The sequence below is a fragment of the Actinoplanes sp. NPDC051859 genome, assembly GCF_044452725.1.
In the GTDB taxonomy this organism is placed as follows: domain Bacteria; phylum Actinomycetota; class Actinomycetes; order Mycobacteriales; family Micromonosporaceae; genus Actinoplanes.
In genome coordinates this window covers 1-56,869 of record NZ_JBITBX010000005.1, presented here as the reverse complement: position 1 = coordinate 56,869, position 56,869 = coordinate 1, and the positions used below count along the sequence as shown (strand labels likewise).

At 70.1% G+C, this 56,869-nt stretch carries 52 protein-coding genes (1 of these 52 cut by a window edge); 20 read left to right on the top strand and 32 right to left on the bottom strand.

The genetic code is table 11. The features are described 5' to 3' along the window. The 3 genes in view from ACIA1L_RS14250 to ACIA1L_RS14240 are tightly spaced (at most 36 nt apart) and all read right to left on the bottom strand, a layout consistent with a single transcriptional unit that may run on beyond the window. Positions 1 to 634 carry the 5' portion of a GNAT family N-acetyltransferase gene (locus tag ACIA1L_RS14250; RefSeq protein WP_396073113.1) on the bottom strand. The gene continues 428 nt to the left of window position 1, outside the view, so the window shows 634 of its 1,062 coding nt (coding positions 1–634); its start codon is at positions 632 to 634; the stop codon falls past the left edge of the window. Between the two features lie 36 nt (positions 635 to 670). Continuing rightward, positions 671 to 1,207, bottom strand: a complete 537-nt coding sequence (locus tag ACIA1L_RS14245; protein ID WP_396073112.1) for a DUF305 domain-containing protein — start codon at positions 1,205 to 1,207, stop codon at positions 671 to 673. Beyond that, entirely contained in the window at positions 1,192 to 1,932 is a 741-nt protein-coding gene (locus tag ACIA1L_RS14240; protein WP_396073111.1) for a lytic polysaccharide monooxygenase, read from the bottom strand. The genes ACIA1L_RS14245 and ACIA1L_RS14240 overlap by 16 nt, the downstream gene beginning before the upstream one ends. A gap of 298 nt (positions 1,933 to 2,230) precedes the next feature. Between ACIA1L_RS14240 and ACIA1L_RS14235 the strand changes: the two genes are divergently transcribed. Continuing rightward, positions 2,231 to 3,838: a hypothetical protein gene (locus tag ACIA1L_RS14235; protein WP_396073110.1), complete on the top strand. Its 1,608-nt coding sequence runs from the start codon at positions 2,231 to 2,233 to the stop codon at positions 3,836 to 3,838. A 40-nt stretch (positions 3,839 to 3,878) separates the two neighbouring features. Here the strand turns inward: ACIA1L_RS14235 and ACIA1L_RS14230 are convergent, their stop codons facing one another. The 3 genes from ACIA1L_RS14230 to aceA form a co-directional block, all read right to left on the bottom strand. Beyond that, a complete protein-coding gene (locus ACIA1L_RS14230; RefSeq protein ID WP_396073109.1) occupies positions 3,879 to 5,357 on the bottom strand; it encodes a mannitol dehydrogenase family protein in 1,479 nt (492 codons plus the stop codon). A gap of 150 nt (positions 5,358 to 5,507) precedes the next feature. After that, positions 5,508 to 7,124 carry a malate synthase A gene (aceB, locus tag ACIA1L_RS14225; RefSeq protein WP_396073108.1) on the bottom strand — a complete coding sequence of 539 codons (1,617 nt, stop codon included), beginning with the start codon at positions 7,122 to 7,124 and terminating at the stop codon, positions 5,508 to 5,510. 1 nt (position 7,125) lies between these two features. Next, positions 7,126 to 8,403 (bottom strand): isocitrate lyase, encoded by a 1,278-nt coding sequence (gene aceA, locus ACIA1L_RS14220; protein WP_396073613.1) that lies wholly within the window; start codon positions 8,401 to 8,403, stop codon positions 7,126 to 7,128. 134 nt (positions 8,404 to 8,537) lie between these two features. Between aceA and ACIA1L_RS14215 the strand changes: the two genes are divergently transcribed. The 4 genes from ACIA1L_RS14215 (at position 8,538) to ACIA1L_RS14200 (ending at position 13,243) form a co-directional block, all read left to right on the top strand. Beyond that, positions 8,538 to 10,034 (top strand): helix-turn-helix domain-containing protein, encoded by a 1,497-nt coding sequence (locus ACIA1L_RS14215; RefSeq protein WP_396073107.1) that lies wholly within the window; start codon positions 8,538 to 8,540, stop codon positions 10,032 to 10,034. A 188-nt stretch (positions 10,035 to 10,222) separates the two neighbouring features. After that, positions 10,223 to 10,858 carry a type II secretion system protein J gene (locus tag ACIA1L_RS14210; protein WP_396073106.1) on the top strand — a complete coding sequence of 212 codons (636 nt, stop codon included), beginning with the start codon at positions 10,223 to 10,225 and terminating at the stop codon, positions 10,856 to 10,858. Next, positions 10,858 to 11,856: a ricin-type beta-trefoil lectin domain protein gene (locus ACIA1L_RS14205; protein WP_396073105.1), complete on the top strand. Its 999-nt coding sequence runs from the start codon at positions 10,858 to 10,860 to the stop codon at positions 11,854 to 11,856. Before ACIA1L_RS14210 ends, ACIA1L_RS14205 begins: the two co-directional genes overlap by 1 nt. A gap of 79 nt (positions 11,857 to 11,935) precedes the next feature. Beyond that, positions 11,936 to 13,243, top strand: coding sequence for a prepilin-type N-terminal cleavage/methylation domain-containing protein (locus ACIA1L_RS14200; protein WP_396073104.1), 1,308 nt, complete (start codon positions 11,936 to 11,938; stop codon positions 13,241 to 13,243). Positions 13,244 to 13,296: 53 nt separating this feature from the next. On the opposite strand, the gene ACIA1L_RS14195 is transcribed toward ACIA1L_RS14200, so the two are convergent. Beyond that, complete coding sequence (locus tag ACIA1L_RS14195) at positions 13,297 to 14,277, bottom strand: 2-dehydropantoate 2-reductase (protein ID WP_396073103.1); 981 nt, start codon at positions 14,275 to 14,277, stop codon at positions 13,297 to 13,299. Positions 14,278 to 14,537: 260 nt separating this feature from the next. On the opposite strand from ACIA1L_RS14195, the gene ACIA1L_RS14190 reads away from it, so the two are divergent. The 4 genes from ACIA1L_RS14190 (at position 14,538) to ACIA1L_RS14175 (ending at position 22,891) form a co-directional block, all read left to right on the top strand. After that, entirely contained in the window at positions 14,538 to 16,694 is a 2,157-nt protein-coding gene (locus ACIA1L_RS14190; RefSeq protein WP_396073102.1) for an Ig-like domain-containing protein, read from the top strand. A gap of 11 nt (positions 16,695 to 16,705) precedes the next feature. After that, positions 16,706 to 18,328, top strand: coding sequence for an acyl-CoA dehydrogenase family protein (locus ACIA1L_RS14185; protein WP_396073101.1), 1,623 nt, complete (start codon positions 16,706 to 16,708; stop codon positions 18,326 to 18,328). A gap of 57 nt (positions 18,329 to 18,385) precedes the next feature. Then, positions 18,386 to 20,611: a putative bifunctional diguanylate cyclase/phosphodiesterase gene (locus ACIA1L_RS14180; RefSeq protein ID WP_396073100.1), complete on the top strand. Its 2,226-nt coding sequence runs from the start codon at positions 18,386 to 18,388 to the stop codon at positions 20,609 to 20,611. Between the two features lie 78 nt (positions 20,612 to 20,689). Further along, complete coding sequence (locus tag ACIA1L_RS14175; protein WP_396073099.1) at positions 20,690 to 22,891, top strand: putative bifunctional diguanylate cyclase/phosphodiesterase; 2,202 nt, start codon at positions 20,690 to 20,692, stop codon at positions 22,889 to 22,891. Here the strand turns inward: ACIA1L_RS14175 and ACIA1L_RS14170 are convergent. From ACIA1L_RS14170 to ACIA1L_RS14130, 9 genes are all read right to left on the bottom strand, one after another. Continuing rightward, the gene (locus ACIA1L_RS14170; protein WP_396073098.1) at positions 22,888 to 23,358 is read right to left on the bottom strand and encodes a nitroreductase/quinone reductase family protein; all 471 of its coding nucleotides are present in this window, start codon (positions 23,356 to 23,358) and stop codon (positions 22,888 to 22,890) included. The genes ACIA1L_RS14175 and ACIA1L_RS14170 overlap by 4 nt on opposite strands. 4 nt (positions 23,359 to 23,362) lie before the next feature. Then, positions 23,363 to 24,562 carry an NAD(P)/FAD-dependent oxidoreductase gene (locus ACIA1L_RS14165; RefSeq protein ID WP_396073097.1) on the bottom strand — a complete coding sequence of 400 codons (1,200 nt, stop codon included), beginning with the start codon at positions 24,560 to 24,562 and terminating at the stop codon, positions 23,363 to 23,365. Positions 24,563 to 24,634: 72 nt separating this feature from the next. Further along, complete coding sequence (locus ACIA1L_RS14160; protein ID WP_396073096.1) at positions 24,635 to 26,056, bottom strand: FAD-dependent monooxygenase; 1,422 nt, start codon at positions 26,054 to 26,056, stop codon at positions 24,635 to 24,637. A gap of 129 nt (positions 26,057 to 26,185) precedes the next feature. Continuing rightward, complete coding sequence (locus tag ACIA1L_RS14155) at positions 26,186 to 26,548, bottom strand: DUF2203 domain-containing protein (protein ID WP_396073095.1); 363 nt, start codon at positions 26,546 to 26,548, stop codon at positions 26,186 to 26,188. 9 nt (positions 26,549 to 26,557) lie between these two features. Beyond that, entirely contained in the window at positions 26,558 to 27,505 is a 948-nt protein-coding gene (locus ACIA1L_RS14150) for a hypothetical protein (RefSeq protein ID WP_396073094.1), read from the bottom strand. A gap of 11 nt (positions 27,506 to 27,516) precedes the next feature. Then, the gene (locus ACIA1L_RS14145) at positions 27,517 to 28,188 is read right to left on the bottom strand and encodes an AAA family ATPase (RefSeq protein WP_396073093.1); all 672 of its coding nucleotides are present in this window, start codon (positions 28,186 to 28,188) and stop codon (positions 27,517 to 27,519) included. Further along, positions 28,140 to 28,955 carry a hypothetical protein gene (locus ACIA1L_RS14140; protein WP_396073092.1) on the bottom strand — a complete coding sequence of 272 codons (816 nt, stop codon included), beginning with the start codon at positions 28,953 to 28,955 and terminating at the stop codon, positions 28,140 to 28,142. Before ACIA1L_RS14140 ends, ACIA1L_RS14145 begins: the two co-directional genes overlap by 49 nt. A gap of 37 nt (positions 28,956 to 28,992) precedes the next feature. Continuing rightward, positions 28,993 to 29,673, bottom strand: a complete 681-nt coding sequence (locus ACIA1L_RS14135; protein WP_396073091.1) for a response regulator — start codon at positions 29,671 to 29,673, stop codon at positions 28,993 to 28,995. Further along, the gene (locus tag ACIA1L_RS14130; protein ID WP_396073612.1) at positions 29,670 to 30,815 is read right to left on the bottom strand and encodes a sensor histidine kinase; all 1,146 of its coding nucleotides are present in this window, start codon (positions 30,813 to 30,815) and stop codon (positions 29,670 to 29,672) included. The genes ACIA1L_RS14135 and ACIA1L_RS14130 overlap by 4 nt, the downstream gene beginning before the upstream one ends. Positions 30,816 to 30,960: 145 nt before the next feature. On the opposite strand from ACIA1L_RS14130, the gene ACIA1L_RS14125 reads away from it, so the two are divergent. Continuing rightward, a complete protein-coding gene (locus ACIA1L_RS14125) occupies positions 30,961 to 33,135 on the top strand; it encodes an MMPL family transporter (protein ID WP_396073090.1) in 2,175 nt (724 codons plus the stop codon). Here ACIA1L_RS14125 and ACIA1L_RS14120 read toward each other — a convergent pair. Both ACIA1L_RS14120 and ACIA1L_RS14115 read right to left on the bottom strand, forming a co-directional pair. Further along, positions 33,119 to 33,730, bottom strand: coding sequence for an RraA family protein (locus tag ACIA1L_RS14120; RefSeq protein WP_396073089.1), 612 nt, complete (start codon positions 33,728 to 33,730; stop codon positions 33,119 to 33,121). The genes ACIA1L_RS14125 and ACIA1L_RS14120 overlap by 17 nt on opposite strands. A 53-nt stretch (positions 33,731 to 33,783) precedes the next feature. Further along, positions 33,784 to 34,371, bottom strand: a complete 588-nt coding sequence (locus tag ACIA1L_RS14115) for a hypothetical protein (protein WP_396073088.1) — start codon at positions 34,369 to 34,371, stop codon at positions 33,784 to 33,786. A 173-nt stretch (positions 34,372 to 34,544) separates the two neighbouring features. Here ACIA1L_RS14115 and ACIA1L_RS14110 point away from each other — a divergent pair, with 173 nt between their 5' ends. After that, on the top strand, positions 34,545 to 35,459 hold the full coding sequence (locus tag ACIA1L_RS14110; protein ID WP_396073087.1) for a virginiamycin B lyase: 915 nt from the start codon (positions 34,545 to 34,547) through the stop codon (positions 35,457 to 35,459). Here ACIA1L_RS14110 and ACIA1L_RS14105 read toward each other — a convergent pair. Further along, positions 35,448 to 36,101 (bottom strand): TetR family transcriptional regulator, encoded by a 654-nt coding sequence (locus ACIA1L_RS14105; RefSeq protein ID WP_396073086.1) that lies wholly within the window; start codon positions 36,099 to 36,101, stop codon positions 35,448 to 35,450. The genes ACIA1L_RS14110 and ACIA1L_RS14105 overlap by 12 nt on opposite strands. 62 nt (positions 36,102 to 36,163) lie before the next feature. Between ACIA1L_RS14105 and ACIA1L_RS14100 the strand changes: the two genes are divergently transcribed. The 5 genes from ACIA1L_RS14100 to ACIA1L_RS14080 are packed head-to-tail and all read left to right on the top strand — an operon-like array spanning position 36,164 to position 42,423. Next, positions 36,164 to 36,979 carry an alpha/beta fold hydrolase gene (locus ACIA1L_RS14100; RefSeq protein ID WP_396073085.1) on the top strand — a complete coding sequence of 272 codons (816 nt, stop codon included), beginning with the start codon at positions 36,164 to 36,166 and terminating at the stop codon, positions 36,977 to 36,979. 12 nt (positions 36,980 to 36,991) lie between these two features. Then, positions 36,992 to 38,140, top strand: coding sequence for a DUF2786 domain-containing protein (locus ACIA1L_RS14095; RefSeq protein ID WP_396073611.1), 1,149 nt, complete (start codon positions 36,992 to 36,994; stop codon positions 38,138 to 38,140). Positions 38,141 to 38,186: 46 nt separating this feature from the next. Beyond that, entirely contained in the window at positions 38,187 to 38,567 is a 381-nt protein-coding gene (locus ACIA1L_RS14090) for a hypothetical protein (RefSeq protein WP_396073084.1), read from the top strand. Beyond that, positions 38,564 to 41,137: a caspase family protein gene (locus ACIA1L_RS14085; RefSeq protein ID WP_396073610.1), complete on the top strand. Its 2,574-nt coding sequence runs from the start codon at positions 38,564 to 38,566 to the stop codon at positions 41,135 to 41,137. Before ACIA1L_RS14090 ends, ACIA1L_RS14085 begins: the two co-directional genes overlap by 4 nt. After that, positions 41,134 to 42,423: an extracellular solute-binding protein gene (locus tag ACIA1L_RS14080; RefSeq protein ID WP_396073083.1), complete on the top strand. Its 1,290-nt coding sequence runs from the start codon at positions 41,134 to 41,136 to the stop codon at positions 42,421 to 42,423. The genes ACIA1L_RS14085 and ACIA1L_RS14080 overlap by 4 nt, the downstream gene beginning before the upstream one ends. Before the next feature lie 25 nt (positions 42,424 to 42,448). Here ACIA1L_RS14080 and ACIA1L_RS14075 read toward each other — a convergent pair whose 3' ends face one another. The 3 genes from ACIA1L_RS14075 to ACIA1L_RS14065 form a co-directional block, all read right to left on the bottom strand. Continuing rightward, positions 42,449 to 43,969 carry a M1 family metallopeptidase gene (locus ACIA1L_RS14075; protein WP_396073082.1) on the bottom strand — a complete coding sequence of 507 codons (1,521 nt, stop codon included), beginning with the start codon at positions 43,967 to 43,969 and terminating at the stop codon, positions 42,449 to 42,451. A gap of 186 nt (positions 43,970 to 44,155) precedes the next feature. Then, positions 44,156 to 45,394: a formaldehyde dehydrogenase, glutathione-independent gene (gene fdhA / locus ACIA1L_RS14070; protein ID WP_396073081.1), complete on the bottom strand. Its 1,239-nt coding sequence runs from the start codon at positions 45,392 to 45,394 to the stop codon at positions 44,156 to 44,158. A 67-nt stretch (positions 45,395 to 45,461) separates the two neighbouring features. Further along, positions 45,462 to 47,513, bottom strand: coding sequence for a diguanylate cyclase (locus ACIA1L_RS14065; protein ID WP_396073080.1), 2,052 nt, complete (start codon positions 47,511 to 47,513; stop codon positions 45,462 to 45,464). 201 nt (positions 47,514 to 47,714) lie between these two features. Here ACIA1L_RS14065 and ACIA1L_RS14060 point away from each other — a divergent pair, with 201 nt between their 5' ends. Both ACIA1L_RS14060 and ACIA1L_RS14055 read left to right on the top strand, forming a co-directional pair. Further along, positions 47,715 to 49,262, top strand: a complete 1,548-nt coding sequence (locus ACIA1L_RS14060) for a long-chain fatty acid--CoA ligase (protein ID WP_396073079.1) — start codon at positions 47,715 to 47,717, stop codon at positions 49,260 to 49,262. Positions 49,263 to 49,361: 99 nt separating this feature from the next. Next, on the top strand, positions 49,362 to 49,802 hold the full coding sequence (locus ACIA1L_RS14055) for a DUF1707 domain-containing protein (protein ID WP_396073078.1): 441 nt from the start codon (positions 49,362 to 49,364) through the stop codon (positions 49,800 to 49,802). A gap of 6 nt (positions 49,803 to 49,808) precedes the next feature. On the opposite strand, the gene ACIA1L_RS14050 is transcribed toward ACIA1L_RS14055, so the two are convergent. The 7 genes from ACIA1L_RS14050 to ACIA1L_RS14020 form a co-directional block, all read right to left on the bottom strand. After that, complete coding sequence (locus ACIA1L_RS14050) at positions 49,809 to 50,699, bottom strand: inositol monophosphatase family protein (RefSeq protein WP_396073077.1); 891 nt, start codon at positions 50,697 to 50,699, stop codon at positions 49,809 to 49,811. 48 nt (positions 50,700 to 50,747) lie between these two features. Beyond that, positions 50,748 to 51,329: a hypothetical protein gene (locus ACIA1L_RS14045; RefSeq protein ID WP_396073076.1), complete on the bottom strand. Its 582-nt coding sequence runs from the start codon at positions 51,327 to 51,329 to the stop codon at positions 50,748 to 50,750. Beyond that, positions 51,329 to 51,805 (bottom strand): DUF6286 domain-containing protein, encoded by a 477-nt coding sequence (locus ACIA1L_RS14040; RefSeq protein WP_396073075.1) that lies wholly within the window; start codon positions 51,803 to 51,805, stop codon positions 51,329 to 51,331. Before ACIA1L_RS14040 ends, ACIA1L_RS14045 begins: the two co-directional genes overlap by 1 nt. A gap of 95 nt (positions 51,806 to 51,900) precedes the next feature. Beyond that, the gene (locus ACIA1L_RS14035) at positions 51,901 to 52,332 is read right to left on the bottom strand and encodes an Asp23/Gls24 family envelope stress response protein (protein ID WP_396073074.1); all 432 of its coding nucleotides are present in this window, start codon (positions 52,330 to 52,332) and stop codon (positions 51,901 to 51,903) included. Then, on the bottom strand, positions 52,325 to 52,504 hold the full coding sequence (locus ACIA1L_RS14030) for a DUF2273 domain-containing protein (protein ID WP_396073073.1): 180 nt from the start codon (positions 52,502 to 52,504) through the stop codon (positions 52,325 to 52,327). The genes ACIA1L_RS14035 and ACIA1L_RS14030 overlap by 8 nt, the downstream gene beginning before the upstream one ends. A gap of 49 nt (positions 52,505 to 52,553) precedes the next feature. Beyond that, positions 52,554 to 52,931, bottom strand: a complete 378-nt coding sequence (locus tag ACIA1L_RS14025) for a hypothetical protein (RefSeq protein WP_396073072.1) — start codon at positions 52,929 to 52,931, stop codon at positions 52,554 to 52,556. Beyond that, entirely contained in the window at positions 52,928 to 53,407 is a 480-nt protein-coding gene (locus ACIA1L_RS14020; protein WP_396073071.1) for an Asp23/Gls24 family envelope stress response protein, read from the bottom strand. The genes ACIA1L_RS14025 and ACIA1L_RS14020 overlap by 4 nt, the downstream gene beginning before the upstream one ends. Before the next feature lie 265 nt (positions 53,408 to 53,672). Between ACIA1L_RS14020 and ACIA1L_RS14015 the strand changes: the two genes are divergently transcribed. Both ACIA1L_RS14015 and ACIA1L_RS14010 read left to right on the top strand, forming a co-directional pair. After that, entirely contained in the window at positions 53,673 to 54,275 is a 603-nt protein-coding gene (locus tag ACIA1L_RS14015; protein WP_396073070.1) for an RNA polymerase sigma factor, read from the top strand. Beyond that, on the top strand, positions 54,272 to 54,730 hold the full coding sequence (locus ACIA1L_RS14010) for a hypothetical protein (RefSeq protein WP_396073069.1): 459 nt from the start codon (positions 54,272 to 54,274) through the stop codon (positions 54,728 to 54,730). The genes ACIA1L_RS14015 and ACIA1L_RS14010 overlap by 4 nt, the downstream gene beginning before the upstream one ends. Here ACIA1L_RS14010 and ACIA1L_RS14005 read toward each other — a convergent pair. The 3 genes from ACIA1L_RS14005 to ACIA1L_RS13995 all read right to left on the bottom strand — a co-directional run. Continuing rightward, complete coding sequence (locus ACIA1L_RS14005; RefSeq protein WP_396073068.1) at positions 54,705 to 55,412, bottom strand: tetratricopeptide repeat protein; 708 nt, start codon at positions 55,410 to 55,412, stop codon at positions 54,705 to 54,707. The genes ACIA1L_RS14010 and ACIA1L_RS14005 overlap by 26 nt on opposite strands. 108 nt (positions 55,413 to 55,520) lie before the next feature. Beyond that, positions 55,521 to 55,922 (bottom strand): hypothetical protein, encoded by a 402-nt coding sequence (locus ACIA1L_RS14000; RefSeq protein WP_396073067.1) that lies wholly within the window; start codon positions 55,920 to 55,922, stop codon positions 55,521 to 55,523. Positions 55,923 to 56,044: 122 nt separating this feature from the next. Further along, positions 56,045 to 56,869: glycosyl hydrolase (locus ACIA1L_RS13995; protein WP_396073066.1), on the bottom strand; the 825-nt coding region annotated here is incomplete at its 5' end.

Here is a 56,869-nt window from a genome sequence, read left to right as displayed (position 1 = left end):
CCGTGTCCACCTCATCGTCCGCGCGCAGTCCCGAACCGTCCTGGTGCACTCCGCGTCCCCATTCGTCGCGGGCGGCGAGCCACTGCGCGTGCAGGTGGACGGTCGGCGTGATCAGCTGAGGCATGGCAGGCAGGCTAGCGCGGCGCCGGCCGGCCACCTGGTTCGGCTCGGCGGCCTCGAGGCGGGTCAACACCCGGCGGGCGATCCCCCCGAGCTGCGCCAGCTCGGCCTCGGTCAAGGCGTCCAGCACCAGGTCCCGCACCGCCTCCACGTGGCCGGGCGCGCTGTGCCGCACTTTCTCCCAGCCCGCCTCGGTGAGCGCCGCGTTGGTGTATCGACCGTCGCGCGGGCACGCGGTCCGCGCCACCCAGCCCTTGCCCTCCAGCCGCTTGACCACATGGGACAGTCGAGACAACGACCCGTTCGCCAGCGCGGCCAACGCACTCATCCGGCGGGTCCGGTCCGGCGCCTCAGAAAGGTTAGCCAGCACGAGGTATTCGAAGTGGCTCAATCCCGAATCACGCTGCATCTGTGCATCCAGGGCGGCCGGGAGCCGCAGCAGCAGACCCCCGACCGGCAGCCACGACTCCAGCTCGTCAGCGCTCAGCCAGCGGGCGCTCGGTTCGGCACTCACCCGCCCATCGTACGGGCGGTTTGAAGCTTCAACGAGTCATCGTCCGAGGGTCAGCAACCGTTGAATCTGGCCCTGGCGACTGGCGCTCATCCGCCCGGCCAGCTCCCGTGCGGCCGCATGCTTACCCCCGGCCTCCTCCATGCGGCTCACGGCGACACAGTTGTGCAGGTGACCGAGGAGCAGACGGGTCGCCGTACCGTCGAAATCGGTCGCTGCGGTCAGCTCAGCGAGATCGGCATCCCGCAGCGAATGCAGCTCGCCGTGCCCCGCGTGCGCCTCCGGCCCGGGATCCGCCGCCGCCGACTGTCCCCATGCGCTCAGCCAGCTCTGCATGGTCTGCGCTTCGGCCCGCCACTGCTCGCGCAGTTCGACCGCGAGCACCCGCAGCTTCGCGTCCGCCGCTCGCTCCACGACCGGACCCAGGACCCGCTCACCCTGATCGATATAGGCCAGGCTCATCTGGGCAAACATCACATCCACGCTTCCGTACGCGGAAACGGGCCGAGAACCGCAGCCGGCGAGCACCAACAGCACCACCGCGAGTCCCCGGCCCCACCTCAGCTTCGCTGCCACAGCGCGGGAACGTTCGGCGGCTCCCACCCGGCCACCGCAGTGTGCGTCTGCACGCACCGATAGCCCGCCCCGCCGTAGGTGACCGTGGCACCCGGCGCGTACGCGGTTCCGGCCCGCCACGTGCCCCCGTCCGGGGGTGTGGTCGGTGGCGTCGTAGGCGGAGTTGTCGGTGGCGTCGTCGGCGGCGTAGTGGGCGGTGGCGTGCCACCCCCTCCGCCGATATTGAGGTCGACACAGGCATAGAAGGCCATCGGAGTGTCGTTGATGGTCCACCGGGCGAGCACGGTCTGCCGCCCACTGAAGCCGCCCATGCTGACGGTGTGGGACTTGGTGGCCCCGGGCTGCGCGCCACCGTCATTGAAGATCGCCAGCCGGGTGTTGCCGATGAAGTACTCCCACGACTTCGTGGCATGTCGCGCGGTGAGCACCCAGTTGAAGGTCACCGTCTGCCCGACCGAGGCCGCGGGCCACCCCTTGCTGTTGTCGTTGAGCACCGCGAAGCGGCTCCCCCCGCCGTTGCACTGCATCGACCCCTGGGGTGCCTCCACGCTCTGCGGCTCCCAGACGATGTCGCCGCAGTTCGGCACGGCACCGCTGGCGCAGTTCGCCTGCCGGCTGGGCGGCGATGAGACGTACCCGTGCGCCGAGGCGGGCGGGACAGCGACGAACATCGAGGCGACGACGGCGGTGGCACTGAGGACGGGCAGGACGACTCTGCGTCTCATGGTGGGCTCCTCTGCACGGGGAAACGGCGGGCCGAGCCCGGGGAAACACCCGGCCCGCCGCAGGACCGACCGGCAGCGTGGGGGCGCTGGCGGCTGTCCACCCAACATAAGTTAAAGAGTGTTAACAGTAAAGACATCTAACGAAGAATGTCGATGCTCTGTTGGCAACTATGAACGACACCGCAGTGGCGTGATGCGCTGCAACGCGACGACTCCCGAGACAACACCCGTTTGCGCTCACCGAGGTTCAGCTTGATGTGGTGTCTCCCGCCGCTCGCCGACCAGAGGCTGGATCCTGATGAACCTCACCCTGACACGCACCGGGTTCTGCGCCGCCCTGGCGACGGCGCTGGTGTTCGGCTCACCCGGTTTCGCCATGGCCGGATCCGCCTCCCCCACGACAGATCTGATCTATGCCTGCGTCGACAATTCCACCGGCGTCGTCAACGTCATCGACCATGCCGGTGGGTACCGATGCATCAACGCGACGACGATCTCGTGGAACCGCGTCAGCTCGCAGACCGGATCCGGCGGTCGCTTGAGCACGCGTGGGCTTCGGGGCATCGCCAGCAGCCAGGGCCTCGCGGGCATCAGCGGTCCACAAGGCCCGATGGGTCCGATGGGTCCACGCGGCGCCGCCGGTCCGATGGGTCCGATGGGGCTCAGAGGTTTGACCGGACCCGCCGGCGTGCAGGGTCTCGCCGGGTTGACCGGACTGCCCGGCCTGCCGGGTGCACCCGGCCAGCCCGGGGTCCCCGGAGCCAAAGGCCCGAGCGGCCCGACCGGTGAGCGAGGATTCGTCGGTCCGGCCGGCCCCGCCGGCCCCAAAGGTCTGAACGGCGCGGTCGGCGAGCAAGGATTCATCGGCCCGAAGGGCCCGGCCGGAGCCAAGGGCGAGGTCGGCGCAGCCGGAACCACCGGCCTCGCAGGTCAGACCGGCGCGACGGGAGCCACGGGCGCAACCGGCGCAGACGGCGCGACCGGAGCGGCCGGCGCGACCGGAGCAGATGGTGCGACCGGGGCCACCGGGGCAGATGGCGCAGCCGGTGTGGATGGCCTGTCCGCTTTCGCGTTGTGGCTGGAGGAAGGCCACAGCGGCACGGTCGGTGACTTCCTGGAATCTCTGATCGGCGCACGGGGGACCAACGGATTCTCCGCATACCAGCTGTGGCTGGCGAACAACCACGTCGGCTCGGAGGGCGATTTCCTCGCAAGCCTGACCGGCGCACAGGGTGCGACCGGACCGATGGGTCCAACGGGTCTCCCCGGAGACACTGGCCCACAAGGTGCCACCGGCCCACAAGGTGCCACCGGCGCAACCGGCGCTACCGGGGCCACCGGACCGCAAGGCGCCACGGGTGCCGCGGGTCCGCAGGGTTCCGCGGGTGCACCAGGCCCGGCAGGGTCGGTCGGCCCGCAGGGCTCGAACGGTCCGCAGGGGGCCACCGGCGCAACGGGACCGCAAGGCTCCGCAGGCACCCAAGGCCCCGCAGGGCCGACCGGCGCCCAAGGCGCGACCGGCCCGCAGGGCGCCACCGGCGCGACGGGGCCGCAGGGCGCCGCAGGCGTAACCGGGCCGCAGGGCGCCACCGGCGCAACCGGACCGCAAGGCTCCGCAGGCGCCCAGGGCCCTGCAGGGCCGACCGGATCTCCGGGCGCGACCGGCCCGCAGGGTCCCGCCGGCGCTGACGGAGTGAGCGGTCACACGATTGTGACGGGAACCACCAGCAACAGCAGCTCCGTTGCCTCCTGCCCGGCGGGGAAGAAGGTCCTGGGTGGAGGTGCCAACATCGGGAGCGGCGGCCAGGTCGGCGGAAGCTACCCTTCGTCGCCGACTTCTTGGACCGCGACCAATGTGGGCCTGGGAACGGTGACGGCATACGCGATCTGCGCCACGGTCCTCTGATCGGTGAACATCGGACCGGCAGTGTGCCTCAGTGCCCCGACTAGCCGGCCCTGGTGAGATCCTCTAACGTCGCCCGGGCGCCCCTGGTGTGCAAGGAAGCCAGCATCGACCGGTATGTCGATGCGAACCGCTCGTTGTCCACCAGGTCGCCGAACAGCTCGCGGTTGGCTACGAAGGCCAGTGGATTCTCGTGTTGGCTTCGGGCGAGCGGCACCAGGCTGTCGCGTAGCCGATCCACCACCTCGATCGGCCGGCCCTGTTCGTCGACACCCTCGGCGTAGCGCGCCCAGGACGCCACCACCGCGGTCGCGCGCAGGATTTCGCCGCCGGTTTCGAGGTTGTGGCGGATCACGGGCAGCAGCCATTTCGGAATGCGGTCCGAGCTTTCCGCGCACAGCCGTGCCACGGTGTCCCGCACCTGGGCGTTGGAGAAGCGCTCGATGAGCTGTCGCTTGTAGTTGTCCAGGTCGATGCCCGGCACCGGCTCCAACGTTGGCGTCGCCTCGGCATCCATGTACGCCAGCAGAAACTCCGCGAACAACGGATCCTGGGCCACGTCGTGCACCAGCCGGTAGCCGCTGAGGTAGCCGAAGTAGCACAGCGCCTGGTGGCTGGCGTTGAGCAGGCGCAGCTTCATCAGCTCGTACGGCTCCACGTCGGCAACCATCTGCACGCCGGCATCGGCGAACGGCGGCCGGCCGAGCGGGAACGTGTCCTCGAGCGCCCACTGGGTGAACGGCTCGCACACCACCGGCCAGGCGTCGTCGACGTCGAAGCGTTTGCGCACCTCGTCGCGGTCGGCGTCGGTGGTCACCGGGGTGATGCGGTCCACCATGCAGTTCGGGAAGGCGACCTCTCGATCGACCCACTCCCCCAGCTCCGGGTCGCGCAGGGTGGCGAAGGCGACGAAGCTGCGCCGGGCGGCGTGTCCGTTGCCTTGAATGTTGTCGCAGCTCATGATGGTGAACGGGGGTACGCCCCGGGCCCGACGGCGAGCCAGGGCCTCGGTGATCAGGCCGAACGTGGTACGCGGCCGGGCGCCCGCGGTCAGGTCGTGTTGCACGCCGGGGTCGGCGGCGATGAACTCTCCCGTGACCGCGTCGATGTTGTAGCCGCCCTCGGTGACGGTCAGGGAGACGATCCGCACGTCCGGGCCGGCCATCTTCTCGATGACGGCCTCCGGATCGTCGGGGGCGTACAGATATTCCTTGATGGCACCGATCACGCGCGCGTCCATCGTGCCGTCCGGAGCCTTGACGACCAGGGTGTAGAGCCCGTCCTGGGCGGTGAGCGCGTCGCGCATGCGCTCGTCGAAGGGCATGACGCCGACGCCGCAGATCGCCCAGTCCAGCGCTTTGCCCTGCGCCATGAGCCGGTCGAGGTACATGGCCTCGTGTGCCCGGTGAAAGCCGCCGACACCGAAGTGGACGATGCCGGTCCGCAGCGCACTCCGATCGTAGGCGGGGACGGGCAAGCTGGCGGGCAGGGACGGAAGGTTCTGGGTGTTGAGCGGCAACATCGGCGGTGTCCTCCCAGCGCGGCGAACGGCCCCGTGACGCTTCCAGCATCGCATCGGAGAACGGTTCCTGCCTGGGGAGCATTTCCGTCCCGCCAACACGGGCACGGCCCGGCAGCCGAAGCCGCCGGGCCGTGTTTTCCTCCCCGCAGGTCAGATACTCATCGCCGGTGCAGGAGCAGGCTTGTCACCGGTCATGTGCCGCAGGTACGCGGGCAGGGTGAGGAACTCCGGACAGGTCCGCTCCGTGAGGAGCACGGTGAGCAGAGTGCGAGCCTGTCCGAAGCGCCGGGCGGCGTCCTCGTCGAGAGCGCCCGTCTCCGCGAGGACATCGAGTTCCTCGCGCAGCATGCGGGTGACCAGACCGGCCGTGACGGGCACGCCGTAGTCGGTCGGGGTGCCGTGCGAGATCCACTGCCAGAGCTGGGCGCGGCAGATCTCCGCGGTGGCCGCGTCCTCCATGAGCCCACCGAGGGCGACAGCGCCGCGCCCGCCGAGCCAGGAGGCCGTGTACCGCAGGGCAACGCTGCAGTTGTTGCGCAGCGCCACCTCGGTGACGGTGATCGTGCTGGAGCGCACGTCCAACAGTTCCTTGGCGGTGACCCGCACGTCGTCCCGGCGCCGGACGAGCTGGTTCGGCTCGAAGCCGAGCCACTGGTCGAAGACCTCCTTGCAGGTCTCGACCAGGCCGGGGTGGGCCACCCAGGAGCCGTCGAAGCCGTCGCCGACCTCGCGCCGCTTGTCCTGCCGGACCTGGTTGAGCGCCCGCTTGGCCGCGACCGGGTCGCGGCTGGGCACGACGGCGGCCATGCCGCCGATCGCGTGGGCGCCGCGCTTGTGGCAGGTCTGCACGAGCAGTTCCGTGTACGCCCGCATGAACGGCGCCGTCATCGTGACCTGCGACCGCTCCGGGAGCACCACGTCCGGCCGGTTCTTGATCATGCTGAAGAGGTAGTCCCACCGGCCCGCGTTCAGGCCGGCCGAGTGCTCGCGCAGCTCGTACAGGATCTCTTCCATCTCGAACGCGGCGGTGATCGTCTCGATCAGCACCGTCGCGCGGATGGTGCCGCGCGGGATGCCGAGCCGGTCCTGGGCGAAGACGAACACGTCGTTCCACAGCCGGGCCTCGAGGTGGCTCTCGAGCTTCGGCAGGTAGAAGTACGGTCCGCTGTCGCGGTTGAGCTGACGCTGGCCACAGTGGAACAGGTAGAGGCCAAAGTCGAACAGCGACGCCGAGACCGCCCGCCCGCCGATGCGCACGTGGCACTCCGGCAGGTGCCAGCCGCGGGGCCGGACCATGATGGTCGGCAGCGAGTCGCCAACCTTGTACTCCTTGCCTTCCGCGGTGGTGAAGTCGAGCTTGCCGTCCAGCGCATCCCGCAGGTTGAGCTGGCCGAGCACGACGTTCTCCCAGGTCGGCGCGGTGGCGTCCTCGAAGTCCGCCATCCACACCTTCGCGCCGGAGTTCAGCGCGTTAATCGTCATCTTGCGGTCCGGCGGGCCGGTGATCTCCACCCGCCGGTCCGTCAGGTCCTCTGCTGGCGGCGCCACCGTCCACGAGTCGTCCTTGCGGATGTGCTCGGTGGTCGGCAGGAAGTCCAGCTCGGTGGTGCGGGTGGCGCGCCGGCGACGCCGGCGCTCCAACAGCTGCACCCGGCGGGCGCCGAACTCGCGGTCCAGCGCCACTACGAAGTCGATCGCCTCGGGCGTCAGGATCTCGGCGTACCGGCCCCCGGTTTCGCCGCAAATGGTGACCTCTTCGGTGCCCATGTCAGAACTGCTCTTCCTCAGTCGAGCCGGACAGCGCGGTGGTGGAGCTCTCCGGGTTCAGCGCGGTCGAGACCGCGTCGAAGTAGCCGGTGCCGACCTCAGCCTGGTGCTTGGTCGCGGTGTAGCCGTCGCCCTCGGCCGCGAACTCGGCCTCCTGCAGCTTCACGTACGCGCTCATGCCCGTGGTCGAGTAGCCCTTGGCGAGCTCGAACATCGAGTGGTTGAGGGCGTGGAAGCCGGCCAGCGTGACGAACTGGAACTTGTAGCCCATCGCGCCGAGTTCCTTCTGGAAGCGGGCGATCGTGTCGTCGTCCAGGTTCTTCTTCCAGTTGAACGACGGCGAGCAGTTGTAGGCGAGCATTTTGCCGGGGTGCTTGGCGTGCACGGCCTCGGCGAAGCGCTTCGCGAACTCGAGGTCGGGCTTGCCGGTCTCGACCCACAGCAGGTCGGCGTAGTCGGCGTAGGCGACACCACGGGCGATTGCGGAGTCCTCGCCCGGGCGGACCCGGAAGAAGCCCTCGGCGGTGCGCTCACCGGTGAGGAACGGCTTGTCGCGGTCGTCCACGTCGGTGGTCAGCAGGTCCGCGGCGAGCGCGTCGGTGCGGGCGATGACCAGGGTGGGCACGCCGGCGACGTCGGCCGCGAGGCGGGCCGCGTTGAGCGTACGGATGTGCTGCTGGGTCGGGATGAGCACCTTGCCACCGAGGTGGCCGCACTTCTTCTCCGAGGCCAGCTGGTCCTCCCAGTGCACACCCGCGGCACCGGCGGCGATCATCGCCTTCATCAGCTCGAACGCGTTGAGCGGGCCACCGAAGCCGGCCTCGGCGTCGGCGACGATCGGCGCGAACCAGTCCTTGTCGGTGCGGCCGGCGGCCACCTCGATCTGGTCGGTGCGCAGCAGCGCGTTGTTGATCCGGCGGACCACGGCCGGCACCGAGTTGGCCGGGTAGAGGCTCTGGTCCGGGTAGGTGTGGCCGGACAGGTTCGCGTCGGCCGCCACCTGCCAGCCGGAAAGGTAGATCGCCTTCAGACCGGCCTTGACCATCTGCACGGCCTGGCCGCCGGTGAGGGCGCCGAGGGCGTTGATGTAGTCCTCGGAGTGCAGCAGCTCCCAGAGTCGCTGGGCGCCGCGCTCGGCGAGGGTGTGCCGTTCCTGGAGGCTGCCACGAAGGCGAACGACGTCCTGCGCGGTGTAGTCGCGCTTCACGCCCGCCCATCGGGGATCGCCGGCCCAAGCCTGAGTGAGGTCCGCGGCGGTACCGCCCCTGACGTCGGTCAGCTGATCAGTCATCTCAAGTTTCCTTTCCAGCCCTGCTCCGTGCGGGAAGAACTCGACTCTCGCGCACTCCGCAAGCCCCCAAGAAGGCGTTTGTGAGGAGAAGAATTGGATTTCTTCTGCTAACGTGAAAACCCGTGACGGCTTCACCTTCGGACGGCTCGGTTGACCTCGTAACCCTCGGGCAACGTCTGCGCCATCTGCGACGCGCGAAGAACATGACCCTCGACCAGCTCAGTGCGGCGGTCGGCCGGGCACCCTCGCAGCTCTCCCTGATCGAGAACGGCAAACGCGAGCCCAAGCTCAGCGTCCTGCAGGCCATCGCGGCGGCTCTGGGCGTACCGATGCAGGATCTTCTGCGACCGGAGGCGCCGAGCCGGCGCGCCGGGCTGGAAATCGAGCTGGCCCATTTCCAACGGGAACCGGCATATCAGGCACTCGGCCTTCCGCTGGTGCGCGCCGGACGGCGACTGCCGGCCGACGCGTTGGAATCACTGATCGGACTACACCGGGAGCTGACCCGGGTGCTGACCGAGCAGAGCGCCACCCCGGAGGTGGCCCGGCGGGCCAACCAACAGCTGCGCGAGCAGATGCGCGAACGCGACAACTACTTCCCCCACATCGAGGAAGCCGCCGCGAAAATCCTGCAGTCGGTCCGGCACACCACCGGCCCGCTGTCGCAGCGCGGCATCCTGGACATCGCCGGACAGCTCGGATTTTCGTTGCACTACGTGCCCGACCTGCCGGACTCGACACGCTCAGTCACCGACCTCCGGAACCGCCGCATCTACCTCCCGCAGGTAGCCAGCAACAAGGGCCACGACCCGCGCGCGGTCGTGCTGCAGACCCTCGGACACTTCGTGCTCGGTCATGAAGACCCGTCCGACTACGGCGACTTCCTGCGCCAACGCGTCGAGGCCAACTACTTCGCGGCCGCGCTCCTCATGCCGGAGAAGTTCGCCGTCGACTTCCTCCGCGACGCGAAAGCCGACCGGGCGCTCGCCATCGACGACTTCCGCGACGCGTTCGGCGTCTCCTACGAAACCGCGGCGCACCGCTTCACCAACCTCGCCACCCACCACTTCGGCATCCCGGTCCACTTCTGCCGGGTCCACGAAAGCGGCACGGTCTACAAGGCGTACGAGAACGACGGCGTGCGCTTCCCGTCGGACGTGACCGGTGCGATCGAGGGCCAGTCGGTGTGCCGCAACTGGGCGTCCCGCACGGTGTTCCAGGCCGCCGACCCGTACTCGTCGTTCTACCAGTACACCGACACTGTGCGGGGCACGTACTGGTGCACGGTGCACGTCGAGTCGACCCGCTCCGGGGAGTTCTCGGTCACCGTGGGGACGCCGTACGAGCACGCGCGCTGGTTCCGGGGTGGCGACACGACCAGCCGTACCGTCTCGCGCTGCCCGGATCCGGACTGCTGTCGGCGGCCGCCCGCCGGGCTGGTCCAGCAGTGGGCCGGCAACGCGTGGCCCAGCGCCCGGGTGCACTCCCATCTCCTCGCGGCCCTGCCTCCGGGCACCTTCCCCGGCGTCGACGCCCAGGACGTCTACGAATTCCTCGAGCGCCGCGCCCAGGACGCACGGGACGTCCTCGGTCAGATCAACCCCGCCTCGTCGACCTAGGCCACCGACGCCAAGAGCGCGCGATGTCCGCGTTGTCTGCCTGCAGGTCAAGGTCAGCTTCGCGCTAGCTCAGGTCTCGGTAAAACGCTTACCTCACGCTCCGCCCACCCGATCTGAGCGGCACACCTCGATGTTCGAAGGTGCCCGACCCCAGGTCGAGCACCGGCCAACTGTGAAGGAAGCGACGAATGGGCCGGGCGGTGCAGTGCACATGCGCTTCGGAGCCTTGCCCGCACCCGCGGCCGGGCGACGACGCCGGGTTCACCCTGCTCGAGGTGATGGTCTCACTGGCGATCCTGTCCGTGGCGATGTCGATCTTCACGACGGGCATCCTCCAGCTGTACCGGGGCACCTCGAAGATCGAGTCGGCCGCCGTCGCACGGTCGCAGGTAGCCACCGCCTACGAACGTCTGGACACCGAGATCCGCTACGCGTCCGCGCTCAGCAAGCAAGGTGTGGTCAACGGCGACCACTACATCGAGTACCGCACCGAGAACAGTGGCACCGCCGTGTGCACACAAGTGCGCTTACGGGTCAGGGACCAGCAGTTGCAACGCCGTACCTGGGTCGACGGGCTGACACCGATCACACCGAGCCCGTGGGTTCCGCTGGCGTCCGGTATCAGCGGCACGAAGCCCTTCACGTTCGTGCCCGCGGACACCACGTACGAATGGCAGCGGCTGGTCTTCGATATCAGCGCAACGGACAGCGGCGAAGGCAGCAACACCACCTCGAAACCACTCAAGGTCACGTTCGCCGCGCTGAACACCTCGCGCAACACGGTGAGCGAAGGCGTCTGCGCGGCAGGACGGACGGTCCCGTGATGTTCCGATCGTTGTTCCGACTCCGGCAACGCGATGACGCCGGCACCCTCCACCTGGTCGTGCTGCTCTCCATGGTCGGTATGTCGCTCAGCGCCCTGGTGCTGCCGATGGTCCTCGCCCAGGTGACCTCGGCCCGCCGGGAGATGCAGCGCGACCGTGCCCTGTACGCGGCGCAGGCCGGCCTGGACGTGACGATCGGACGCATCCGGCTGGCGCAGGACGGCGCCGGCACCGGCTCGCGGACGAAACTGCCGTGCGAGACGTTGGCCGGCAACGCGGATGCCGGAGGGGCTCAGTACACCGTCGACATCGTCTACCTGGCTACCGATCCGCAGGGCCAGTCCGCCGACTGGATCAAGGACAACAAGATGCCGTGCAAGGCCGGGCTCGGCACCGATGCGGTGCCCCGCTTCGCTCTGCTGACCTCGACGGGCTCCGACCGAGGCAACGGAGCCCGGGTGCTGCACGGAACCTACGTGTTCAACACGAACACCGGTATGGACGGCGGGGTCATCCGGGTGGACTCCTCGAGAAACAAGAGCCTGTGCCTGGCCGCCGAATCGGATACTCCGCGGGCAGGCGAGGAGGTAACCGTGCAGCCATGTCTCAGCGGCGGTGCCGCGCAGCTGTTCGCACGCACCCCCGATTACCAGCTCGTCCTGGTGGCATCGAAGACCACGGCGCCGCCGTACGGCATGTGTCTGGACAACCTGGACGGCAAAGCGGAGCAGAAGAAGGACAATGTGATCCGCTTCCAGCCCTGCAAGACCGTCGTCCCGCCGAACCAGCAGTGGAGCTACGAGGACGAATACCGCACCTACCACGCCACCAGTAACGGCAGGAAAATCAACTCCTTCTGCCTCACCGTCCGGTCCCCCGACTTTGTCGGCAGCCCGCTCATCCTTGGCATCAATTGCAAGGAGTACAACAGCGCCCAGATGTTCTTGCTGCCGACCAACTTCACCGCCGGGCCGGTCAAGGACCTCAGTGAGAACTAGGCGGGTCTCGTCAGCTTCGGTGGTGAACAGCCGATACACATCGAGCTGCCCGACAAATCTGGCTCGGAACGGAGGGGTGATGTCGACGGTTTCTCCACGGGGTACGGCCGAACAGAAAACGCCGCCAGCGCCCGACGATGCCGGGTTCTCCCTGCTCGAGGTCATGGTCGCCATCAGCCTCCTGCACGTTCTGCTGATCGCGTTGACCACCTTCTACCTCGACAGCGGCGTCACCATTCGGCGCCATGAACAGCGTCAGGAAGCGTCCCGCGTCGCCGCTGCCGCAATGGAGAAGGTCCGCGCCCTCGGCGGCGACAAGATTCTGCTCGGCCGCGACAAGATCAGCGTGGAACGGCAGGAGCAGGACGTGGTGCCGGCTGCCGTTCCGTACCTGGACGGCGGCAAGCGGGTCTGGGGGGAGAAGGCCGCGGACGACGCCGAGGAACCCGTACCCGTACCCACCAGCGCGGTGACGGTGTCCCAGTCCGGCATCGAGTTCCAGCAGAACTGGTACGTCGTCGGCTGTTGGCAGGTGCTCGACTCCACCGACTGCACCAAGGACAACGAAGGCAAGAAAGGCGCCGTGCCGCTCCTGCGCGTCGTCGTGGCGGTGACCTGGCCGGACAACGGGTGCGCCGGCGGGACCTGCGAATTCGTCACCTCGACCCTGGTCAGCGCCGAGCCCGACCTGATCTACCTCGATGACCGAACGCGCGACCTCGTCAAGCCGGACATCTTCTTCCTCGCGGACACCACTGGCAGCATGGGAAAGTCCCTGACGGATGTGGCCGGGAACGCCTCAAAGATCCTCGACGAGATCAGCAAGGATGCTACTGAGCCGCGCTACGGTGCCGGACAGTACCGGGACTTCCCGAAGACATCGTTCGCCTACCGTACGAACGTCGCCATCCCTACCGCGGACGATAGCGGCTCGGCTGCCAAGAACGCCTTCAAGGTGTGGTCGCCGGTGGGGGGCGGAGACAAGCCCGAGGCGAATTTGTACGCGTTGCACAAGGTCGTGACGGACGCGAAGTTCCGTGCCGACTCGAGCCGGATCGTGGTGTGGTTCGGCGACGCGCCTGGCCACGACTCGGTGTGTACTGCCGTCTCCGGGGACGGGCCCACTGTGACGGAGGCGTCCGTCACCGCCGAGCTGGTCGCCGCGAAGATCAAGGTCATCGCCATCTCCGTCACCAGCGGAGCAGCGAACGGCCTCGACGGAGACCCGACCTTCGAAGCGGATAACACCTACCGCACATGCGGCATCAGCGGCAAGCCCGGCCAGGGAAGTCGTATCGCAGCGGCGACCGGTGGCCGATTCTTCAAGGACGTGGATCCGGAGGACGTGTCAGAAATGATCATCACGGGCATCTCCAGCCTGCGATGACGGTCAATCCTCCGCCGGCGCGGTCTGCGTCGGCGGAGGGCTTTCCCCTCCGGTCAGTCCGGCGGATAGAGGCCCTGGCTGCGCGCCGCGAGGCGACTCAGCCCGAACAACGCGTCGATATACGGCGTAGCCACTCCCACCCGCTCGCCGATCTCCCGAACCGCACCGACCAGACCGTCCAGCTCCACCGCCCGGCCCGCCTCGACGTCCTGCAGCATCGAGGTCTTGAACGCGCCGAGTTTGGCGGTCACCCGATGCCGGTCCTCGGGGGACTCGGTGATGTCGCAGCCCAGCTGTTGCCCGATGGCGGCAGCCTCGCGCATCGCCGCGGAGCTGAAGGCGCGCACCAGCGGGTCGGCGAGCACCCGGTCCGCGGTCGCGCCGGTGAGCGCCGAGACCGGGTTCATCGTCATGTTGCCCCACAGCTTGTACCAGATGTCGTAGCGAACGTCCGCCGACACCGTGACGCCGAAGCCGGCCGCGGTCAGCACCCGGCCCACCTCGTCGACCCGCGCCGACCGGCCGCCGAGCGGCTCGCCGACGATCAGACCGTTGCCCATCACGTGCCGGACCAGGCCTGGCTCCGGCACAGCACAACTGGCGTGCACCACGCCGCCGAGCACCCGGTCGACGTCGACGGCAGCGGCGACCACCCCGTCCGGGTCGATGCTGCGCAACGGTTCGCCACCCAGCTTGGTGCCGTGGCCGAACCACCACGGCACGCCGTTCATGAAGGGCAGCACGACAGTGTCCTCCCCGAGCAGCGGCGGCAACAGTCCGGCGACGGCCACCAGCGCGGGGGCTTTCACTGTCAGCACGACCAGGTCCTGCGTACCCAGCTCGGCGGGGTCGGCGACGGCCCGCGCCGGCGCGGTGACCAGGCCGTCCGCGGTCTGCAGCCGCCAACCGTGCGCCTGCAGAGAGGCCAGCGTCGCGCCGCGGGCGACCGCGCTGACCTCAGCCGCGCCGGACGCCGCCAACCGGGCACCGATCCAGCCTCCGATGGCTCCGGCCCCGACAACGCAAACCCTCATGCCTACTGACTCCTCACCGAGCTTTTCCGCCGGCGCCCATCGTTTCATGTCCGCCGCGGCGTGTTCCGGCCACGGGCGGAAGGCAACCGAGCCGGGTCGAAGCGGGGCAGGATCGGCGTTTACGCGGATGATCTCGCTACGGACGAAACGCACCCCCGCTGAGCTGGGCGGTCGCTGCGCCACGGATTTGTGGCCTACGGAACAGCCCGCCACCGTGCTCGCATGGTCGGGTGCAGACTCGTCGTCTCGGGATCGTTGCCGTGGCAGCGCTCCTCGCGCCGCTCGCCGCAGGGCCCACTCCGGCCCGCGCCGTAGCCTTCGCGCTCAAAGTGAACTTTTCCGACGCCGCCACCACGCCGCCGGCCGGGTATGTGCGGGACTCCGGGGAGGCCTACGCCGCGGCGCGTGGGTTCGGGTGGGTACGGGCCGGAACCTCCACTCCGGTGAGCCTGGTCGGCAACGGGCGGAACCGGAATCCGGGAGCTGGGCAATCCGACGTGCGGCTCGCGACGCTGATGCACATGCAGCTGCCGGCAGGCTCGCCCGGGGTGACGACGCCCGGCTCGTGGGAGGCCGCGGTGCCCGCGGGGGCGTACACGGTCACGGTCGCGGTGGGTGATGCCGGGACAGCGGTGGACAGCGCGCACTGGTTGAGCATCGAGGACCAGAATGCTGTGGCCGCGTTCGTGCCGACCGCCTCAGTGCGCCATGCGACGGTGACCCGCACGGTGACCGTCGCCGACGGCAAGCTCACCCTCAGCGCGGCCGGCGGCAGCAACACCAAGCTGACCTATGTGGACATCGCCGCGGTGACTCAGCCGGCTCCCGCGGTCCGCACCAGCACTCCCGCGAACGGGGCCACCGGGATCTCGCTCACCACCAGCGTGGTGGAAGACCTGGTGCTGCCGACCGGCGGGGTGGACCCGGCCAGCCTGTCCGGCAGCACGGTGACACTTACCCGGGTCCGGGACGGTGCGGCGGTGCCCGCCACCGTGATAACCAGCGGAGGCGGCGATGTCGTGAACCTCTCCCCCACCGCTGCGCTCGCGGCGAGTACCGCGTACAGGTTCAGCCTGACCTCGGGAGTGCGGGACGTCAGTGGGCGGGCGTTCCAGCCGTACTCGATCGTTTTCACCACCGGGACCGGCGGCGGGCCCGGCGGCCCGGTGGCATTCAACAAGGTCGTCGGGGTGGCGACCGGGGCTCCTTTCACGACGGTGCTGCGCGGTCCGGACGACCGGCTGTACGCGGGCACGCTCGACGGCCGGATCTTCCGTTTCCCGATAAACGCCGATGGGACGCTGGGCACCGCCACGGTGATCACGGCGGTCCGGGACAACGCGGCGGCGCTGGGGCTGCCAGGGGCGCCCGCGCGGACGGTGATCGGGATGGCGTTCGATCCGGCGGGTGGGCTGTGGGTGACCGACAACTACCAGTACGTCGGGCCGTTGAACGTGCCCGAATGGTCGGGACGGATCGGGCGGCTGTCGGGGACTAACCTGGGGACGTACACGCCGCGGGTGGTGAATTTGCCGCGGTCGGTCAAGGACCACGAGACCAACTCGTTGGCGTTCGGCCCGGACGGCGCCCTGTATGTGTCGCAGGGTGCGAACAATGCGATGGGTGCCGCGGATTCGACGTGGGGCAATCGCCCGGAGCAGTTGCTCAGCGCGGCGGTGCTGCGGCTGGACACCGCTCGGCTGGGTTCGGCGCCGCTGGATGTGCGGACCGGGGACGGTGGCACCTACAACCCGTACGCGGCGGGCGCTGCCCTGACGATCCATGCCACCGGAGTGCGCAACGCCTACGACCTGGTGTGGCATCGCAACGGGCATCTGTACGCGCCGACGAACGGTTCGGCGGCGGGCGGAAACACGCCGGCGACCCCGAACCCGTTGCCGGCCTCGTGCGCACGCCGTGGATACACCGGTCCGGCCGTACCGGGGTTGACCAACGTGCCGACGGCCGAGACCGACTACGTGTTCGACGTCAAGCCGGGCCGGTACTACGGCCACCCGAATCCGCTGCGCTGCGAGTGGGTGCTGGCCGGCGGCAATCCGAGCACCGCTGTGGATTCGTTCGAAGTGCCTGCCTATCCGGCCGGAACGCAGCCGGATCCGAACTTCGACGGGGCGGGGACCTACGACGCCGGGCTGCACGCGTCGGCGAACGGGGCGATCGAGTTCCGCGGCGGCGCCCTCGACGGCAAGCTGCTGGTGGTGCGGTATTCAGCCGGTCAGGACATCGAAACGTTCGACGTGGCGGCGAACGGTGCGCTGAGCAACCGGACGACCGGCATCACCGGGTTCACCGGCTTCAGCCAGCCGCTCGACGTCACCCAGGACACGGCACGCGGCAATCTGTACGTCACCGAGCTGGGAGCGTCCAGGATCACGCTCCTGAAGCCGAGGGGATAGGTTCTGCGGTTGTGAGCACCCATGAGGTCGTGAATCAGCCCCCACCACTCATCGGCCACGACATCGCCGCCGATCCGGCGCTGCTCGAAGCCCTGGACCGCGAAGGAGCCGGCTGGGCCGCCGATGAGCTGCACCGACTCGGCAAGCTGGGCGGGCAGGACGGGCCGCAGCGCTGGGGCGACGAGGCCAACCGGCACGAGCCGCGGCTGCTGACCCACGACCGGTACGGTCACCGCCTCGACGAGGTGGAGTTCCACCCCTCGTGGCACCGGCTGATGGACGTGGCGGTGAGCGAGGGCCTGGCCGGGGCGCCGTGGGCCGACCCGCGGCCGGGTGTGCACGTGGCCCGCGCCGCCGGCCTGTTCGTGTGGAGTCAGGTCGAGGCGGGTCATTCCTGCCCGGTCTCGATGACGTACGCGGTGGTTCCGGCGCTGCGGCACGCCCCGGAGCTGGCCGCGACCTACGAGCCGTTGCTGACCAGTCGGGCGTACGATCCGGGGCTGCGCGCGCCGCAGGCCAAGCGGGGGCTGCTCGCGGGCATGGGGATGACGGAGAAGCAGGGCGGCTCGGACGTGCGGGCCAACTCGACCGTGGCGACCCCGGTCCCCGACGGCACCTACCGGCTGCGCGGGCACAAGTGGTTCACCAGCGCGCCGATGTGCGACCTGTTCCTCGTGCTCGCGCAGGCGCCGGGCGGGCTGACGTGTTTCCTGGTGCCGCGGATTCTGCCGGACGGCACCCGCAACACGTTCCGCATCCAGCGTTTGAAGGACAAGCTCGGCAACCGCAGCAATGCCAGCAGCGAGCCCGAGTTCGACGAGACGGTGGCCTGGCGGGTTGGCGACGAGGGCAACGGCATCCGCACAATCATCGAGATGGTGGCGATGACCCGGCTGGACTGCGTGACCGGGTCGGCGTCCGGGATGCGGGCCGCGCTGGTCCAGGCCCTGCACCACGTGCGGCACCGGTCCGCCTTCGGCGGCGCTCTGATCGACAAGCCGCTGATGCGCAACGTCTGCGCCGACCTGGCGGTGGAGAGCGAGGCCGCGACGGCGCTGGCTCTGCGGCTGGCCGGGGCCGTCGATCGAGGGGTACGCGGCAACGACACCGAACGTGCCTTCAGCCGCCTGGCCGTGGCGATCGGCAAGTTCTGGGTGTGCAAGCGGCAGCCGGTCGTGGTCGCTGAGGCGCTCGAGTGCCTGGGTGGCAACGGGTACGTCGAGGACTCCGGCCTGCCCCGGCTCTATCGGGACGCGCCGCTGAACTCGATCTGGGAGGGGTCCGGCAACGTGCAGGCCTTGGACGTGCTGCGGACGCTGCGCCGCGATCCGGCCGGGCTCGAGGCGTACCGGGCGGAGATCGCCGCCGCGGCGGGTGCGGACCGGCGGCTGGACGAGGCCGCCGCGGGTCTGACGGCGCTGTTGGGCGGGGACGACCTGGAGTTCCAGGCCAGGCGGGTGGTGGAGCGGTTGGCAGTGGTGTTGCAGGGCGCCCTGCTCGTGCGGCACGCCCCGACCGCGGTCGCCGATGCCTTCTGCGCGACCCGACTGGCCGGCGACTGGGGGCGCACGTTCGGCACGTTGCCATCCGGGGTTGCCACCGGTGCGCTTCTGGAGCGGGCGGTGCCGGCCTGAATCGAGACCTCAGGTGCTCCCCGCGCAGGCCGATGACCTGACGTGCGGAGCGTACGGGTGGACCCGACGGTCGCGGCGTGGTCGGCAGCTGGGCTGCTGGCGTGCGTCGCGTATGCCGTGCTGGGCGCCGACTCGATCCCCGGCGCTTTCCTCTACGACGGGTTGTCCCTCGCCGGTGCCGTAGCCGTCGTTGTGGGAATCCGCCGCCACCGCCCCCCGCACCCGGCCGGCTGGTGGGTTTTCGCCGTCTCGATGCTGCTGCGTGGGGCGGGTGACGTCGCCTATGACATCGACCGGTTCGTGCTGCACCAGGACCCGTTTCCCTCGGTAGCGGACATCTTCTACCTGAGCTCGGGACCGCCGCTGATCATCGGCGTGGTCATGCTGGCCCGGGGGCGGCTGCTGCGCGACCTCGCCGGGCGGCTCGACGCGGCGATCATCGCGACCGGCCTGGGGCTGGTGTGGTGGGTCTTCGTGATCGGCCCGGTGGCGGAGGACGCCTCCGTCCCGCTGCTGGAGCGGTTGATCGGCGCCGCGTATCCTGCCCTCGACCTGCTGCTGCTCGCCGTGGTGGCGCGCCTGATGACCCGCGGCGGCCGGCCTACGACGAGCCTGCTGTTGATCAACGTCGGCACCGGCGTCATGCTCGTCTCCGACGTCACCTTCCAACTCGGCTCCGTGCTCGCCTGGTCGACCCGGGTGGAGGACGTCATCTCGACCGGCTGGATGCTGGGTTCCGTCTGCTACGGCGCCGCGGCCCTGCACCGGTCCGCCGGAGCAGCCGATCCCCTGCCGCGGGCCATCGACCAGCGGTTGGGCCGGGGCCGTCTGATCCTGCTGGCGGCCTGCACGCTGTTGGTGCCCGCCCTGTTGTTCATCGAGGGTGCCAGCGGTCCTGGTGAGATCAGCTGGCCGGCGATCGGCGTCGGCGCGGTGCTGCTGTTCCTGCTGGTGCTCGCGCGCATGTCCGGTTTCGTGGGTCAGGTCCAGCGGCAGGCCGACCAGCTCGAGGAGCTGGCGCTGCGCGACGCGCTGACCGGCCTGCCCAACCGCCGGGTCTTCGAGCAACGGCTCACCGCGGCGGTGGCCGCCGGCGCGCCGCAGGTCGCGGTGCTCGACCTCAACGGCTTCAAGGACGTCAACGACCGGCTCGGGCACGCCGTCGGTGACCGGCTGCTCGCCGTCGTCGCCGGGCGCCTGCTCGGCGCGCTGCGCGACGAGGATCTCGTGGCCCGGATGGGCGGCGACGAGTTCGCGGTGGTGGTGCCCGCCGGCTCCCCCGCCGTCATGGACCAGATCGTCGGCCGGATCGGTGCCGCGCTGCGCAAGCCGATCACGCTGGACGGGCAGGACCTCCTGGTCGGCGCCAGCATCGGCACGGCCGACAGCGCCGACACCGCCGACGGCTACGAGGTGCTGCGCCGCGCCGACGTCGCCATGTACGCGGCGAAGCAGGCCGGCGACCGGCACCGGCACTACAGCCCCGAGCTGGACCTCCGGGCGGCGGAGGAAGCCCGACTCGTCGAGGAGTTGCGGGCCGCCCTGGACGAGAACCAGTTCCGGCTCGTCTACCAGCCCGTCGTCTCGTTGCCCGATCACCGCATGGTCGCCGTCGAGGCACTCGTCCGGTGGGAACACCCCCGGCTCGGCACCATCACGCCGGGGCACTTCCTGCCCGTCGCCGAGCGCAGCGGCTTCGTCGTGGAACTCGGCGAGTGGATCCTGCGTACGGCGTGTGCGCAGGCCGCCGGCTGGTTGGCGACGCTCGGCCCGGCCGCGCCCGGGCGGCTGCACGTCAACGTGTCCGACCGCCAACTCGCCGACCCGGCCTTCCCGGCGCTGGTCGCCTCCGTTCTGGCCGAGAGCCGGCTGCCCGCGGACCACCTCACTCTCGAGGTGACCGAGACCGCCCTGATCCACGGTGGGGCGGCGGTGCGGGCGTTGGCGGAATTGCGGGCACTGGGCGTGCCCGTCGCGCTCGACGATTTCGGCACCGGGCACTCGTCGCTCGGGCTGCTGCAGACCGTGCCTGTCGACGTGCTCAAGGTCGACAAGTCCTTCACCGCCTCCGTCACCCAAGCGGGCCGGCACGCCGTGATCGCTGCGGCGTTGGTGCAGGTCAGCGGCGGTCTGGGCCTGGCGGCCGTCGCCGAGGGCGTGGAGACCGTCGAGCAGGCCGACGAACTGCACCGGCTCGGCTACCGGTTCGCGCAAGGCAACCTGTTCGGCGAGCCGTCCGCGGAGCCGCGGTTCACCGGCACCCGCGCGATCGCGGTGTCCTGAGCCGTGTACCCCTCAGCTGAGCCGCGACCCGGCCGATGGCATGGCGTGCGGCGTGAGCGGTGGTGGTGGCTCTGGCTGGTGACGGGGTCACTGGCTACTGCCGGCTACTACCTGCTGCCCGCCGACAGCCTGGCCTCGAACCTCGGGTACGACGCCATCGGCCTCATCGCCACCGTCGCGATCATCCTGGGGGTCCGCAAGCACCGGCCCGCCCGGCCCGCCATGTGGTACTGGTTCGCCGGCGGCCAGCTCACCTGGGTCGCCGGGGACCTGGTGTGGGAGTACTACATGTACGTCCTGAACCAGGAACCGTACCCCTCTCCCGCGGACATCCTCTATCTCAGCGCGTACCCGTTGCTGGTGATCGGGATGCTCATGCTGATCCGCGGTCGCGAGCGTGGGGTCCGCGACGTCGCGGCCCTCATCGACGCCGCCATTGTGGCGGTCGGCCTCGGCCTGGTCTTCTGGGTGTTCGTGATGCACCCGATCGCGACGGACTCCAGCGCCTCGACCCTCGAGCGGACCATCGGCGTGGCGTATCCGGCCGCCGATGCGCTGCTGCTCGCTATGCTCGCCCGCTTCTACACCGGAGTGGGGCGGCTCTCGGCCAGTGTCCGGCTGCTCGGCATCGCCGCGCTGCTGCTGCTCGTCACCGATGTGACCTACTCCCTGGTCTCGCTTTACGCCCAGGTCGACAACGCCGTGCTGGACGCCGGCTGGCTCATGTCCTACGTGTTCTGGGGTGCGGCCGCGCTGCACCCTTCGATGCGCGACGCGGGCACGGCCGCGGAGTCCGGCGGGGATGCCCGGGTGGGCCGGGCCCGGCTGACGTTGCTGGCCGTCTGCTCGCTGCTGGCTCCCGGCTTGCTCTTCCTCCCGGGCATCGGCGCCGACGGCACCGACCGGCTCACCATCGCCGCGGGAGCAGTGCTGCTCTTCCTGCTCGTGGTGGTCCGCATGTCCGGCTTCGTCGGGCAGGTGCAGCGGCAGGCGGACCAGCTGGAGAACCTGGCGATGGCCGACGAGCTGACCGGGCTCGCCAACCGGCGCCGCTTCGAGCACGCGCTCGGCGTCGCGCTGGAAACCGGTCGGATCCAGGTGGCGCTGCTCGACCTCGACGACTTCAAAGGCGTCAACGACCGGCTCGGCCACGGCGTCGGCGACCACCTGCTCAGCGTGGTCGCCCGCCGGCTGCGGGCGGCCCTGCCCGCCGACGTGCTGTGCGCCCGCATGGGCGGCGACGAGTTCGCGGTGCTGATGCCGGGCGCGACCGGCGAGGAGGCCGACGCGCTTGTGACCCGACTCGCGGCGGTGCTGGACAAGCCGGTCACCGCGGGCGAGCACGACCTGCTCGTCGGCGCCAGCATCGGCGTCACCAGCGGCGACGGCACCACCGACCCGTACGAGGTCATGCGGCGCGCCGACGTCGCCATGTACGCCGCCAAGGCCGCCCACGACAAGCCGCGCCGGTACACACCCGGCTTGGACGAGTTGTCCGATGAGCAGGCACGCATCGGCGCAGAGCTGCGTACCGCGCTCGACGCCGGCCAGTTCCGGGTGTTCTACCAGCCGATCGTCTCGCTGCCCGCCGGACACACCGTCGCGGTGGAGGCGTTGGTGCGCTGGGAGCACCCCGAGCGCGGCATGGTGCCGCCGGACCAGTTCATCCCCGCCGCGGAACGCAACGGACTGATCGTCGAGCTGGGCGAATGGATCATGCGTTCGGCATGCGCGCAGGCCATGGCATGGCGCGCCGAGCACGGCGAGGCCGCCCCGATCCGGATGAGCGTCAACGTGTCGGCCCGGCAGCTCGCCGAGCCCGGCTTCGGCGCGATGGTCGCGGGCGTCCTGGCGGAAACCGGTCTACCCGCCGACACCCTCGCCGTGGAAGTCACCGAGACCGCGGTGTTCGGCGGCGGTCAGGCGGTGCAGTCCCTTCAGGACGTGCACGAGTTGGGCGTGTCCATCGCACTGGACGACTTCGGCACCGGCCACTCGTCGCTCGGCCTGCTGCAGACCGTACCGGTCGACGTGCTCAAGGTCGACAAGTCCTTCGTGGACGGCATCACCATGGCCGGCCGGCACGCGGTCATCGCCACCGCCCTCATCCAGGTCAGCGCCGGCCTCGGCCTGACCGCGGTGGCCGAGGGCGTGGAAACCGCGGAACAGGCCGCCGAGCTGCACCGCCTCGGGTACGAGCTGGCCCAGGGCTACTTCTTCGGCCGCCCTTCCCCCGAGCCGTCCTTCGCCACCTCCGGCATCGCCGCGCCGACCAGTTAGTCCGTCGTCAGGCGGAAGATGCGGATCTCCCGGCCGTCGGCGCGGGTGGCGTAGTCGTCGTAGCCGGGCCAGATCTGTTGCACCATCTGCCAGAGCCGGTCGCGGTTGGCTCCCATGGTCAGCGTCGCGCGCACCGCGAACTCCCGCTCGCCCAGAGTCACCCGGGCCTGCGGATCGGCGAGCAGATTGACCGACCACGCCGGATGGTGCGCCTGACCCCAGTTCGAGCCGACCACCACGTACGCGTCGCCGTCCGTGGCGTACAGCAGGGGGTGCGTGCGGGGCAGACCGGATTTGCGACCGGTGGTGGTGAGCAGTAACTGCGGCAACACCTGGCGGCCGATCACCGACCAACGTCCGCCGGTGAGCCGGTAGAGGCGGCCGTCCAGCGGGGCCAACCGCCGGCCGAGTGCGGCAAACCAGCGCTGACGACCGAGGCGCCGCACGAGGGCGGAGTAACGCGACATCCGCTCAGTATCGCGACCGCACGCCACCATCCGGTGCAGCGGCCTCCCGCACCTGGCGACCCCGATCGGCCATCGCCCAGGCCGGCGGCGCGAACAGGCCAGGGTGGCGGGCCTCCAATGCCAGCTGCTTGATCGTGCTGCGGCACACCCACTCCTTGAGCGTGGCGCCCGGCCGACCGCCGAGAAGAAGATTGCGGGCCCGGTCATCCCGGTGCGCAAACTGGAACAAGCCGGCCCGGCGGCCCAGGCTGAGACACTGCCCGGCAAAGGCTATTGCGAGCGGTGCCGGCCGTTCACCGGCGAGCCGACTGAGCACCGTACGCGCCGCCACCGGGCCGAGCTGCACCGCGGCCTGGCAACTCATCCGGAACGGCACCCCCGACGGCGCCGCCGAGTCGCCGGCGGCCACGATGCGCTCGTCAGTCACGCTGGTCAGCGTCTCGTCGGTCAACAGCCGGCCCAGCGCGTCGGTGCGCAACCCGCTGCGCGCGGCCAGATCCGGCACCCCGAACCCGGCGGTCCAGACGGTCACCCCGCTCGGCAGCGTCCGCCCGTCGGCGAGCCGGACAGCGTCGCGCGTCACCTCCGTCACCGTCGAACCGGGCCCGTCGAGCACGGTCACCCCGAGCCCGGTCAGCCGCCGGGTCACCGCCTGCCGACCCCGCGGATGCAGGTACGGCCCCAGCACCCCGCCGCACACCAACGTCACCGCCCGGCCCTGCTCGGCCAGCTCCGCAGCGGTCTCGATCCCGGTCGGCCCGGCACCCACCACCGTCACCCGCGCGCCCTGCGACACCTCGCCGAGCGCCTGCCGCAGCCGCTGCGCCTGCTCGAACCCGGCGATCGGGTACGCGTACTCGGCCGCTCCCGCCACTCCGGGATCGGTGCTGCCGCTGCCGACCGCGTACACGAGATAGTCGTAGCCGAGCACGCCCCCGGAGGCCAACGCTACGGCCCGGCCGCCCGCGTCAATCCGTGTCGCGGAGTCGACGGCCAGCCGGACCCGCTTACCCAGCACCTGCCGATACTCGGTCACCGCGTCGTCGGACCCGGCGACGAGCTGATGCAGGCGAATTCGTTCGACGAATTGCGGCCGCGGGTTGACCAGCGTCACCGTGACGTCGCTGCGGCCGGCCAGTCGATTGGCCGCCATGACCCCGGCATACCCGCCGCCGACCACCACCACCTCGGTGTTCCCTGCCATGCTGTCTCTCCTCGCCTCGGTGTTTCACCGGTGGGACGACGGAGCCCCGAAGGATGTGACAGCGCGGTGGAATCAGGTCGGTATGCCGAACCAGCGCCTGAGCTGATCGTCCAGGTCCGGCTGGTGGTCGCCGACCCATGCGACGTAGCCGTCGGGGCGGAGCAGCACCCCCGCGGCGTCGAGTGCCACGGTGTGGTCCTCGACGTGATCGACCCGGTCGGACCACCCGCCCGTGGTCAGCTGCCCGGTGCGGTCGAGAAGGAGGCCGCGGCCCGTGTGCAGCAGCCCGTACAGATTGCCCTTTGACAGGTGGAGATCGGGCAGACGGCGGCCAAGCAGGTCGGGACCGGCCCCGAAGTCGTAGCGGAGGCCGATCGCGGTGACTTTCTCCAGCAGATAGCGGTTGACCTCGTCGATGTCCATCAGCTCGGCGAGCAGCTTGCGGACCGCCCGGGGACCCGGCTCGGTCGACAGCAGTTCCCGCTGGGCGCGGGTGTTGTCCAGCACGTCCGCGGCGACCGGACGGCGTTCGGACTCGTACGTGTCCAGCAGCTCCGCCGGCGCCCAGCCGTGCACCTGCGCGGCCAGTTTCCAACCGAGGTTGACGGCGTCCTGGATGCCCAGGTTGAGGCCCTGCCCACCGATGGGTGGGTGGATGTGGGCGGCGTCGCCGGCCAGCAGTACCCGCCCGACGCGATAGTGCTCGGCCAGCCGGGTCGCCTCGGAGACGCGGGACAGCCAGCGGGGCGAGTGCACGCCGAAGTCCGTGCCGGCGAAGGCGCGCAGGTGGTGCCGGAGGTCGTCGAGGGTGGGTGGTGTCGTGCGGTCGCCGACGCCCGCCACGGCGACGATGACGCGATAGATCTTCTCGCCGATGGGGTGCAGGCTGAACCGCCGATCGCGCTCGTTGAGGGCTTGCACCCGGGCGGCGATTTCTGCCGGTGGCATGCCGACTTCCAGCTCGGCCATCAGCGTGTGGTTCTCGCCGGGCTCACCGGGGAAGCCGACGCCGAGGAGTTTGCGTACCGTACTGCGGCCTCCGTCGCAGCCGACGAGGTAGCGGGTGCGGAGTCGTTCACCGGTGGCTAGTTCGACGGTCACGCCGTTGTCGTCCTGCTCGAGTCCGGACACCGCTGTGCCGCGCTGGACCTGCGCACCCAGGGCGGTCGCGTGGTCTTCGAGCAGCCGGACGAGGACCGGCTGCGGAATGCCCAGCAGGTACGCGTACGGGGAGTCGAGGCCAGGCGGCGCGGGTTTGTCGATGGCGGCGAAGTAGGCGCCGGCCGGCCGCTGCCGCCCGTGTGCGCGGACGCGGTCCAGCAGGCCGCGCATGGCGAGGAGTTCGAGCGAGCGGATGTGCAGGCCGACGATACGGGCGGAGGAGACGGGCTCGGTGTCGCGGTCCAGGACGAGGACCCGGAGGTGGTGCAGCCGCAGCTCGGCGGCCAGCATCGCGCCGACCGGGCCACAGCCGGCGATGATCGCGTCGTACATGAGGTGCCTCTCGAGAGTGCTGAAGGGCGCTCCCGGCGACAGCTACCTCAATCGCCTGGCCGTGACACGAGGAGAGCACCACGAGTCATGGGTCTCACCTCCTCGATCAGGGTCACGTCTGCGGCAAGCTTAGGGCAGGGGGCGGCGGCCGGGGAAGCCCAGGTCGACGCGGTGGTACCAGGCGAGGTCAGTTTCGCCTTCGAGCCAGCACAGCAGCACCGGCACGCCATCGAGCTCGGCGGGAAAGTCGACGAGCAGCGGTGCCACGCCCTTGAGCTCGGCGCCGGTCTCCTGGATTTCGGTCATCAGCTCGTTGAGGCGGGCTTCGGCGGCCTTGCGTTCGGGCAGGCCGCCGAGCGGGGTCGGCTCGCCGCCCACGGCCAGGGCGGCGGTCAGTTCGACCAGGTCCGCCCGGACGACCACGATCTCGGCGAGGATCGGGCGCAGCCGGTCCAGTTCCTGCCGTGCCAGCGCCACCGTGAACAACCCCATGACAGCAGGTTAGACCGCGGTTCCCCCGGTGAGTTCACCCAGCCAGGCGGCCGGCGCCGTCCGGTAGTCGTCGTCGACCGGCACGGCCGCGTCGCGCAGGGCCCGGCGCCAGGACAGGGCGCGGGAGACCTTGGTGACCCGGCAGGCCAGCGTGACCGAGCGGCGCAGCGTGGCCGGGTCGACGCTGCCCGACCATGGTTCGAGGTAGGCGTCACGAAGCCGGATCAGCTCACTCGCACCGTTCGGGAGGTCCAGCTGGGCTTGCAGGACGTTCAGCGTGACCAGCAGCGACCCGAACGGGTGCGCGATGCTGGCGTCGCCCCAGTCGAAGAAGCGCAGGTCGGGAAAGACATTGTCGTCGTGCAGGTCGTCGTGTTGCAGTGCGGCCGGAATGCCGTCTGCGGCCAGCTCGGCGCACCAGCGCGCGACGTCGGGTGCCAGGTCCGGCACGGCCGGATCGACCTCGATCGCCGGGTCCGCGAGGAGTTCGGCGAAGAGCCCGGGAATGGCGGAGACCCGGGAGTCGGGTACGCCCAGCGCCAGCAACTCCGCCACGTGCGGCACGGTCGCCTGTTGCAGTTCGGCGTACGCCTGCAGCATGGTGGTCCACGCCTTCAGCCGGTCGGCACCGTCGAGAGCCTCGCGCAAGGTAGGTCCAGCGTCGGCGGTCAACAGCCAGCCGCGGGACACGTCGACGGCGAGTGGCGGCAGAGTGGCGCCCGGGGCGATGCGGGTGAGCGCTTCGGCGAGGGCGGCCTCGTAGCGACAGTCGGTGATGTTCGCCTTGAACCAGCGCGTGCCGGCGTGGGTGGGCATGCGGTAGGTGACCGACCATGGGCGTACCCGATGCGGGGTGAAGGTGCCGGTCGCCGGCGTGTGCTGCGCCGCGAGGTGGGCGGTGACCCAGTCCTGGGCCGCGGCCTGCCAGTCGGGGTCGTTCCAGTCGTTTGCCCGCATGACCGGTGAAGTTACCCGAGCAGGTCGGCGATGCTGGCGATGAGGTCCGGTTGGCCGATCGGGTCGACCAGGCCGCCGGTGCGGGCGTCCTGCATGGCCTTGGCGAGCTGGACCCGGCGCAGCACCTCCTTGATGTCGGCGCCGGTCATGCCGTGGCTGCGGCGGCCGAGGTCGGCCAGGTCGAGGTCGCGCGCGAACATGGTGAAGCCCGGCTCCTCGTGGGCGGCGGTGAGCTGGGCGATCATCTTGCGGAAGATCTCGGTGCGGCTGGCCTCGTCGGGCTTCGGCACGGAGATCTTGACGTCGAAGCGCCCGGAGCGGATCAGCGAGTCGTCGACCCGGTGCGGGAAGTTGGTGGTCGCGACCACGATGACGTTCGGGTTGGCCTCGATGAGGATGTTCATCTCCTGCTTGAAGATGCCCGCCACTGCGTTGATGGCCTGGCTGGCCGCGTCGCCGCCGGCACCCGCGTAACTGATGATCGAGTCGAACTCGTCGAAGAGCATCAGGGTCGGCACCCGGTAGCGGCGGGCGTCGCGAAAGATCTGCTTGATGTTGCGTTCCGAGCCGCCGAGCCACTTGTCGAGGATCTCCGGCGTACGGATCTCGCGGAAGTCGGCGCCGATCTCGTTGGCTAGGGCTCGGGAGAGCATGGTCTTGCCGGTGCCGGGTGGCCCGTACATGAGGATGCCCTGCGGTCGCCGCGCGCCCAGCGGGCCATCGCCGCCGGGTGGCGAAACGACACAGCGATCTGGCGGAGCTCGGCCACCACGTCGGCGAGGCCGCCGACCTGGTCGAGCGTCACCTCGTCAGTGCTGGTCGGCGCCTGCGGCAGGTTTTCCCGGCTCACCGTGTAACGCCGGCCGGACAGCGGTTCGGTCGACGGTGGCAGCAGTTCCACGATCGCTTGCAGGAGCAGCCGCACCATGGCGGCCAGGTGCTCGGGCGTCACCTCGTCGCGGGGCAGCTCAGCACGCAGGCGCACCAGGCTGCCATCGGCCTCGGAGGTCATGGTGGCCTGCAATCCGGCAGCCGCGTCGGCCAGGACCGCCGTCTCCGGCGCACGCCCGGTCGGCCGATCCAAACCCAGTCTTCGGTACGCCGCCACGGCCGCAGTTCCCACCCCGTCCACGAGCCGAGTGGTGACCGGGTCCCCGGCGGCGATCCGCTTGGCCAGCAGCATGCCCACCGGGTCGTTGCCCAGCACGAGGGCACGAATACGTTCCTTGTGCGGCAGGTCGCCCGCGGTGGTGCCGATCTCGGCGGTGAACACGTGCACCGGCCCGGCCGGCGTGTCCACGCTCGACACGGTCAGTGCGGCCCGGCGCACCGGCAACGGAAAGACGGCCCGGTGCAGCAGTTCGACCGGGTTCACCCGGGCAGCGGCGAGGATGGCACCGGCCTCGACGATCTCGACGGTGGCTCCCGCGTACGCGAAGGACACGATCATGACGGCCTCCCTCTCCCGCATCCCAGCGTGACACACGTCAGGGCGCGGGCAGGGCGTCGCCGGGTCGGACCAGGCCACACCGGTAGGCGAGCACGGCCAGTTGCGCCCGGTCCCGGACGGCGAGCTTCGTCATCGCGCGGTTGACGTGCGTCTTCACCGTCAGCGGGGAGACGTACAGCCGCTCCGCGATGTCATCGTTGGACAGGCCGTGCGCGACTAGGACGAGGATCTGCCGCTCACGGTCGGTGAGCAGGTGCAGGGTGGCGGGGTGAGTCGCCGCCGGCTCCTGTGTGCGCAGGAATCGGGTGATCAGGGCTCGGGTGGCCGCGGGCGACAACAGCGCCTCGCCACCCGCGACGACCCGGATCGCGTGCAGCAGGTCGGCGGGCGCGACGCTCTTGCCGAGGAAGCCGCTGGCCCCGGCCTGCAGGGCCAGCACCACGTTGTCGTCGTGCTCGAAGGTGGTCAACATCAGTACGCGGACGCCGGCCAGATCGTCGTCCGCGGCAATCCGCCGGGTGGCCTGCAGACCATCCAGCCGGGGCATGCGGATGTCCATGAGCACGACGTCGGCGCGGGCCGTACGACACCGGTCGACCGCCTCTTGGCCGTCGCAGGCCTCCGCCACGACCACCAGGTCCGGTTCCGAATCGATGATCAGCTTGAAGCCGGCCCGGATCAGTTCCTGGTCGTCGGCGAGCAGCACGCGGATCGTCATGCGCCCGCACCCTGGGGCAGCTGCGGCAGCGTCGCATGGACGCGGAACCGACCGTCACCCGTGGGACCCGCGCTGACCCGGCCGCCCGCCGCCGCCCGTTCGCGCATACCCAGCAGGCCATAGCCGGAGCCCACCGGCTGCGGATCCGGATGCGCAACGTTGCCGACCTCGAGCACCACACCCGTGGCGGTGTATTCGACGAGCAGGTCGGCTGAGCCGTCACCGTAGCGGTGAGCGTTCGTCAAACCCTCCTGCACGATCCGGTAAGCCGCAAGATCGGCCAGCGCCGGCAGGGATCGTGGCTCGCCGCGCTGCTGCCACCGTACGGTGAAACCCGCTGCTGCCAGGCCCGCCAGCAACTCTGGCAGCCGGGCCAGACCGGGGGCCGGCTCGGTGCTGTCCTCCTCGTCGTAGCCGCGCAGCACGCCGACCACCGACTGGATTTCCTGCAACACCGTGTCCGAGGCCTCCCGGATGTGCGCAAGCACCGCACTGACCTGGTCCGGGCGGCGCTCCAACACGTGCGCGGCAGCGCCGGCCTGCACGCTGATCACTGCGATGTGGTGGGCCACCACGTCGTGCAACTCCCGGGCGATGCGCACCCGCTCGGCCATGACCCGGCGCCGCGCCTCCTCTTCGCGGGTCTGCTCGGCGTGTCGAGCCCGCTCCTCCACCTCCCGCACGTACGCCCGGTGCGTGCGCGCCGCATCCCCGGCCGCCGCGGCCAGGAAGATCCAGGCGAAGATCCCCAGCGTTTCCGTCCGCCACCAGTCGCCCGGCGCCACGATCAGCCCGGACAGGTAGACCAGCGACGACGCCGCCAACGCCGCCAGCCAGCCCTGCCGGCGCCCGGACTGCGCAGCGATCGAATAGGTGATCACACCCAGCGCGACGATCAGGCCGGGATTACGCACCTCCCGCATCACCGCCCCGACCGTGGCAGCCGTCGCGCAGACCAGCGCGAGATAGGGCCGCAGGCGGCGCAGCAGCACCGCGACGAAGGCCACCCCGGCCACCACCACGTCGGTGCGGGTTACCACATCGTCGACAGTCGCCCGGAAGACCGCGTAGGCGAGCACCAGCGCCAGCAGCACGTCCAGCACCAGCGGATGGCTGGCCGCGACCTTGAGTCTGGGCCACATCACCTTCAGCACCCTACGCGGCTCGCGACACCCCGACGTCCTCCACGCGCAGTAGCCCGGGTCCCCCGCACCTACCACCGATGTAGTACGAGGAAGCCTGCACTCAGACGACGATTCCCGGTCCGTTTCCCGGCACGGTGTGCCGATGGCCTCCTACCTCGCTCGCCTCGGACGCTTCGCGTACCGACGCCGGGTGCTCGTCCTCACCCTGTGGCTCGCCCTGATCACGATCCTCGGCGCCGGCGCGGCGACCCTGTCCGGGCCGACCGCGGAGACCTTCAGCATTCCGGGTACGGAGGCACAACGCGCGCAGGACTTGCTCGTCGACCGGTTCCCCCAGGCCGGCGGCGGCGCGGAGGCCCGCATCGTGTTCGCGGCACCGGCCGGGCAGAAACTCACCGACCCCGCGCACCGGGCCGCCATCAACGCGGCGCTCGCCCCCGTCCGCGGCGGGCCGCACGTTGCGACGGTCACCGACCCCTTCCAGGGCGCGGTCAACCCGGCCGGGAACGTCGCGTACGCCCAGGTCACCTACCGGGTCCGGGCGAACGCCCTGACCGACGCCGACCGGGACGCGCTGGCCGAGGCGCGGGCAGCGGGTCGCACCGCGGGCCTGACCGTCGAGACCGGCGGCGACGCCCTGCGCAAACCGGCCGGGCACGGCATCGGCGAGGTGCTCGGCTTCGGCATCGCCGCCGTGGTGCTGCTGATCACCTTCCGCTCGCTGCTCGCCGCCGGCCTGCCGTTGCTGACCGCAGCCCTCGGCGTCGCCACCGTGCTGGCCGGCATCCACATCGGCTCCGGCTTCACCGACCTCAGCAGCAATACGCCGACGCTGGCACTCATGCTCGGCACCGCGGTCGCGATCGACTACGCACTGTTCATCGTCTCGCGGTACCGGCATGAGGTGGCCGGCGGCCGAGTCGGCATCGAGGCAGCGGGGCATGCGGTCGGGACCGCCGGGTCCGCGGTCGTCTTCGCCGGCCTGACCGTGGTGATCGCCCTGGCCGCCCTCGCCGTCGTCAACGTTCCCGTCCTCACCCAGATGGGCATTGCCGCGGCTGTGGCCGTCACGGTCGCTGTCCTCATCGCCCTCACCCTCCTGCCGGCCCTCCTCGGCTTCGCCGGCTCCCGCATCACCGGCACCACGGCTCGGCCAGACTCCCCCGCAGCCCCGACCGCCGCTCCCAGCCCGACCGCAGGCGTGGGCGTGGGCGAGCGAACGATGGGGCGCCGATGGGTGGGTCTAGTGACTCGGCGACCGGTGGTGACGCTGGTGGTGGCGACGCTGGGTCTGCTGGCGCTGGCGATTCCCGCGCTGGATCTGCGACTGGGGCTGCCCGGCGACGAGCTGGCTGCGCCGGGGACCACCCAGCGCAAGGCCTACGACATGCTCACCGCCGGGTTTGGGCCGGGATTCAACGGGCCGCTGCTGGTCGTGGTGGACGTGGCCGGAACCGGCGACCCCAAGGCGGCGGCGGAGGAGGTCACCACGGCCGTTCGCGCGCTCCCCGACGTCGCAGCAGTCGGTCCGGCCACCATCAACCCCGGCGGTGACACGGCGATCCTCCGCGTCATCCCCGCGAGTGCCCCGGACCGCCCGGAGACCACGGACCTCGTGCACGCTATCCGCAACCTCGACGACCAGGTACCCGCTACGGTCCTGGTCGCGGGCACGACAGCCATCAACATCGACATGTCCGCGAAGCTGGGGGCCGCGCTGGGGCCGTACCTCAGCGTGATCGTGGTGTTGGCTCTGCTGCTGTTGACCGTCTTGTTCCGTGCCGTGTGGGTGCCCATCAAGGCGATCGCCGGCTTCCTGCTCAGCGTGGCCGCGACGTTCGGGGCGGTCGTCGCGGTCTTTCAGTGGGGCTGGCTAGCCGAGCTGTTCGGCGTCGCACAGACCGGTCCGGTGATCAGCCTGATGCCCGTCGTCCTCATCGGCATCGTGTTCGGCCTGTCGATGGACTACGAGGTGTTCCTGGTCAGCCGCATGCGCGAGGAGTACGTGCAGGGCGCAACACCGGCGGACGCCGTAGCCGACGGCTTCGGCCACAGCGCCCGGGTGGTGACGGCCGCCGCGATCATCATGGTCAGCGTGTTCGCGGGCTTCGTGCTGTCCACCGACTTGATGATCAAGTCGATCGGCTTCGCCCTCGCGGTGGCCGTCCTGTTCGACGCGTTCGTGGTCCGCATGACCATCGTCCCGGCAGCGATGACCCTGCTCGGCCGGCGGGCGTGGGCACTGCCCAGCTTTCTCGACCGCATGTTGCCGCGCATAGATGTGGAAGGCGAGAGCCTGGCTACTTCTCGGCGCTGAGCGCCTTCTCGACGCGGACGCGGTGAGCCTGCTCCCAGTCGTCGAGCGTCTCCGCCTCTTCCTTGGCGAGTTTCGCCCGCGAAGCGGTAAGGACCTCGTCGTAGCGGGCGTGCGGAACGACCACGACGCCCTCCTCGTCCGCCACGACGATGTCCCCCGCGGCGACCTCGACACCACCGCAGCGGACCGTGCCGCCGTGCTCGCCGATCGCATCCTTGGTGCCGGGGATCGGGATCACGCCCCGGGCGAAGACGGGGAAGCCCGCCTCCCGCACCTCGGCGAGATCGCGGATCAGCCCGTCGAGCACGAATGCGGCAATCCCCCGCCGCTGGGCCACCGCGCACACGTTCCCACCCGCAAGCGCATAGTCGAGGTCGCCCGACTCCACCACCACCACGGAACCCGGCGCGGCCTCGTAGATCGCCGCGTGCAGCATGAGGTTGTCGCCTTTCGGGCACCGCACCGTGAAGGCAGGTCCGGCGACCCGCGGCGTCGGCGTCCATAGCGGCCGGACGCCGATGTCCATGACCCGGTCCCGACCCAACACGTCAGCCAATGTGGTCGGCGGAATGTCCCGGAACTCATCGCTACGCACGTCACTCACTCCTGCCGCAGTCGCCGTCCGGATCACCATAGACAACCAAGAAGTCAGCGGTCCGCGCAGAAGGCCCGGAGTGCCTCCTCGTCGGCGAGCGCCATCCACTCGTACGTGCCACGAAGTTGGTCGGCGCGTTGGTCGACCGTGGTGACCGTGGCTGCCATGTCGCCCCACGGCATGCTGACGTGCAGCAGCGTTCGCACAATGCCGGGCGGCAGGTGCACGCTGTCGGCGGGCGTGGCGCGCAGCAACAGGCCGCTCGTGGACACGTCCTCGACCTGGCCGGAGAGTGCCACCAGGCGGCGGCCCGGGTCGGTGTCGAGCTGGGCGGTGCCGGTGGCGGCGTACGTGCCGGGGCGCCGGGCGGCACCGCGGCGCTGGACCACCTCAGTGGGCGGGTCGCCGGCGAGGGTGAGCGTGCCCTCACGCAGCTCAGCCTCGACCCAGGTGACCCCGGTGCTGATCACGAGCTCGAGGATGCCGAACCGGCGGATGCCCGGGCCGTCCGGGCTGAGCACCGCGATCGGGGGCAGCTCGGCGAGGAACGGCGCACTGACCTCGGCCAGCACGAGCAGGGCGAGCGGCTGCTCGCCCGGGCACCGCAACGACAGCGTGCTACCGGCCGGGACCGTGACCATCGGATTTCTCCCGCTCGTGAGGTCGGCTTCCCCCGAACGGTTGCACGGCCGGCCGGTGGTCGGCAGGCGTGGTCCGGACCGTCACGCTTCCGGCGTACGCCGATGTGCGGCGAAGAGACTGTCTGCCGTGGACTCGCTGCAGCGCTCGCCATCCCGGGTGGCAGGATGGGTGCATGACCAGGTCCGTCAGCGAGGTTGCGGTAGCGAGCCCGGGCGCCGGCCCGTACGGCGTCACGATCGGCCCGGACGGGGCACTGTGGTTCACCCTGGTGCACGGCGGACAGATCAGTCGGCTGGGGCGAGATGGGGTCGTCTCCACCCACCCGCTGGATGCTGCGGATTGCAGGCCCTCCATCATCACTGCGGGCCCCGACGGCGCGTTGTGGTTCACCCGCAACGCCGACCACCGGATCGGCCGGATCGGCGCGGACGGCAGCAGCACGTCGTTCGCCACGCCGACGCCGGGCAGCGGACCGTTCGGCATCGCCGCGGGAGCGGACGGCGCACTGTGGTTCACCGAGATGAACACCGACGCCATCGGCCGGATAACGGACAGCGGTGCGGTCACCGAGTTCGCGGTGGGAGTCCAGGGCGGCTTCCCCTCGATGATCACCGCAGGCCCGGACGAGGCGCTCTGGTTCACGCTGAACCAGGCCAACGCGGTCGGCCGGATCGGTCTCGACGGCGCTGTCACGGTGCATGAGCTGCCCACAGCCGACGCAGGACCGGTCGGTATCACGGCCGGGACCGATGGCACTCTCTGGTTTGTGGAGATCCTCGCCGGGCAGGTCGGCCGCATCAGTCCCGGCGGCAAGATCGACGAGTTCCCGCTACCGGACCGCGCGGCCAAACCGCACGCGATCGTCGCGGATCCGACGGGCGGCTGCTGGTTCACCGAGTGGGCTGCCAACCGCGTCGGCCACGTCGACGCCGATGGCACCTTCCGGCACTACGACCTGCCGACGCCCGCGGCCGAGCCGCACGGCATCACCGTCGGTCCCGACGGCACGGTCTGGGCCGCCCTGGAAATCGGTGCGGCCGCCCGCCTCGCGCCGTCCGCGACGGACGCCGGCCGATCAGGGCGTTAGAAGTCCAGATAGCAGGCCGCGGAGCGTACGCTCGAAGAGGTCCTGGTCTGGTGCGGGCGTGGCCGGCTGGGAAAACGCAGCGGTCAGGTGGGGATAGCGGGCGAGGTCGATCCCGGCGAAACTGACGGCCGGTGCGCTGGCCTCGCTCCGGGCGAACAGCGTCGCCACACCGGTCATCATCGCGATCGCTTCGAACTTGGCCTGAACGGGGCAGTCGACCGGCGCCAACACCCGTAGGCAGTTGTCGAACCAGCCGAGGGCGGACGGGCCGACGCCGGTGGGTCGGTGGATGACGTCGCGCAACCAGGGGTGGCGGCGGTGCAGGTCGAGCTGGTGGCGGCCGAGCAGCAGCATCGTGTCCGCCCAGCCGCCGGACGCTTCCGGGTAGGGGCTCAGTTCGGCGATCGCGTGGTCGGTCATGAGATCCAGCAGGTCGTCGCGCGACGACAGATAGCGATAGAGCGTGCCGGCGGCGGTGCCGAGGGCGGCTGCGACCGCGCGCATGGACACCGCGTTGAGGCCGTTCGCGTCCGCGAGGGCGACGGCTGCCGCCACGATGTCGTCGCGGCTGTGCGCCGGGGTGGGTCCTCGGCTGCCGCGGGCCGGCCGATTCCAGATGGGCTGGGGGGTCGCGTCGGTCACCTCCTCACTGTAAACTGCGTACAGTGTTCGCAGTTTGGCAGGGTGAGCTTCCAGGAGGCGAGATGGAACGGATCGGAACGGTTGACGGCGCCCAGGTCGTCGTGCACTCCACCGGGCAGGGGCCCGGCATCGTCGTCGTGCATGGCGGCGGCGTGACGATCGACCAATACCGGCGGCTGGCAGCGGCGCTGGCCGACCGGTTCACCGTGCACCTCTACAACCGGCGTGGCCGGGCCGACGCGCCACCGCGCATCGAGCCATACTCGGCCGACCAGGAGGTCGACGACCTGAGTGCCGTCCTGGCGCACACCGGCGCGCACAATGTCATCGGGCACAGCGCCGGTGGCTTCTTCGCCCTGCAAGCAGCGCTCCGGCTGCCGATCGCCCGGCTCGCGCTCTATGACGGCGCAGTTTCGGTCAACAGCAACTTCCCCACCGACTGGCTGCCGGCAGCACGCGCGGCGGCCCGCTCGGGCGACACCGCGCTCGCCATGGCGCTCACCAGCGCGGGGATCAACACCCAGTCGGCCGCGACCAGGCTGCCGCTGCGCGCGCAGGTGGCGATCTGCAAGCTCTTCCTGCGTACGCCCATCGGCCGCGACATGGGCAGCCTGCTGGAGATGACGCTGGACGAGTCGGAACAGATCCGCCTGCACGACGGCCCGCCCGAGCAGTGGGCCGGCGTGACCGCGGAGGTCCTCCTCGCCTGCGGTGGCAGCGGCCCGAGTTACTACGTCCGCAACAACGAGGACCTGGCCCGCGCCATGCCCCACGCCCGCAGTCTCGTCGTTCCGCGCTGCGGCCACGACGCCATCAACCGGGCCCCGCACCGCCTGGTCGAACCCCTCGCCGAGTTCTTCACCGCTGGCCGCGACTAGCCTGATCGGGTGATGTCGGTGCAGGAGACGGTTGCCGCGGTGCTGGGCGGCCAGGTCGGGTACGAGGACGGCCTGGATCTCCTGACCGTCACCCCCGCCGCCGAGGTGGATCCGGTGCTGACCCGGGCGCTGTTCGAGGCCGTGGCGCGCGCGGTGAACCGGGGCTGGCAGCCCGCCGAGCTGCACCGGGCTGTGGCCCGCCGCGGCGACCCCGGGCAGGCAGCACTCGTGGTCGACGCGCTGGCCGCGCATGTTCGCGGTTTCGCCGCCCGGGCGGTGGATCCCCGGTGGCGCGCGCAGGCCGCGGAGCTGGATGCGCGGGCCTGGTGGGGTGCCGATGACGACTATCCCGCCCAGGTGGTCCGGCGGCGGCGGACCGACCGCATCGCGCTGATCGACGCTTTTCTCGGCGCGCTGCGGGTGCTGGCCGGGCTGCCGCCGATCGACGTGCTGATCCCGCCGCCGGGCCGGGTCGCGCGGGCCACACCCGTGCCGGGCAACGAGGCGATGCTGAATCGGGTGCGGGCGCTGCTCGCCAAGGCGGAGGCGACCACGTTCCCCGCCGAGGCGGAAGCGTTCAGCGCGAAGGCGCAGGAGCTGATCTCCCGACACAGCCTCGACGCCGCCCTGGTCGGGGCCGGGGACACCGAGGTCGTGCCGTTCGCGCGCCGGATCGGGGTGGACCATCCGTACGAGAGTGAGAAGGCGTCACTGCTGGACGCGGTGGCACGGGCGAACCGCTGCCAGGTGGTGTGGTCGCCCGAGTTCGGGTTCGCCACGGTGTTCGGCTTCGACGCTGACGTCGACGCCGTGGACCTGCTGCACGCGTCGCTGCTGGTGCAGGCACATCGGGCGATGGCCCGCGACGAACCACCCGGCGGCAAGGCCGGACGCTCCCGGCTCAAGTCGTTCCGGCAGTCCTTCTTGATCGGGTACGCGGTCCGCATCGGTGAACGCCTCGCCGCAGCCGACCAGTCGGCGCTGACCCAGTCCGCCGACACCAATGCGCTGCTCCCGGTGCTGGCATCGCGGGAGGCGCAGGTACGCCAAGCCCGCGAGCAGGCGTTTCCGCGTACGGTGCGCGGCCGGGGTTTCCGGGTCGACAACGAGGATGGGTGGGAGTCCGGGCGCGAGGCCGCCAACCGGGCCACCCTGCGCTGAAGATCACGGAGAGTCTGATCTTGATTCCACTGTGTATGGTGCACAGGTGGAGACGACATCGGTGGCGCGCATCACAGTGGTGGCCGGCGACCCGGCGGCCTCCGACGAGGCCGCCCAGCGGCTGATCAAGGAGCTGCACGACCTGCCCGAGATCGTGGCGGTCGAGCCGGCGGCGATCCCGGGTGCGGACGGCGGGCGGTCGGTGGACGCCCTCGCGATCGGCGGGCTCCTGCTCACTTTGATCGCCACCCCGGAAGTGCTCGGCGGGGTGATCACCTATCTCGTGGAATGGCGCAAGCGGCAGGGCAACGACCGCAGCCTGATCCGGTTCCGCCTGGGTGACAAGGAGCTCGAGATCAGCAACGCCTCCCCCGACGAGCGCAAGCGGCTCATCGACGCGTTCCTCCGGGAGTTGAGGCGACGCTGACCCACCGACACGCCCTGATCCTCGCCTCGGAGCACTACCGCCACCCCGCGTACTCCGAGCTGCCCGGCACCACCGCCGACGCCGAGGCCCTGCGGGAAGTCCTCGGTGATCCGCGCGTCGGGAACTTCGAGATCACCGTCTTGCAGGACCCGGACGTCCGGACCGCCGGACACCGGATCAAGCGATTCTTCGCCGACGCCGCACCGGATGACATCCTGCTGCTCTATGTCGCGGGGCACGGCGTCCGCAACGACGAGGGCAACCTGTACTTCGCGGTCAGTGACACCGTGCCCGACCTGCTGTGGGTGACGGCGCTCGCCGCCAAGGACATCACCCACGAGATGGAAACCAGCCCGGCCCGGCGCATCGTCGTGCTGCTGGACTGCTGTTACGCCGGCGCCTTCGACGACCGCAAGGATCTCGACCATGCCGGGCCGCCGCCGGAGGTCGCCGCACCGCCGGTCGGCACCGCCGAAGCCGCAGGCCCCAGCGAAACCCTGGCGGCCAGCGCGCCACCCGCGGACGACGCGCACGTCCGCGGTCAGGTGGTCATCGCGGCCGCCACCAGCATCCAGCAGGCGGTCGAGGGCAAGACCGGCGGACTGTTCACCCGCTGCGTGGTGCACGGCCTGCGTACCGGCGACGCCGACCTGAACCAGGACGGGGCGATCGACGCCCACGAACTTCACCTGTACGTGGACGCGCGGATGCGCATCCTCGGCGCCGAAGTGGCCCAGCAGCCGACCTACTCGGTGCACCGCCTCCAGGGCATGCTGCGCATCGCGCACCGCGCCACGGCACCGAGCCGCGCACCGGTGCGAACGCAGCCGCCGGCGAGGCCACCGCAACCGCCCGAACCGCCCGAACCGCCCGAACCGCCGAAGCAGCGCAACGGCTTGGCGCGGATCTTCCTCCTGCTCGCGATGCTGCTGCTTTCCGGCTGCGGGGTCGGTGCGGACAGCCCTCTGACTCGCATCGACTGTCCGACGCCCACCCATCTGCGGGTCGCGGCGGCGCCGGGTGGGCTGGGCGCATACCGGGAGCTGACCGCGGCGTTCGAGGACTGGGTGGCCGGGCAGCGCGGTGGGTGTCGCACGGTCGACCTGTACGTCTACCCGGTCACCGCCCAGGAGATGGCGGACGGCCTGGCCCGGGGCTGGGGACAGGATCCGGACGGGCGGTCGTACCTGCGCGACATCGGGCCGCATCCGGACGTGTGGCTGCCCGGCGCCGCCACCGACGTGCCCGCGCTGGGCGCACCCACGCCCGGGTTCGGGGCCACCGTGCAAGAGGTGGCTCGGACGCCGATCGTGCTCGGAGTGCCGCGGCGCGCGCCGGTCGCTGCCGAAGCCCGCCGGGCCACGCGCACCTGGCCGGAGCTGTTCGACCAGGTCAGCCGGGCCACCGGGGTGATTCGGGCCGAGTTCAGCGCCTCCGCGGTGGCCCGGATGGCTACTGCGAAGCTCTACGCCGATGGTGCCATCGACCCTGCGGTGGCCCGTTCCCGCTACGAGCAACACATCGAACAGGCCCTGGACGGCGGTGGCTATCCGGTCGGCGACGAGACCACCCTGCTGTGCCGCCGGGCGCAGCGCCACGACGACACCGCCGTGATCCTCACCGAACAGCAGCTCGTCCGGTTCAATCACGGCGACGCGGCCGGGGACGCCTGCCCGCAGGTGGCGGTGCCGCGAGCCGCTGACCAACTGCAGGCGTACTACCCTTCGGACACGCCGGCGGTCCGCCAGGTCGTGGTGACCCTGACCTGGCCGCGGCAGGTGCAGACGGGACCGACGCAGGCGTACGCGCGCTGGTTCGGCCGTTGGCTGCGCACCGATCCGGGCCGAGCGGCGCTGCTGGGCACGGGGTTGCGACCGTACGCATACGACGCGGGTGAGCCGTTGGGGCCGGACAACGGAGCACTGGTCGACTGGCCGTTCTCTCGGGTGGTACAGCCCGAGCCGGACGGGTTCATCCGGCGCGACGTGGCCGCTCGGTACGAGCGCGCACGGCGGCCCGGCCAGTTCCTGGTGGCGCTGGACTCGTCCGGCTCGATGGGCACGGTGACCGCCGATCCGACCCGGACCCGGTGGGAGGTGGCCGTCGCTGCGGTGGAGCAGGCGGTGACCCGGCTCGGCGGGCGGGACCGGATCGGGCTACTCACCTTTGCCGGGGACGGCACCCGCGAGTTGCTGCCGCTCGAGGCTGCAGGCGCCGATCCGGTGGCCGCCGTGCGCCGGGCGACCGCCGGGGTCCGACCGGGCGGCGGCACTCCCCTGCACGAGGCCGTTCGGAAGGGCGCGGCGACCCTGCGCGCGAGCCCGGGCGGCAGCGATCCGCGGCGCACCCTGGTGGTGCTCACCGACGGCAACGACACCGGTGGACAGCCGCGGCCGACGCCGGCACAGACCGCCGGGGTGCGCATCGCCGTCATCGCGGTGGGCGACGTGACCTGCGCCGACGCCGGATTGCGCCGGCTGACCGCGGACACCGCTGGCCGCTGCTACGACGCCGGGCTGGGCTCCCTCGAACCGATACTGACCACAATGTTCCGCACGATCTGGGGATGAAGGAGGGCCGCCGGGTGCGCGTACGCGGCAAACCGTGGTGGCTCTTCGCCGCCGGCAACCTGACCGGCGCCGCGCTGGCGGCGTCGCTGTTCCTGGTCGGGCCGCTCGCCGGACCGGCCGAGCTGGAGCCCGGCGAGCTGGTGATCCTCAGCGGCCAGGACGACAGTACGGGCGGGCAGCGCCAACAGCTCGTCAATCTGTGGAACGACAGCCACCCGCGCAATCCGGCCCGGATCGTCACCGTGCCGCAGGCGGCGGACGGGCAGTGGTTCGAGATGGCGAACCGGGCCGAGGACACCGAGACGGACATCTTCAACCTCGATGTCGCCTGGACGGCGTTCTTTGCCGAGCCGCCGCAGGGGCGCCGGCTGATCCGCCCGATCGACCAGTCGCTGCTGGCCGAGCCGCCCGACTCGGCGTTCATGGCGAAGCCGTTGCAGACCTGCCGCTACGCGGGCGAGCTGTGGGCGTTGCCGTTCAACACGGACGCTGGCCTGCTCTACTACCGCACCGATCAAGGCTGGAAGCCACCGTTCACCTGGGCAAACATCGAACAGGCGACGGGTCGGACCGGGTTCGGTGCGGCCTACACCGGCCAGCTCGCCGGCTACGAAGGGCTGACCGTCAACGTTCTCGAGGCGGTCTGGGCTGCCGGCGGCCGGCTCGACGTCGGCGCGGACGGCACGGTGAGCCTGGATCTGGCTGCCTGGGACGAAGCGATGCGACGGCTGACTCCGGCCAGGCAAGGCCCGTCGGTGGTGCTGCCCGAGTCGACGTCCTTCGACGAGACCGGCAGCCGGGACGCGTTCCGGGACGGACGGGTGCCGTTCATGCGCAACTGGCCGGTCGCCTATCGGGCACTGCGGGCCGGCGACCAGCCGCAAGGCGGCACCCGGGTCCCGTTCGACGTGGCGCGGCTGCCGGGCGACAGCGTGCTGGGCGGCCAGAACCTGGCGATCTCGGAGCGGACCCGCCAACCCCGGGCCGCGCAGGCGCTGATCGAGTTTCTCACCAGCCAACGCAGCCAGCAGATCCTGTTCGATCCGGGCGGCTTCGCGGCGACCCGGGCCACCGTCTACGAAAACGAAACCATCAAGCAGAAATATCCGTACGCACCACTGCTGCGCGAGGCGGTCGAGTCGGCTCGACTGCGGCCGGTGACGCCGCACTATGTGGCTTTCAGTCAGCAGCTGCACCAGCTCGTGACGGAGGTCCTGAGTGGACGTCAGGCGCAACTGCCACGCGATCTCGCCGACCGGCTGACGCAGGCCCTGCGGGGCAAGTAGCTCCCCGCAGGGCCGCGCAGAGCACTCAGTGCCGGTGCAGCATCTCGCGATTCTGCTGGATCTTCGCCCAGGACTTGGGGGCCTTGGGCGCCTTCGGCGACGTCGCCGTTGCGGCGGCCTTGGCGGCGCCGGCCTTCTGAAGCGGGCTCAGCACGTCCGGCTTGCGCGGGGTGTAGAGCCACACCTCGAACAGGTCGTCGAGCTGCGTGCCGGAGACCTGCTCGGCCAGCGCGATGAACTCGGCGGTGGTGGCGTGGCCGTACCGGTGGTCGGCCACCCAGGTGCGCAGGATCTGGAAGAAGTCCTCGTCGCCCACGGTCCGGCGCAGCTGGTGCAGGGTCATCGCACCCCGGTCGTAGACGGCGCCGTCGAAGACGTTCGCCGGGCCGGGGTCGCCCGGCTTGACCGTCCAGAAGTCGTCGGGCTGGGTGGCGTAGAGGAAGTCGAACAGCTCGTCGGCGGTGCCCTCCCCCTGCTCCTCGGACCACAGCCACTCGGCGTAACTGGCGAAGCCCTCGTTGAGCCAGATCTCCTTCCACTGCGCCACCGAGACCGCGTCACCGAAGTACTGGTGGGCGTTCTCATGCACCACCACGGAGGTGTTCGAGCCGCCGCGGAAGAAGTTGGCGCCGTACGTGGGCCGGGTCTGGTTTTCCAGCGCGAAGCCCAACGTGCTGGGCGGCGCGACCAGGCCGCCACGGGCGGTGAACGGCCACGGGCCGAACTTGCCGCCCAGCCACTCGGTGATCTCCGCCGTGCGTTCCACACTGGACCGCGCGGCCGCATCGAAATCGGCCGGCAGCAGCTCGGAGTACGCGTTGATCACCGGCTCGCCGTCCGGCATGACATCGCGGGTGAGGCTGTACTGCCCGATGGCGATGAACGCGAGGTAGGTCGCCTGCGGCTTGGCCGAACGCCAGTACCAGCGGGTCCAGCCCAGCGTCTCCCGGGTGGGGTTGCGCGGCTGCACGCCGTTGCTGATCACCTCGACGCCGTCCGGCACCGCGACGGACACGTCGAACGTGGCCTTGTCCGACGGGTGGTCGTTGCTCGGGAACCACCACCAGGCTTCTTCCGGCTCGCCCACGGCCAGGGCGCCGTCGGGGGTGCGGATCCAGGCGGTGAACCCGGCGGCGACCTTGTTCGACGGCACCCCGGAATACTGCACGACGACGGTCAGGTCCTGCCCGGTCGTGACCGGCCGGGCCGGGGTGACGACCAGCTCGTGATCGCCCTGCTTGGTGAAGGTGGCGGGCCGGTTGTTCACCTTGATCGACGCGACGTCCAGCACGAAGTCGAGGTTGAACGAGCTGAGGTCCTGCTCGGCCTTCGCGAGGATCGTGGTGGTGCCGGTGAGCTGGTCGGTCTCCGGGAAGTAGCGCAGGCGAACGTCGTAGTGCGAGACGTCGTACCCGCCGTTGCCGTAATCGGGGAAGTACTCGTCGCCGACACCCGGGGCGCCTGGGGCGGGCGCGGCGGTGGCGGGGACGGTGGTGCCGGCGAGGGTCAACACTGTGGCGAGCGTCGCCACCAGTAGTCGTCGCACGGTCAGGGTTCCTTCCGTCGGCGGACCGGGTCGGTCCGACGTGGATCAGTCACCTGCGAACATATCGAAAGATCTCGACGTGTGGGTCATGTCCCGGTTAAGCCCGGTAGTCGCGTCACGGCCTGGACGGCGCAGTCCCGCCGCGGGTGGCGGCGGGACTGCGCTGTGTCCGTACTTATCAAGGGGTCAGCGGCGGATCATGCCGTGCGGGTCGATGACGTACTTGCGGGCGGCGCCCTCGTCGAACTCGGCGTAGCCGCGCGGGGCCTGGTCGAGGGGGATCGGGGTGGCGTTGACGTTCTTGGCGATCTGCACGCGGTCGTGCAGGATCGCCATCATCAGCTCGCGGTTGTACTTCATCACCGGGCACTGGCCGGTGACGAACGAGTGTGACTTGGCCCAGCCGAGGCCGAGCCGGATGGACAGCGAGCCGACCTTGGCCGCGTCGTCCACGCCACCCGGATCGCCGGTGACGTAGAGGCCGGGCACACCGATGGCGCCGCCGGCGCGGGTGATGTCCATCAGCGAGTTGAGCACGGTGGCCGGCATCTCGGTGCCCGCGTCGGCGCCGTGGCCGCGCGCCTCGAAGCCGACCGCGTCGACGGCCGCGTCGACCAGCGGCTGACCGATCGACGGTGCGTCGTGGCCGAGGATCTGCTGCACCTGGTCGGCGGGGCTGCCGCGGCTCACGTCGATGGTCTCGCAGCCGAAGCTGCGGGCCTGGGCGAGTCGCTGCTCGTTGAGGTCGCCGACGATGACGACCGCGGCGCCGAGCAGGAACGCCGAGGTGGCGGCGGCCAGGCCGACCGGTCCCGCACCGGCGATGTAGACGGTGGAGCCGGTGGTGACGCCCGCGCTGACGCAGCCGTGGTAGCCGGTCGGGAAGATGTCGGTCAGCATCGCCAGGTCGAGGATCTTGTCCATGGCCTGGTCCCGGTCCGGGAACGGCAGCAGGTTCCAGTCCGCGTACGGCACCAGGACGTACTCGGCCTGCCCGCCGACCCAGCCGCCCATGTCGACGTAGCCGTACGCCGAGCCCGGCCGGTCCGGGTTGACGTTGAGGCACACGCCGGTCCGGCGTTCCTTGCAGTTGCGGCACCGGCCGCAGGAGATGTTGAACGGCACCGAGCAGATGTCGCCGACCTTGATGAACTCGACGTCGCGGCCGACGTCGACGACCTCGCCGGTGATCTCGTGGCCGAGCACGAGGCCTTCCGGGGCCGTCGTCCGCCCCCGCACCATGTGCTGGTCACTGCCGCAGATGTTCGTCGCGACGGTCTTGAGGATGGCGCCGTGCGGCGTCCGGCGCCCCACGTTGGCCTTGTTGACCCCGGGACCGTCTTTCATCTCGTAGGTCGGGTAGTCGGTGTCGCGGACCTCCACCTTGCCAGGGCCCTGGTAGACGACCGCTTTGTTGCCTGCCATCGGCTTACGCTCCCTTCCTGGCGCTGTTACCGCCATCCTGCTCGCGGAAGGGGCGCAGGAGAACGCGCTATTGTTTCGAAGGCTGTCGATACTCGCTTACTTCACGAATCGGCTCGGTGCGCCGGGACCGGCCGCTCTTCTGGGCGTACAGCTCGGCGTCGGCGTGGGCGTACAGGGTCTCGAAGTCGGTGCCGTGCCGGCCCAACTCGGCGGTGCCGATACTCACGCCGATCCGGGCGCCCACCGCGGACCGCAGCAGGTCCACCGCCACCTCGGCGGCCGGCTGGTCATGCGCGGAGAGCAGGATGACGAACTCGTCACCGCCCAGCCGGGCGACGACGTCGTGGGAGTGCACGTTCTCCCGGATCGTGTCGGCCACCCACACCAGCAGGTCGTCGCCGGCCGCGTGGCCCTGCTGGTCGTTGACCTGCTTGAAACCGTCCAGGTCGAGCAGCAGCAGGGACAGCCCGCGGTGGTGGCGCCGGGCGTGCGACAGCTCGGCCGCGAACCGCTCCGTGAAGCCGCGCCGGTTCAGCGCCGAGGTCAGCGCGTCCGTCCGGGACAGCTCGCTCAGCTTGCGGCGCTGCCGAGCAGCCTGTTCGGCCTTGGTGGCGCACACCGCGGCGACCGCGAGCGCACCGGTGAGGTGGCTGAGGGCGTACCAGATGCTCGGCGTCCCGACGAAGATCGCCACGAGCAGATAGCCGATCGCGATCCCGCCCACCAGCGGGCGCCCGAACCGGGGCGTCGTCATCACCACGAACGGCATCGGCGCGAACAACCCGATCGCCATCGTGGTGCCGACCCCGCCGTCCAGTGCCACGAGCACGAGGGCCATGCCGAACTGGAGCACCGCGAAGCCCATCACTATCTTCACGGCCGAAGGGTTGCGGCTCAGCCGGTTCGCGAGGAGCCGGACGATCGCACCGAGGCACATCGTCACCGCGAGCAGGACGATCATCGCGAGCCGGTGCGGATGACCGGTCGCGTAGAACAGCGCGTAGATCATGCCGGTGGCCGGGTCGACGACACCCAGCCAGCCACCCGCCGCGATGGCCCTGCGGCGGCGCTCCAACGGCGACACGGAGGCCCTCGTCGGCGCCGGGCCCACGCTCAACGCCCGGGTGACCGCCTCGGCCGCGGGCACCTCCCGGCTCCGCCGAGCCTTGTCCTGGTAGACCCGCTCGTCGGCGAGCTGCTTCAACTCCTCGACGGTGCTCGCCTCAGCGGGGTAACACGCGAACCCGATGCTTGCCGCAGCAGTGCCGTCCAAGGCCGCGTACAGCCGGGACACCACGACTTCGGCACCCGCCGCGTCCACGCCGCTGAGCACCGCGGCGAACTCGTCGCCACCGATCCGGCCGACCGCGTCGTGCGCACGCAACTGTTCGATCAGCGTACGGCCGGTGAACGCCAGCAGGTCGTCGCCGGCGCGGTGGCCGTACGTGTCGTTGACCGCCTTGAACTTGTCCAGGTCGATGAGCAGCAGAACGGCCGATTCGCCGGACCGCTCGGCCTCGGCGAGTTCCGCAAACAGGCGCTCGTCGAAGCCGCGCCGGTTCAGGGTGTGGGTGAGCGGGTCGATCCGGGACTGCTCGGCGAGCCGCCGCCGCAACGACGCCATCGCACCGGCGTAGCGCAGGCATGCGATGCCGATCCCGGCGATGCCGATGGTGTAGATGACGGCGTACCCGGGCGGCCCCGGATCGCCGGTCAGCACCACGGCCCAGTACGCGACGGCACTCAACAAACCGGCGGCGATGAACGGACGCGGCGGCATGGTGACGGCGAAGAGCAGGACCGAGAACGGCAGCAAGGCCCCGAAGGCGCTGTAAACGCCACCGTCGAGCCAGGCCAGGACCGCGTACGCCTCCACCGTGGCGACCAGCGTCGTCAACTGGACCCAACGGCGCAGCCGCGACCGGGCGATCACCCGCGCCGCCGCCACGGTCGCGAGAACGATGCCGAGCAGCACGGCGATGACCGCTGCCATCGCCGGACGCCGATCGCCGTCCCAGGTGGCCACGACGTACGGCACGCCACCCAGCGGGACCAGTGCGCTGCGCAGCGCACTGGCCCGAACCGCCCGAACGCGGGCGTGCGGGGCCGAGGTCGACATGCGGACGGTCCCTTCGGCGCGACGGGCAGACTGAGGCAACCCTGCACATCGGCAGAGCCGGCCTTGAGGTGAAGAAGGTGGGGCGTTGCGAGTCAGGTGCGGCACTGTGGCGAAACCGCGCCGAAACAGGGGTTTTCCGACCGAGTGTCGGCATGCTGGGATCGACACGACAGCACTGCGGATCAGTCGAGGAGACCACCCATGCTCAACCTCTCCGTGTTCCTGGAGGACAGCGCCCGCCACTACCCGGAGCGCGCGGCGGTCGTCCTGGGCGACCAGCGGCTGTCGTACGCGCAGGTCAACGCGGCCGCCAACCAGGTCGCGGCCCTGCTCGTCGACCGGGGTATCCAGCCGGGCGACAAGGTGGCGCTGTCCTGCCCCAACCTGCCGTACTTCCCGATCGTCTACTACGGCATCCTCAAGGCCGGCGCGGTCGTGGTGCCGCTGAACGTGCTGCTCAAGGGGCGTGAGGTGGCGTACCACCTGGCGGACTCGCAGGCGAAGGCGTACTTCTGCTTCGAGGGTTCAGCAGAGTTGCCGATGGGCGCCGAGGGACACGCGGGGTTCACCGAGACGGCGAGCTGTGAGCATTTCTTCGTCATCACCGCTGACCCGGCCGCGCCAGCGCCGATCGAGGGCACGGAGACGCTGGGCCGGGCGCTCGCGGGCCGGTCGCCGGTGTTCGAGACCGTGCTGGCCGCCGAAACCGACCCGGCGGTGATTCTCTACACCAGCGGCACGACGGGCCAGGCCAAGGGCGCCGAGCTGAGCCACGCCAACCTGGTGCTCAACGCGCTCACCTGCAACCGGCTGTTCCAGACCCGGCCCGGCACCGATACCCACCTGCTGGTGCTGCCGCTGTTCCACTCGTTCGGCTCGACGGTCAACATGAACGCCGGGTTCGCCTCGGCGTCGACGCTGGTGCTCATGCCGCGCTTCGACGCGGCCGGGGCGGTGCAGCTGCTGCAGAAGGAGGACGTCACCTTCTTCGCCGGCGTCCCCACGATGTACTGGGGTCTGCTCAACGCCCTCACCGAGGGCGTCGACGTCGAGCGGATCGCCCGCACGATGCGGATCGCGGTCAGCGGTGGCTCCAGCCTGCCCGTCGAGATCATCAAGGAGGTCAAGGCCCGCTTCGGCGTCCAGATCCTCGAAGGGTACGGCCTGAGCGAGACCTCGCCGGTAGCCACCTTCAGCGACCCGGACAGCGACCCGCGCCCCGGCTCCATCGGCATCCCGATCTGGGGCGTCGAGGTGCGCCTCGTCGACGACAACTGGAACACCGTCGAAGGTGCGGACGAGATCGGCGAGATCGCCATCCGCGGCCACAACATCATGCGGGGCTACTACAACCGCCCCGAAGCCACCGCCGAAGTCATGCACAACGGCTGGTTCCGCACCGGCGACCTGGCCCGCCGCGACAAGGACGGCTTCTACTACATCGTCGACCGCGCCAAGGACATGATCATCCGGGGCGGCTTCAACGTGTACCCGCGGGAGATCGAGGAAACCCTGCTGACCCACGAGGCTGTCTCGCTGGCCGCCGTCATCGGTGTGCCGCATCCCAGTCACGGCGAGGAGATCAAGGCGTACGTCATCCGCAAGGAAGGCGCGACCGTCACCGAGGACGAGCTGATCGCCTGGTCCAAGGCGCAGATGGCAAGCTACAAATACCCGCGCATCATCACCTTCGTGGACTCCCTGCCGATGACGGCCACGGGCAAACTGCTCAAGCGCGCGCTGAGCTGACCTCGATCGGCGGACGCGCCCCGAGGGGCGCGTCCGCCCGCGCGGTCTCCGTCGATTTCCGCGCGGCTGCGGCGGCACGCGCGATACGTTCAGCCGACCATGAAGGACGAGCGCATCGGTACGGTGCACCGCACCCAGGTGATCGACCTGCTGAACCAGGCGCTCGCCGAAGGCCACCTGCCCGAGACGAACTACGACACCCGGATCGTCGCGGTCAGCACGGCGACGTACGCCTCCGACCTGCTCGCTCAGGTCCAGGACCTGCCGCCGCGACTGCAATGGGATCCGCGCAACGCGGCACCGCCGACCCCGCCGGACCGCAACGCCGGCCGCGGCGCCCTGGCCCTCGGCATCGCCTCGGTGCCCCTGTCGTTCTGCCTGATCGGTGGCATCCTCGGCATCGTCGCCATCGTCCTCAGCACGCGCGGTCGGGGCGCCCACGGCGTGGGGCCGGCCCTCATCGGCCGCGTCCTCGGCATCACCAGCGTGGTGCTGTCCCTGACCGCTGTGATCGCCCTCATCATCGCCGCCCGCGCCTGATCACCGTCAGGTGTGCTGTCTCCACAGCGCGTCGCTGGCCGCTCGCCACAATTCCGGGCTGCGCGCAAACAGAGAGGTCCCCGGGCGTGGTCCACGAACACCGTCGGCCCCGCCGTAGGTGCCGCCGGCCTCGGTGACGATGAGCGACGTAGCGGCGAAGTCCCAGACCTGGCCGCGGGTCTGCACGGCCAGGTCAAGGTCACCACTCGCGACCTGCAGCGGCGCGTGTTCCGCCCAGTCGACCTCGGTGGCAACCTCGGCCAGCGGCGCGGCGATCACGCGGTCCGCATCGAGGTAGTTGGGCGGCGCCGGGACCACGCCCAGGCGGGCACCGTCGAGGGTCTCGGGACGGTCGGTGGCTACGGTGAGGCGGCGTTCGCCCGTACCGTCGAGGGCCGAGCGGTAGGCGCCGCCGCCGCGGGTCGCCCACCAGAGCGTGCCCTGCGCCGGGATCGCGGCGACCGCGGCGACGATGGCACCGCCGTACTCGAGGGCGACCAGGACCAGCCAGCGCGGGTCGCCCGTCACGAACTGTGCCGTGCCATCGATCGGGTCGACAATCCATCGGCGCAGACGTCGCCCGCCCCCGCCGTTCTCCGCGCCTTCCTCCCCCGGCGCTGTGCCGCTCTCCGCGCCTCTTTCCCCCGGCACCGTGCCGCTCTCCTCGCCTTCCTCCCCCGGCACCGTGCCGCTCTCCTCGCCGAGCACGGTGTCCTGTGGGCGTTCCGCCCGCAGCACGGCGAGGATCGCAGCCTCGGTGTCACGATCGGCAGCGGTGACGACGCTGCCGTCGGGCTTCAGCTCGCGGGGCAGGCCAGCAAGGGCGCCGAAGTGCCGGATGGCGACGGCCGCGCCCGCGAGGGCAGCCCGCCGTGCCAGCTCGAGATCGCTCAGCATGCGCCAATCCTGCCTGGCTCCGCGCTCTCCCGTGGCGGTCAGCCACGATCACTCCACGCGTCTCTGCGTCCGGTGAGTGCGCGCGACCGACAGCCGGACTCTGGCGTGGGCGTCCTCGCGGCCGAGAACGCAGTCGAGATCGGCAGTGACATCGTCGGCAGCGCTGATCACCGTCGCCAGATCGGCGGCGGGATCGACGGTCGCAGTGAGTTCGACGACGAGCTGGCCCCGGTCCCGGATGACCTTGCCCTGAGTCGAACGAACGCCAACAGTGTCGGCCAGGACCTCAGCGGCGGCAGTCGCCGGCCCGGCCGGATCGAGCAACAATCGCCCACTGCCGCTCGAGCCCGGCAGGGTCAGCATTCCCACACTGCGGCGCGGAAGGTGGGCGATCAGCCACCACAGGCCAAGCAGCAGCAACAAGCTACCGGCCCCGCCGGCCGCCCACGGCCACCACGGCTGGTCCGTGGCGTCCTGGATTAGGTCGGTCGACAGTTCCGTAGGAGCTTCCGGCCAGATCCGCCGAAGGTCACCGGTGTACCAGGTGATCAGGGCGGCGCCACCGCCGAGGAGGGCGAAACCGAGCAGGATAGCGATGAGCCGGTCGAGACCGAGCACGCGACGACGCATCAGCGCCCTCCGTCCTGAGGATGGGCCCGCACCTTGACCTTGACGCGCGGCGGAGCCTGCAAAGCGTGCAGACGTTCATCGACCGCCCGTGTGACGGCGTCGACAATTCCGGCTGCCGCGGTCGCGCGGGCAGTCACCGTCACGGTGCGACGGCTCGCCGATGCGGCAGCGGACAGTACGCCGTCGACGTCCCGGGCGGCGCTGCCAGCAAGCCGAGCCACATCGCGGGTGTGCAGGTGGATACCCGTTCGAGAGACGACCGGCAGGGATCTACGCGAACGCGGTCGTACCCCGGCGACCAGCAGGAATCCGCCGAGCACGATGACGACAGCTCCCAGCGGGACCATCCACCACAGTGGAGTGATTCCGTCGATGAAGGCCAGAGCCGGCGCAAGCCACGAGCCACTCACCAGACTCGCGGCGGCGAGGGCGTCATGCAGAAGCACGAATCCAGCGGCGGCTACCAGGATCGCCAAGACGGGACCGGTGACGCCGATGGGTCCGCTGCCGGTTCTTGGGCGAGCGGCGCGCATAGCCGGCTGGGATGGGCGGGGAAGCGGTGGCAGATCGGTCACCGGACTCGGCTCCTGGAATCCTGATGGCGTACCACCTTGGCGATGGTGACGCCGACGGCGTCGACGCGCAGGCCGGCCAGCGCGCTCAGCTGCTCAGTGACCGCGGCACGGACAGCGGCGGCTACCACCGGTGCGGGACAAGGCCAGAGGGCGATCACCTCAACGTCCGCCCGGACCCGACCGCCCGCAACATCACAGTCGACCCGAGGGTAGCCACGCCCGAGCACCGATGTCACCGCATTCGTGCCAGCCTCTGCCGGGGCGACACCGTCGACATGCAGCGCAGCGGCCTCGGCGATGCGCTGCACTGCCTTCTCCCTGATGACCAGGGAGCCGCGATAACCAGCCTCGCTGCGGTCACCGGAAGCGGGCCGGCCCTGGCCTAGCAACGTCCCGACCTCGAGAGCCGGGGCCGCACGATCAGCCACGGCTACGTCCCGGCAGCAGATTCGACAGGTCGATGCGACCCTCAAGGTGCGCCCCGATGACATATCCGACGGCGGCGAACAGCACGGCGAGTAGCACCCAGCCGAAACCGCCAGCGGCCGCAATCAGGGCGAGCAGCAACCCAGCGAAGAGTCCGACAGTGGACGAGGACATGGTCACTCCAAGACGAGACAAATAGTTCTGATCAGCGCGAAGCCTGCAGTCAGGCCGCCGGCGCGACGACGTCTTCGATGTACACGTGCACCGGCAGCGATACGACCTCAGCTACCGCGGCATGAATAGTTCGGGCGACCGGATGCAAGGGTGCTCGAGCGGACACGACGACGTGCACCTCCACCAGGCTCGTACCCAGCTTCACCCCGGTGACCCGGCGCCCCGGCAGATAGGTGGCGACCTCACCCAGCGCCCCCGCGTGCAATCGGACCACGCCGGGAACACCGAGCACGCGCTGCGCGATTTCGTCCGCTGTTGCCGAAGCTTCTCGGTCCTGCCCGGGGCCAGCCGTTCGCTCGACGACCACGCCCTCGATAACTGTGTCCTCGCCCGGCGAGGACGGCCGCCCGGGCTCGGGAGCGCTCACCGCACTCGAGGGGTACGGTCGGCGTCATCGTCGTCATCGGACTCGAGGTGGATGTCCGCGACGGTGATGTTGACTTCGGTGACCTCGAGACCGGTCATTCGCTCCACCGAGGTGATCACGTTGCGGCGGACACCGACGGCGAGGTCGGCGATGGCCACCCCGTACTCGGCGATCAACTCGATGTCGACGGCTGCCTGCGTCTCGCCCACCTCGACGGACACTCCCTGCGAGTGGTTGACCCGTCCACCGGGGATCCGCTCACGCAGGGCTCCGACCACCCGCGCCGCACCGCCACCCAAGGTGTGCACCCCGGAGACATCCTTCGCCGCGATGCCGGCGATTTTGCTGACCACGGTGTCCGCGATGGACGTCGTGCCCTGGGAGCTTTGCAGGCCCTCCTCCCGTACCGACAGGGCACCCGATGACGAAGGCCGTGACTTGGTGGTGGTGTTGTTGGTCGGGGTCGGCTCGGTCACGACGTACTCCTCTTTCTACTGGTGAAATGCGACTCGCTGGAAGCGAAATCATCGGCAGCTCATTCGACGTACGGTCGGGCCGCCTTCGAATGTGTAGAGCGAAGCGACAGCGAAACCGTCATGCACCATCTGATGTGATCCAGATCACACTTTTTGGCGCGCAATTCTTACCGCGCTGCGGGTAGCAAGTGGACGACCGCCGTGATCAGATCTGCGCGTCAGGCTCGGCGCCGGAGCCGTGTGTTCATCGGTGAAGGAGCGTGAGGTGCTGAGCGAATCCGGAGAGTGCGGCGGCGCTACGCATGCTGCTGCCGCGGGCGCCCCGGACGAGGTCCTGGCCCGGAGATCCGGCCTGGGCGATCGCGACACCTTCGCCGAAATCGTCAGCCGACACGGCCCGGCGATATATCGTTATGCGTTCCGCCTGCTCGATGATCCGAGCGTCGTGGAGGACTGCGTTCAGGAAATTTTCGCCGATGCCTGGAAAGGTCTCCCGCAGTTCCGTGGCGACTCGTCACTACGGACATGGCTATTCACCATCGCCCGGAATCGCTGCTATGCCTACCAACGCCACTTACCGTCGTCCGGTAGCCGGCCCCACGTCGACATCGACGACGTCGCCGAGCTTCTGCCTGACCCAACGACCGATCCGGCGCAACGCAGCATTGAACACGGCCTGCTCGGCGCCCTCGATCTCGCCCTGCGGACACTGCCGCCGCGGCAACGTTCGGCCTGGATGTTGCGGGAGATCGAAGGCCTCACCTATCCCGAGATCGCGACAGTGCTGTCTACCACCGCCGACGCGGTCCGCGGGCTGCTCGAGCGGGCCCGTGCCACATTGGCCACCACGATGGAGGGTTGGCGGTGACTGAACCCACCAGCGGCGAACGCCGCCTCACACAGGCCACGGAATTGTTGCGCCAGCACACCGACGCCGGCTGGAAGGCTATGCGCGCCGACGTCCTGAACCGCGCCCGGCGGGCATTTCGGCCATCCGCACCCGTCCGGTCCCACCACGATCTCGGCGATTTCTTCATTGCTTGCGATGTAGTAGTCGCGCGCTTGCAGGCCGCCATTGACCCCGTAGCCGGCGCTGCCGCGCAACGCATCACCTGCACCACCGACCAACGCCACCACCTTGACGGTGTCACCATTGAAATCGTCGCCGCCTACGGCACCCATCTCCTCACCGTCGCCCGGCACGTGCACGAGGCCGCCGGGCGGGAGCTCAACGAACTCCTCGGTGCATACGCGCCACCACATTCCGCGATTCACACGCATGTGCATATCGAAGACATCACCGATGATCCCCATTTCTTCTGACCCGGCCCCGCGCGTCATCCACCGCGGCATGGGCAGCCTCGGGACCAGGTAGCCGATCCAACCGGCCCGGATCACCTCGCCCGCCGAACTCCTCGGCCAGGGGGACGTCGAGACCGGCGGCGAGGCGGGCGGCCTCCTGCCAGTGGTGGTGAGCAAGATCTGCGACACCGCAGGCATCGTGCACACGGGCAAGGCCGGTGTGCACGCGGGCCTGTTCGTATTCGTCGCCGGTCTGCGGGGCGAGGGCCAGCGCAGCGGTGTGCTGGCGGCGGGCCTCGTCGACGTGTCCAGCGGCGTGCGATGTCTCGCCGAGGCCGTTGAGTGCGACGCTTTCGCCGGACCGGCTGCCGGTCTGGCGGTACAGCCCGATCGCCCGCCGGTAGTGCTCGACAGCAGCCACATGACGGCCCTGCCGCAGGTGGACGAGGCCCAGTTCGGTCAATGCATCGGCCTCGCCAGGGCGATTGCCGATCTCGCGATCGAGCCGTAGCGCCCGCTCCAGATGGGCGATAGTGGTCGGGAAATGGCCCTGCCGCGCATAGACGCCACCCAGCCCTTCCAGCTGCATCGCCTTCCCCAACGGATCGCGAAGCTCGTGATAGAGGTGCAGGGCTTGCTGGGAGTGGTCCGCAGCCTCGTCGTAGCGGCCCTGCTGCCGGTGGACGATGCCGAGGGTGTGCAACGCGTCCGCTTACCCGAGCCGGTTGCCGGTCTCGCGGAAGATGGCGAGGCTCATAGTCGGCGGACTGCGCATAGTGGCCCCACCTGCAATGGACGTACGCGAGGTTGTTCAGTGCGCGGGCAGCACCGCGCGGAACCCGATCGATCGGCAGATGACGAGGGCGCGTTCGAGATGTTCGGCGGCCTGGGCGTGCCGTCCCAGCCCGCTGAGGCTGGGCCCGAGGTTCGCCCACGCGTGCGGCTTCGCGGGCCAGTCCAGGCAGCTGTTGGCCGCGTTCCGGGCATGGCTGTGCATGGTGAGGGCGTCGGCAAAGTGACCACCGAAGTCCAGGTAGAGCGCGAGGGTGGCCGACAGACGTGTGGCGTGGCCGGGCAACCCGTGGGTCGCCGCGTACGCGCAACTGGCGACCAGGTTCTGCCGTTCCGCGTCCAGCCAGGCCCGCGCCGTGGCGGTGTCGACCACCGACGGGGAGGGCGAGTCGGTGGCTCGGATGCGCGGCCGCTGAAACACCCCGGTGGGAAATAAGGAACGCTCTCGAATTCGGCGGGATCAGTCGGGCCCTGATCCGCGTGTGCCCGGACACGACAAAGCCGCCCGGTGGTGTGCCGGGCGGCCTTTGTCGTGGTGTGTGGTCAGCTGATCGTGACGTTGAAGATCGGGTTAGCGGCGAGGATTTTGAACGCGGTCAGGCTGGCCTTCGTGGAGTTGACGGAGATGTCGCGGTCGCCTTGGTCGTCCTTGGCGGTGTCGAAGTAGACGATGGCCTTGATGTTCGGCCGCTTCACCAGCTCCGGAATCACACTGTTGAACCCGGCAACCTTGTCGGTGCGCTTACCGACCCGGTGGTAGACACCCCACTCAGCAATCATCAACGGCTTCGACGCGTGCTGCGTGGTGGCCCAGTCGTAGAACGTGGGTCCGTTCTTCGCCTTACGGTCGAGCAGGTCACCGAACATGCCGTAGTGGTAGTAGCCCTTCTCCGCACTGACGTAGGAGTCCAGGCCCATCCAGTCCACGACGTCGTCGCCCGGGTACAGGTCCTTCCACCAGGACTGCGCCATCCACTTCTCATTACCCATGTACGCCATCACGTTGATCGCATTGTCGATACCCTGCGCCCGCAGCCGCTGAATGGTGTGCCGGTACATCGCGGCGAAGTCCTTGGCCTCCCAGCCCGACCCCTTCTTCGCGACGACGTCGTTCTCCGGCTCGTGGTTCAGCACCAGGAAAAACTTCTCCGGGAAGCTGCTCTTGATGCGGGCGGCGAAGCGGTCGATGCGCTGGTCCTGCTCACCCTTAGCCACCTTCGCCCAGGACGAGCCGTACGCGATTTTCCAGTTCATCAGCAGCACCCGCGGACGAGCCTTGTCACGGGCCATCGCCATCTCCGACTTGGTCGGGAACGGCTCGTCACCCTTGTGGTAGGTGTGGAAGATGTTCGCGGTGCGGCCGGTGAG

What these genes read in the sequence shown, in the direction of transcription:
- ACIA1L_RS14240 (WP_396073111.1), bottom strand. Translation starts at nt 1,932, where the DNA reads ATGAGACGCAGAGTCGTCCTGCCCGTCCTCAGTGCCACCGCCGTCGTC.
- ACIA1L_RS14235 (WP_396073110.1), top strand. Translation starts at nt 2,231, where the DNA reads ATGAACCTCACCCTGACACGCACCGGGTTCTGCGCCGCCCTGGCGACG.
- ACIA1L_RS14230 (WP_396073109.1), bottom strand. Translation starts at nt 5,357, where the DNA reads ATGTTGCCGCTCAACACCCAGAACCTTCCGTCCCTGCCCGCCAGCTTG.
- aceB (WP_396073108.1), bottom strand. Translation starts at nt 7,124, where the DNA reads ATGGGCACCGAAGAGGTCACCATTTGCGGCGAAACCGGGGGCCGGTAC.
- ACIA1L_RS14210 (WP_396073106.1), top strand. Translation starts at nt 10,223, where the DNA reads ATGGGCCGGGCGGTGCAGTGCACATGCGCTTCGGAGCCTTGCCCGCAC.
- ACIA1L_RS14205 (WP_396073105.1), top strand. Translation starts at nt 10,858, where the DNA reads ATGTTCCGATCGTTGTTCCGACTCCGGCAACGCGATGACGCCGGCACC.
- ACIA1L_RS14200 (WP_396073104.1), top strand. Translation starts at nt 11,936, where the DNA reads ATGTCGACGGTTTCTCCACGGGGTACGGCCGAACAGAAAACGCCGCCA.
- ACIA1L_RS14195 (WP_396073103.1), bottom strand. Translation starts at nt 14,277, where the DNA reads ATGAGGGTTTGCGTTGTCGGGGCCGGAGCCATCGGAGGCTGGATCGGT.
- ACIA1L_RS14170 (WP_396073098.1), bottom strand. Translation starts at nt 23,358, where the DNA reads ATGTCGCGTTACTCCGCCCTCGTGCGGCGCCTCGGTCGTCAGCGCTGG.
- ACIA1L_RS14165 (WP_396073097.1), bottom strand. Translation starts at nt 24,562, where the DNA reads ATGGCAGGGAACACCGAGGTGGTGGTGGTCGGCGGCGGGTATGCCGGG.
- ACIA1L_RS14160 (WP_396073096.1), bottom strand. Translation starts at nt 26,056, where the DNA reads ATGTACGACGCGATCATCGCCGGCTGTGGCCCGGTCGGCGCGATGCTG.
- ACIA1L_RS14155 (WP_396073095.1), bottom strand. Translation starts at nt 26,548, where the DNA reads ATGGGGTTGTTCACGGTGGCGCTGGCACGGCAGGAACTGGACCGGCTG.
- ACIA1L_RS14150 (WP_396073094.1), bottom strand. Translation starts at nt 27,505, where the DNA reads ATGCGGGCAAACGACTGGAACGACCCCGACTGGCAGGCCGCGGCCCAG.
- ACIA1L_RS14145 (WP_396073093.1), bottom strand. Translation starts at nt 28,188, where the DNA reads ATGTACGGGCCACCCGGCACCGGCAAGACCATGCTCTCCCGAGCCCTA.
- ACIA1L_RS14140 (WP_396073092.1), bottom strand. Translation starts at nt 28,955, where the DNA reads ATGATCGTGTCCTTCGCGTACGCGGGAGCCACCGTCGAGATCGTCGAG.
- ACIA1L_RS14135 (WP_396073091.1), bottom strand. Translation starts at nt 29,673, where the DNA reads ATGACGATCCGCGTGCTGCTCGCCGACGACCAGGAACTGATCCGGGCC.
- ACIA1L_RS14130 (WP_396073612.1), bottom strand. Translation starts at nt 30,815, where the DNA reads ATGTGGCCCAGACTCAAGGTCGCGGCCAGCCATCCGCTGGTGCTGGAC.
- ACIA1L_RS14125 (WP_396073090.1), top strand. Translation starts at nt 30,961, where the DNA reads ATGGCCTCCTACCTCGCTCGCCTCGGACGCTTCGCGTACCGACGCCGG.
- ACIA1L_RS14115 (WP_396073088.1), bottom strand. Translation starts at nt 34,371, where the DNA reads ATGGTCACGGTCCCGGCCGGTAGCACGCTGTCGTTGCGGTGCCCGGGC.
- ACIA1L_RS14110 (WP_396073087.1), top strand. Translation starts at nt 34,545, where the DNA reads ATGACCAGGTCCGTCAGCGAGGTTGCGGTAGCGAGCCCGGGCGCCGGC.
- ACIA1L_RS14100 (WP_396073085.1), top strand. Translation starts at nt 36,164, where the DNA reads ATGGAACGGATCGGAACGGTTGACGGCGCCCAGGTCGTCGTGCACTCC.
- ACIA1L_RS14095 (WP_396073611.1), top strand. Translation starts at nt 36,992, where the DNA reads ATGTCGGTGCAGGAGACGGTTGCCGCGGTGCTGGGCGGCCAGGTCGGG.
- ACIA1L_RS14080 (WP_396073083.1), top strand. Translation starts at nt 41,134, where the DNA reads ATGAAGGAGGGCCGCCGGGTGCGCGTACGCGGCAAACCGTGGTGGCTC.
- fdhA (WP_396073081.1), bottom strand. Translation starts at nt 45,394, where the DNA reads ATGGCAGGCAACAAAGCGGTCGTCTACCAGGGCCCTGGCAAGGTGGAG.
- ACIA1L_RS14065 (WP_396073080.1), bottom strand. Translation starts at nt 47,513, where the DNA reads ATGTCGACCTCGGCCCCGCACGCCCGCGTTCGGGCGGTTCGGGCCAGT.
- ACIA1L_RS14060 (WP_396073079.1), top strand. Translation starts at nt 47,715, where the DNA reads ATGCTCAACCTCTCCGTGTTCCTGGAGGACAGCGCCCGCCACTACCCG.
- ACIA1L_RS14055 (WP_396073078.1), top strand. Translation starts at nt 49,362, where the DNA reads ATGAAGGACGAGCGCATCGGTACGGTGCACCGCACCCAGGTGATCGAC.
- ACIA1L_RS14050 (WP_396073077.1), bottom strand. Translation starts at nt 50,699, where the DNA reads ATGCTGAGCGATCTCGAGCTGGCACGGCGGGCTGCCCTCGCGGGCGCG.
- ACIA1L_RS14045 (WP_396073076.1), bottom strand. Translation starts at nt 51,329, where the DNA reads ATGCGTCGTCGCGTGCTCGGTCTCGACCGGCTCATCGCTATCCTGCTC.
- ACIA1L_RS14030 (WP_396073073.1), bottom strand. Translation starts at nt 52,504, where the DNA reads ATGTCCTCGTCCACTGTCGGACTCTTCGCTGGGTTGCTGCTCGCCCTG.